Annotated in this window: 45 protein-coding genes (2 of these 45 only partly in view); 24 read left to right on the top strand and 21 right to left on the bottom strand. The window is 61.4% G+C overall.

Features of this window, described 5'->3' with window-relative positions; genetic code table 11:
• Positions 1 to 6,087 carry the 5' portion of an excinuclease ABC subunit UvrA gene (uvrA, locus tag VGN12_26600; protein ID HEY4313051.1) on the bottom strand. It extends 1,065 nt beyond the left edge of the window, so only the first 6,087 of its 7,152 coding nucleotides appear in the window; its start codon is at positions 6,085 to 6,087; its stop codon lies off the left edge, out of view.
• A gap of 577 nt (positions 6,088 to 6,664) precedes the next feature.
• Between uvrA and VGN12_26595 the strand changes: the two genes are divergently transcribed.
• A complete protein-coding gene (locus VGN12_26595; GenBank protein HEY4313050.1) occupies positions 6,665 to 7,471 on the top strand; it encodes a polysaccharide biosynthesis/export family protein in 807 nt (268 codons plus the stop codon).
• Here the strand turns inward: VGN12_26595 and VGN12_26590 are convergent.
• From VGN12_26590 to VGN12_26580, 3 genes are all read right to left on the bottom strand, one after another.
• Positions 7,455 to 8,522 carry a hypothetical protein gene (locus tag VGN12_26590; GenBank protein HEY4313049.1) on the bottom strand — a complete coding sequence of 356 codons (1,068 nt, stop codon included), beginning with the start codon at positions 8,520 to 8,522 and terminating at the stop codon, positions 7,455 to 7,457. The two genes, VGN12_26595 and VGN12_26590, sit on opposite strands and share 17 nt — an antisense overlap.
• Positions 8,523 to 8,630: 108 nt before the next feature.
• Positions 8,631 to 9,686, bottom strand: coding sequence for a PEP-CTERM sorting domain-containing protein (locus tag VGN12_26585; GenBank protein ID HEY4313048.1), 1,056 nt, complete (start codon positions 9,684 to 9,686; stop codon positions 8,631 to 8,633).
• Positions 9,687 to 10,159: 473 nt separating this feature from the next.
• Positions 10,160 to 11,212 carry a leucine-rich repeat domain-containing protein gene (locus VGN12_26580; protein HEY4313047.1) on the bottom strand — a complete coding sequence of 351 codons (1,053 nt, stop codon included), beginning with the start codon at positions 11,210 to 11,212 and terminating at the stop codon, positions 10,160 to 10,162.
• Between the two features lie 290 nt (positions 11,213 to 11,502).
• Here VGN12_26580 and VGN12_26575 point away from each other — a divergent pair, with 290 nt between their 5' ends.
• Entirely contained in the window at positions 11,503 to 12,606 is a 1,104-nt protein-coding gene (locus VGN12_26575) for a PEP-CTERM sorting domain-containing protein (protein HEY4313046.1), read from the top strand.
• Between the two features lie 348 nt (positions 12,607 to 12,954).
• On the opposite strand, the gene VGN12_26570 is transcribed toward VGN12_26575, so the two are convergent.
• Entirely contained in the window at positions 12,955 to 13,893 is a 939-nt protein-coding gene (locus VGN12_26570; protein ID HEY4313045.1) for a Dam family site-specific DNA-(adenine-N6)-methyltransferase, read from the bottom strand.
• A 94-nt stretch (positions 13,894 to 13,987) separates the two neighbouring features.
• Here VGN12_26570 and VGN12_26565 point away from each other — a divergent pair, with 94 nt between their 5' ends.
• Entirely contained in the window at positions 13,988 to 14,230 is a 243-nt protein-coding gene (locus VGN12_26565) for a helix-turn-helix transcriptional regulator (protein HEY4313044.1), read from the top strand.
• Complete coding sequence (locus tag VGN12_26560; protein ID HEY4313043.1) at positions 14,227 to 15,084, top strand: hypothetical protein; 858 nt, start codon at positions 14,227 to 14,229, stop codon at positions 15,082 to 15,084. The genes VGN12_26565 and VGN12_26560 overlap by 4 nt, the downstream gene beginning before the upstream one ends.
• A 74-nt stretch (positions 15,085 to 15,158) precedes the next feature.
• Here VGN12_26560 and VGN12_26555 read toward each other — a convergent pair whose 3' ends face one another.
• The 4 genes from VGN12_26555 to VGN12_26540 form a co-directional block, all read right to left on the bottom strand.
• Positions 15,159 to 16,319, bottom strand: coding sequence for a sialate O-acetylesterase (locus tag VGN12_26555; GenBank protein ID HEY4313042.1), 1,161 nt, complete (start codon positions 16,317 to 16,319; stop codon positions 15,159 to 15,161).
• A 149-nt stretch (positions 16,320 to 16,468) separates the two neighbouring features.
• Entirely contained in the window at positions 16,469 to 16,804 is a 336-nt protein-coding gene (locus tag VGN12_26550; protein HEY4313041.1) for a hypothetical protein, read from the bottom strand.
• Between the two features lie 636 nt (positions 16,805 to 17,440).
• Complete coding sequence (locus tag VGN12_26545) at positions 17,441 to 18,670, bottom strand: hypothetical protein (protein HEY4313040.1); 1,230 nt, start codon at positions 18,668 to 18,670, stop codon at positions 17,441 to 17,443.
• Between the two features lie 680 nt (positions 18,671 to 19,350).
• Positions 19,351 to 20,538 (bottom strand): M48 family metallopeptidase, encoded by a 1,188-nt coding sequence (locus VGN12_26540; protein HEY4313039.1) that lies wholly within the window; start codon positions 20,536 to 20,538, stop codon positions 19,351 to 19,353.
• Positions 20,539 to 20,947: 409 nt separating this feature from the next.
• Between VGN12_26540 and VGN12_26535 the strand changes: the two genes are divergently transcribed.
• The 10 genes from VGN12_26535 to VGN12_26490 all read left to right on the top strand — a co-directional run bounded on the left by VGN12_26535 (position 20,948) and on the right by VGN12_26490 (position 32,773).
• Positions 20,948 to 22,078, top strand: coding sequence for a hypothetical protein (locus VGN12_26535; GenBank protein HEY4313038.1), 1,131 nt, complete (start codon positions 20,948 to 20,950; stop codon positions 22,076 to 22,078).
• Positions 22,079 to 22,165: 87 nt separating this feature from the next.
• The gene (gene rpmA, locus VGN12_26530; GenBank protein ID HEY4313037.1) at positions 22,166 to 22,417 is read left to right on the top strand and encodes a 50S ribosomal protein L27; all 252 of its coding nucleotides are present in this window, start codon (positions 22,166 to 22,168) and stop codon (positions 22,415 to 22,417) included.
• An 86-nt stretch (positions 22,418 to 22,503) separates the two neighbouring features.
• Positions 22,504 to 23,514 carry a GTPase ObgE gene (gene obgE / locus VGN12_26525; protein ID HEY4313036.1) on the top strand — a complete coding sequence of 337 codons (1,011 nt, stop codon included), beginning with the start codon at positions 22,504 to 22,506 and terminating at the stop codon, positions 23,512 to 23,514.
• Entirely contained in the window at positions 23,511 to 24,296 is a 786-nt protein-coding gene (locus VGN12_26520; protein HEY4313035.1) for a type III pantothenate kinase, read from the top strand. Before obgE ends, VGN12_26520 begins: the two co-directional genes overlap by 4 nt.
• Before the next feature lie 61 nt (positions 24,297 to 24,357).
• Entirely contained in the window at positions 24,358 to 25,524 is a 1,167-nt protein-coding gene (locus tag VGN12_26515; protein HEY4313034.1) for a GTP-binding protein, read from the top strand.
• Between the two features lie 275 nt (positions 25,525 to 25,799).
• Entirely contained in the window at positions 25,800 to 27,938 is a 2,139-nt protein-coding gene (locus VGN12_26510) for a hypothetical protein (GenBank protein ID HEY4313033.1), read from the top strand.
• The gene (locus tag VGN12_26505) at positions 27,938 to 28,435 is read left to right on the top strand and encodes an FxsA family protein (GenBank protein HEY4313032.1); all 498 of its coding nucleotides are present in this window, start codon (positions 27,938 to 27,940) and stop codon (positions 28,433 to 28,435) included. The genes VGN12_26510 and VGN12_26505 overlap by 1 nt, the downstream gene beginning before the upstream one ends.
• A gap of 103 nt (positions 28,436 to 28,538) precedes the next feature.
• Entirely contained in the window at positions 28,539 to 29,555 is a 1,017-nt protein-coding gene (locus VGN12_26500; protein HEY4313031.1) for a CBS domain-containing protein, read from the top strand.
• 125 nt (positions 29,556 to 29,680) lie between these two features.
• Complete coding sequence (locus VGN12_26495) at positions 29,681 to 31,516, top strand: GTPase domain-containing protein (GenBank protein HEY4313030.1); 1,836 nt, start codon at positions 29,681 to 29,683, stop codon at positions 31,514 to 31,516.
• Positions 31,517 to 31,747: 231 nt separating this feature from the next.
• Entirely contained in the window at positions 31,748 to 32,773 is a 1,026-nt protein-coding gene (locus tag VGN12_26490; GenBank protein ID HEY4313029.1) for a metallophosphoesterase, read from the top strand.
• 33 nt (positions 32,774 to 32,806) lie between these two features.
• Here the strand turns inward: VGN12_26490 and VGN12_26485 are convergent, their stop codons facing one another.
• The 3 genes from VGN12_26485 to VGN12_26475 all read right to left on the bottom strand — a co-directional run bounded on the left by VGN12_26485 (position 32,807) and on the right by VGN12_26475 (position 38,285).
• Entirely contained in the window at positions 32,807 to 35,047 is a 2,241-nt protein-coding gene (locus VGN12_26485; protein ID HEY4313028.1) for an HlyD family efflux transporter periplasmic adaptor subunit, read from the bottom strand.
• A gap of 106 nt (positions 35,048 to 35,153) precedes the next feature.
• Positions 35,154 to 36,113 (bottom strand): HlyD family efflux transporter periplasmic adaptor subunit, encoded by a 960-nt coding sequence (locus VGN12_26480; GenBank protein HEY4313027.1) that lies wholly within the window; start codon positions 36,111 to 36,113, stop codon positions 35,154 to 35,156.
• Positions 36,114 to 36,230: 117 nt separating this feature from the next.
• A complete protein-coding gene (locus tag VGN12_26475; protein ID HEY4313026.1) occupies positions 36,231 to 38,285 on the bottom strand; it encodes a biotin/lipoyl-binding protein in 2,055 nt (684 codons plus the stop codon).
• A 965-nt stretch (positions 38,286 to 39,250) separates the two neighbouring features.
• Here VGN12_26475 and VGN12_26470 point away from each other — a divergent pair.
• The 6 genes from VGN12_26470 (at position 39,251) to VGN12_26445 (ending at position 44,920) form a co-directional block, all read left to right on the top strand.
• A complete protein-coding gene (locus VGN12_26470) occupies positions 39,251 to 39,931 on the top strand; it encodes a glycosyltransferase (GenBank protein HEY4313025.1) in 681 nt (226 codons plus the stop codon).
• Positions 39,932 to 40,107: 176 nt separating this feature from the next.
• Positions 40,108 to 41,283, top strand: coding sequence for an aminotransferase class I/II-fold pyridoxal phosphate-dependent enzyme (locus VGN12_26465; protein HEY4313024.1), 1,176 nt, complete (start codon positions 40,108 to 40,110; stop codon positions 41,281 to 41,283).
• 122 nt (positions 41,284 to 41,405) lie between these two features.
• A complete protein-coding gene (infA, locus tag VGN12_26460; GenBank protein HEY4313023.1) occupies positions 41,406 to 41,627 on the top strand; it encodes a translation initiation factor IF-1 in 222 nt (73 codons plus the stop codon).
• 440 nt (positions 41,628 to 42,067) lie between these two features.
• A complete protein-coding gene (locus VGN12_26455; GenBank protein ID HEY4313022.1) occupies positions 42,068 to 43,750 on the top strand; it encodes a hypothetical protein in 1,683 nt (560 codons plus the stop codon).
• Positions 43,751 to 44,081: 331 nt separating this feature from the next.
• The gene (locus VGN12_26450) at positions 44,082 to 44,468 is read left to right on the top strand and encodes a ferredoxin (GenBank protein ID HEY4313021.1); all 387 of its coding nucleotides are present in this window, start codon (positions 44,082 to 44,084) and stop codon (positions 44,466 to 44,468) included.
• A gap of 113 nt (positions 44,469 to 44,581) precedes the next feature.
• On the top strand, positions 44,582 to 44,920 hold the full coding sequence (locus tag VGN12_26445; protein ID HEY4313020.1) for a P-II family nitrogen regulator: 339 nt from the start codon (positions 44,582 to 44,584) through the stop codon (positions 44,918 to 44,920).
• Between the two features lie 87 nt (positions 44,921 to 45,007).
• Here VGN12_26445 and VGN12_26440 read toward each other — a convergent pair whose 3' ends face one another.
• From VGN12_26440 to VGN12_26420, 5 genes are all read right to left on the bottom strand, one after another.
• Positions 45,008 to 45,313, bottom strand: a complete 306-nt coding sequence (locus tag VGN12_26440; protein ID HEY4313019.1) for a type II toxin-antitoxin system RelE/ParE family toxin — start codon at positions 45,311 to 45,313, stop codon at positions 45,008 to 45,010.
• A gap of 8 nt (positions 45,314 to 45,321) precedes the next feature.
• Positions 45,322 to 45,567, bottom strand: a complete 246-nt coding sequence (locus VGN12_26435) for a type II toxin-antitoxin system ParD family antitoxin (protein ID HEY4313018.1) — start codon at positions 45,565 to 45,567, stop codon at positions 45,322 to 45,324.
• A gap of 88 nt (positions 45,568 to 45,655) precedes the next feature.
• Positions 45,656 to 46,813 (bottom strand): DNA topoisomerase IV subunit A, encoded by a 1,158-nt coding sequence (locus VGN12_26430; GenBank protein HEY4313017.1) that lies wholly within the window; start codon positions 46,811 to 46,813, stop codon positions 45,656 to 45,658.
• Positions 46,814 to 46,844: 31 nt separating this feature from the next.
• A complete protein-coding gene (locus tag VGN12_26425) occupies positions 46,845 to 47,198 on the bottom strand; it encodes a phosphopantetheine-binding protein (protein ID HEY4313016.1) in 354 nt (117 codons plus the stop codon).
• Positions 47,199 to 47,236: 38 nt separating this feature from the next.
• A complete protein-coding gene (locus tag VGN12_26420; GenBank protein ID HEY4313015.1) occupies positions 47,237 to 49,420 on the bottom strand; it encodes a DNA topoisomerase VI subunit B in 2,184 nt (727 codons plus the stop codon).
• A 369-nt stretch (positions 49,421 to 49,789) separates the two neighbouring features.
• On the opposite strand from VGN12_26420, the gene VGN12_26415 reads away from it, so the two are divergent.
• Together VGN12_26415 and VGN12_26410 are read left to right on the top strand one after the other, a co-directional pair.
• A complete protein-coding gene (locus VGN12_26415; protein ID HEY4313014.1) occupies positions 49,790 to 50,128 on the top strand; it encodes a hypothetical protein in 339 nt (112 codons plus the stop codon).
• Between the two features lie 76 nt (positions 50,129 to 50,204).
• Positions 50,205 to 50,753: a hypothetical protein gene (locus VGN12_26410; protein ID HEY4313013.1), complete on the top strand. Its 549-nt coding sequence runs from the start codon at positions 50,205 to 50,207 to the stop codon at positions 50,751 to 50,753.
• A gap of 249 nt (positions 50,754 to 51,002) precedes the next feature.
• Here the strand turns inward: VGN12_26410 and VGN12_26405 are convergent, their stop codons facing one another.
• The 4 genes from VGN12_26405 to VGN12_26390 all read right to left on the bottom strand — a co-directional run bounded on the left by VGN12_26405 (position 51,003) and on the right by VGN12_26390 (position 54,940).
• Entirely contained in the window at positions 51,003 to 51,587 is a 585-nt protein-coding gene (locus VGN12_26405; GenBank protein ID HEY4313012.1) for a glutathione peroxidase, read from the bottom strand.
• Between the two features lie 261 nt (positions 51,588 to 51,848).
• Positions 51,849 to 52,211, bottom strand: a complete 363-nt coding sequence (locus VGN12_26400) for a cupin domain-containing protein (GenBank protein ID HEY4313011.1) — start codon at positions 52,209 to 52,211, stop codon at positions 51,849 to 51,851.
• 685 nt (positions 52,212 to 52,896) lie between these two features.
• Positions 52,897 to 53,400 (bottom strand): hypothetical protein, encoded by a 504-nt coding sequence (locus VGN12_26395; GenBank protein ID HEY4313010.1) that lies wholly within the window; start codon positions 53,398 to 53,400, stop codon positions 52,897 to 52,899.
• Positions 53,401 to 53,794: 394 nt separating this feature from the next.
• Positions 53,795 to 54,940, bottom strand: coding sequence for a hypothetical protein (locus VGN12_26390; GenBank protein HEY4313009.1), 1,146 nt, complete (start codon positions 54,938 to 54,940; stop codon positions 53,795 to 53,797).
• Positions 54,941 to 55,123: 183 nt separating this feature from the next.
• Between VGN12_26390 and hemE the strand changes: the two genes are divergently transcribed.
• Positions 55,124 to 57,067, top strand: coding sequence for a uroporphyrinogen decarboxylase (gene hemE, locus VGN12_26385; GenBank protein HEY4313008.1), 1,944 nt, complete (start codon positions 55,124 to 55,126; stop codon positions 57,065 to 57,067).
• Positions 57,064 to 57,671, top strand: the 5' end (the start) of a protein-coding gene (gene hemG / locus VGN12_26380; protein HEY4313007.1) for a protoporphyrinogen oxidase. 838 nt of this gene lie beyond the right edge of the window; 608 of the gene's 1,446 nt are visible here — the first part of the coding sequence; the start codon lies at positions 57,064 to 57,066; its stop codon lies off the right edge, out of view. The genes hemE and hemG overlap by 4 nt, the downstream gene beginning before the upstream one ends.

Raw genomic sequence — 57,671 nt, 5'->3', positions numbered from 1 at the left:
GACCGGCGCCAGTGTTTCGCCCGTGTGCGAGCGCAACAGATCGCCCGCGGCGCGGCCACCGCGTTTGGTTTTCGACGGGGCCGCGGCCAGGGCGTGCGCCACGACCTGCTCGGGCGTGCCGGCCACGACGACGCGTCCGCCCGATTCGCCCGCCTCGGGCCCCATGTCGATGATCCAATCGGCCGTCTTGATCACGTCCAAATTGTGTTCGATCACGACGACGGTGTTGCCCAGATCGACCAGGCGATTCAGCACGTCGAGCAATCGTGCCAGATCGTCGAAGTGCAAACCGGTCGTTGGCTCGTCGAGCAAGTAGAGCGTTTGTCCTGTATCGGGTCGGGCCAGCTCGGCGGCCAATTTCACACGCTGCGCCTCGCCGCCCGAGAGCGTGGGAGCCGATTGTCCCAATCGCAGATAACTGAGCCCGACGTCGCACAAAGTTTCCAGCACGCGACGGATCTTGGGAATGTTCTTGAACAGTTCGAGCGCTCGCCCGCACGGCAAGTCGAGCACATCCGAGATCGAGTGGCCATGAAATTGCACGGCCAGCGTCTCGGGATTGTAGCGCCGACCGCGGCATTCATCGCACTCTACCCACACGTCGGGCAGAAAGTGCATCTCGATGCGCAGTTGGCCGTTCCCTTCGCACTTTTCACAGCGCCCGCCCGGCACATTGAAGCTGAAGCGGCGCGGCGTGTATCCGCGCAGCTTGGCATCGGGAAGTTCGGAATAGAGCGTGCGAATCAGTTCGAAGACGCCGGTGTACGTGGCGGGGTTCGATGTGGGCGTATTGCCCAACGGCTGTTGATCGACGCGAATGACCTTGTTGATCATCTCGACGCCGAGGATGGCGTCATGCGGAGCAGCCAGGCTGGTCGCCCGATGCAGAATGCGGGCCAGCGAGTTGTAGAGCACGTCTTCGACCAGCGAACTTTTGCCACTGCCGCTGACGCCTGTGACGACCGTGAACGCGCCGAGTGGAATTCGCACGTCGACGCTGCGCAGATTGTTGTGGCGGGCGCCAATGACTTCCAGCCAACCGCCGCCGGGAGGAAGCCAGTCTTCGCCCTGCTCGGCTCGTGGAACCGGCGGGGCTGCTGTTTTCTTCGCGACCGCTTTTTGCGTCTTTGCCGTCGTTGTTGTTTTGCTTGCGGCGCGCTTGGCTTTGGTTTTCGCGGCAGCAGACGGCACTTCAGCGCGAATCGTCAATCGCCGATTGGTCGGCACCGGGATGGCCTTTGTGCCCGACAGATAAGGCCCGGTGACCGACGTTTTGATCTGCGAGACTTTTTGCGGCGTGCCACGGGCCACGATCTGGCCGCCGTGCTCGCCGGCTGCGGGACCGAAATCGAGCAGGTAATCGGCCCCGGCAATGACTTCGCGGTCGTGCTCGACCAAGAGCAGCGTGTTCCCGAGATCGCGCAGCCGTAGCAGCGCGCCGAGCAGCCGCAGATTGTCGCGCGGGTGCAGGCCGATCGTCGGTTCGTCCAGCACGTACAGCACGCCAGTCAGGCCGCTGCCGACCTGGCTGGCCAGGCGGATGCGCTGCGCCTCTCCGCCCGAGAGCGTGGGGGCTGCGCGATTCAGCGTGAGGTATTCGAGCCCGACGTCGACCAGGAATTGCAAACGATTGCGCACTTCGCGCACCAGTTCGCCAGCGATCTTTTTCTCAGTAGCGTTCGGTTTCCACTGCGCGAATTGCTGCAGCAGGTCGCCAAGCGGTTTACGGCAAACATCGTCGATCGTTTCGTCGCGCAGTCGTACCGCGCCGGCGTCGTCGCGCAGTCGGCTGCCGCCGCAGGTCGAACATTCGACTTCATCGACCAGATGTTCGAGCCTGGTGCGCATCCCGGAGGACAAACGTGAGGCCTCTTCGAGCGCGGGGTAAAGTCCTTTGTATTGAAAGCGAAACAGCGGCTTATCGGCATTCTTCTTCGCTCCAGGGACCGGGACATTGATCCAACTATCGCCGGACCCGTGCAGGATGGTCCGCCGCTGCCGGGCGGGCAACTGCTCGAATGGCACATCGATCGGCACGCCCGTGTGGTGCGAAAGGGCCGACAGCATAAGCTGAAACAGCTTGTTGTCGACACCTGGCCAGAGCGCGACCGCGCCCTGCTTGAGCGACAGCTTCGGATCGTGCAGCAAGGCCGACGTGTTTGCGCCGGTTTGCGTTCCCAACCCTTCGCAGACCGGGCACCAGCCCAGCGCGCTATTGAACGAGAAACTGTGCGGTGTGAGCTGCTCGAAGCTGCGGCCGCAGCGATCGCACGCAAAATGCTGACTGTAGATCTCGGTGCGCCAACGCGCCTCGGGCACGTCCTCGACCGGGAACGTCACGTGCAGGACGCCGCGTCCCAGCGACAACGCGCTCTCGATGCTGTCGGCGATGCGCGAGCGTGATTCAGTCCGCACCGTAGCGCGATCGATGATCACTTCCACAGTGTGCTTGCGGCGGCGGTCGATCGTCGGCGGCTCGTCAATCGGATAGGTCTGACCGTCAACGCGCATGCGCTGATAGCCGGCGGCGCGAATTTCATCCCACAACGATTCGTATTTGTCGCCGACCTGAATTTCAAGCGGGGCCATCAAGTACAGCCGGGTGCCGGCCGGCTGCGCCATGACCTTGTCGATGATCTCGTCCGAGGTCTGCGTGCCGATCGGAATGTCGCAATCGGGGCAGTGCGGCTGGCCCAGTCGGGCGAACAAGATTCGCATGAAGTCGTAGATCTCGGTCACCGTGCCGACGGTCGAGCGCGGCGTATGGCCGAGATGCTTTTGCTCGATGGCGATCGCTGGCGATAACCCTTCGATATGTTCGAGCTGCGGCTTCTGCATCTGCCCGACAAACTGGCGGGCGTACGAGCTAAGGCTTTCGACGTACCGGCGCTGCCCCTCGGCATAGATCGTATCCATGGCCAGCGAGCTTTTGCCGCTACCGCTTTGCCCGCAGCAGACGGTCATAGCATCGCGCGGGATTTCGACGTCGATGTCTTTCAGGTTGTGCTGCTTCGCGCCACGTACCTTGATTGATGTGGCCGATTCGATGGGCGGGCGTTTTGCGGCCGCCGCGCCAGAGAGATCGAACGGCTGCGCGCCGCGTGCCAGCACCGGTTTCAGTGCTCGCCCGGTGTAAGACTCGTTCACCTTGGCGACGTCTTCGGGCGTGCCGACCGCCACGACCTGGCCGCCGCCGGCGCCCCCTTCGGGCCCGATGTCGATGACCCAATCGGCCGTCTTTACAACGTCCAGATTGTGCTCGACCACCAGCACCGTGTTGCCGGCATCGGCAAAGTCGTGCAGCACCTTCAGCAGCATGTGAATATCGGCGAAGTGCAAGCCGGTCGTGGGCTCGTCGAGGAGATATAGCGTGCGGCCGGTGCTCTTCTTCACCAGCTCGCGGGCCAGCTTGATACGCTGCGCCTCGCCGCCAGACAGCGTGGGCGAGGGCTGCCCCAGCTTCAAATAATCGAGCCCCACGTCGTGCAGCGTCTGCAGCTTGTGCCGCACGGCCGGAATATTCTCGAAGTGGTCGAGCGCCTGCTGAATATCCATTTCCAGGACGTCGGCGATCGACTTGCCCTTGAAGCGGATCTGCAGCGTCTCGCGATTGAAGCGATGCCCTTGGCAGACGGGGCAGGTTACCCACACATCGGCCAGGAAGTCCATTTCGAGCCGGTTCGAGCCGTTGCCCTCGCACGCTTCGCAGCGTCCCCCTTCGACATTGAAGCTGAAGCGGCCTTCCTTGTAGCCGCGCGTCTTGGCGTCGTGCAGTTGCGTGTACAGCTTGCGAATATCGTCGAAGACTTTGATGTAGGTGGCCGGATTCGAACGGGGCGTACGACCGATCGGCGACTGATCGATGGCGATCAGCTTGTCGAGCTTGTCGATCCCTTCGATCTTCTTGTGCTTGCCGGGATCGCCTTCGCCGCCGTTGAGATCGCGGCGCAAAGCCTCGACCAGGATGTCGCTGACGAGCGAGCTTTTTCCCGAACCCGATACGCCGGTGACGCAGACCAATGTGCCGAGCGGAATTTCGACGTCGACGTTTTTGAGATTGTTGTGCTCGGCGCCGAGGATCTTCAGCCAATCCTTGCCCGGTGCGCGGCGCTTCTCGGGAATTTCGATCTTCAGCTTGCCCGAGAGATACTGCCCGGTCAGACTGCGCGGCTCAGCTGCGATCTTTTTCGGCGAGCCAATGGCCACGACCTCGCCGCCGCGCACGCCGGGTCCGGGGCCGAAATCGATGATCGTATCCGCGGCGAGCATCGTCTCTTCGTCGTGCTCGACCACGACCACGGTATTTCCCAGATCGCGCAACTGCGCGAGCGTGGCCAGCAGGCGGTCGTTATCTCGCGGGTGCAGGCCGATTGACGGTTCGTCGAGAATGTACAGCACACCAACCAGGCCGCAGCCGATTTGCCCGGCCAGGCGGATGCGTTGCGATTCGCCGCCCGAGAGGGTCGGCGCGGTGCGAGCCAACGTGAGATAGTCGAGCCCGACGTTGAGCAAGAAGCCGAGCCGGCCGCGAATTTCTTTCAATACCTCGGCCGCGATCAGCGTGCGAGTCTGGTCGAGTTCCAATTCGCTGAAAAAGTCCACCGCCTCGGCAATGCTCAGCGCGCAGACCTCGGTCAGCGAGAGCGCCCGCTGGCTGGCGAAGCGCGGATGCCGCGAGGTCAGCGTGACCGTGCGGGCCTGATCGTTCAGCCGCGCGCCGGCGCAGGCGACGCAGCCAACCACGCGCATGTACTTTTCCAATTGCCGACGCTGCATGCCGCTTTGCGTGCTGCGATATTTCGATAGCATCTCGGGAATGATGCCGCCGAATCGGCCGCCGTATTTATGTCCGCCCGGCCCGTGTCGCCAGGTGAACGTGATGTGCAGATCGCCGGTGCCCCACAGCAACTGCTTGGCAATCGCGGGTTCGAGATCCTGCCAAGGCGTGTCGAGAATCTGTCCCGCTTCCAGACCGAGCTGGTGCTCGATGGTTTCGGTCACGCCGGCATAGATGTGACGACGCCAGCGCCCCAGGTCGCGCCACGGGCCGATCATCTCGATCGCGCCTTGCTTAAACGATTTGGCGCGATCCGGAATCAAACGATCGGGGTCGAACGTGTAGACCTCGCCCAGACCGTCGCACGACAGGCACATTCCCTGCGGGCTGTTGAAGCTGAAAAGCTGTGGGCTTGGCGGCTCGAAGCTCAGCCCGCAATGCGTGCAGGCGTAATGCGCCGAGAGATAAATGTCGTCATTGGCCGGGGCCGGCGCATCGGCGCCTTTCATCTTGCGACGCGCGCCGCGCGACGGCGCTTCTTCGGCTTCCTCGTCATCGAGCTCGGGCGTAGGCGCGGACGCTTTGCCGTCGGCATCGAGCGCGATAACCAGGTTTCCCTGGCCGAGCTTGAGCGCCAGTTCAACGGCTTCGGCCAGTCGCGCGCGACCTTCGGTGGAAGCCGTGAGTCGATCGATCACGACCTCGATATTGTGCCGCATCTGCCGGTCGAGGCGCAAATCGTCCGACAGGGGGACGATCCGACCATCGACGCGCGCGCGGACGAAGCCCTGCTTGATCAGGTCGACGAACAGGTCGCGGTATTCTCCCTTTTGCCCGCGAATCAGCGGGGCCAGGACCGAGAACTTCGTCCCCTGCGGCAAGGTGCCAATGCGGGCCAGGATCTGCTCGCGCGTCTGGGCCGTGATCGGCCGCGAGCATTTAGGGCAGTGCCCCAGCCCGGTCCGCGCGTAGAGGACACGCAGGTAATCGTAAATTTCGGTGATCGTGCCGACAGTCGAGCGCGGATTCTGGCCCGAGGATTTCTGCGAGATGGAAATCGATGGGCTGAGGCCCGAGATCGATTCGACGTCCGGCTTCGGCATCTGGCCGAGGAACTGCCGGGCGAAGCTGGACAGGCTTTCGATGTAACGGCGCTGCCCTTCGGCGTACAGGGTGTCGAACGCCAGCGAGCTCTTGCCCGACCCGCTGACGCCGGTCAAACAAACGAGTCGATTACGGGGAATAGTAAGGTCGACGGAGCGGAGATTATGCTCGCGCGCGCCTCGAATGACGATGTCGGCAGCGGCCATGCAACACTTCGGCGAGAGGAGGGGTCAATCCGTTGGCGCGTGCGGCAGGGGACGGCGGCGGACACCACAGCGCAGGACCCTGGATTGTAGGAGACGGGCGTACAGGTGGGCAAGGTGCGGGGGTTTACAAATTCTGCATCAACTGTGCTTCGGGAAAAACTCGCTCGATTTCGTCGATGCTGAGTCCCTGGGACTCGTTGCTTGGCGTCCAGCAATCGGAGGGGAGTGTGATCATAGGGGCCAGCTCATCCCCCAGAAGGCGTCTCACGAAACTGGGTGCTGGCACGACGCTAGATTCCCAACGTGGGCCAAACTCGGCGCCACGTTGCTCTAAAACCGCGCGTAGCGCTTGACGTTGGCGAACCGTGTGCAATTCGACGGCAAAAAAGATACTGAGGAGCGCTAGCACAATGCATATCATCCCGAGCCCGAACTGAAACCATCGGCGGCGGGTGAGCCGAGCGGCGTGGTCAACGGTCATGGTCGTTCTCGATGACGAAAACCAAGCGATTTGTTGTAATAGGTGTGACCTGGTTCATGGAACATAATTTTTGCCCGACATGCAATGACTCGCTCCATGCGCAATGCACCGCAGCATGTCGTGATTCTGACAATGGCCCTCGTTGCCTCAAAAGGGGCCGTGTCCGGCGAGTGGATGTTTCGCAATATATCCGACGCTGTCTTTGCGGGCCCCGGTTATACGCCGGCGGTGCTGGACGTCGACACGCTACTCAGCGCGCCGCGATTGTCGCTGCTGAGAAGAGCGCGGCCGCCGTATTTGATCGAGCCTCCTGACGTTCTGTCGATCGAAGTTCATCGTTTTTCGAGAGATGACGTTGTCGTCGATCAGGCGGGGCAATCGGCTAACGAGTTACTTCGCGGCGAGTTTCGGGTCGGGCCTGACGGGACGATCGACCTCGCGCATTATGGCAAGGTGAGAGTTACCGGGCTGACCGTCCGTAGGGCGCAGGAAGTGGTTTGCGAGCATATTCGCGATTTTGAGAGACTCCCGGAAAGCTCGGCACCAGAAGTCTCGCTCGATGTATTCGCCTACAACAGCAAAGTCTACTACGTGGTCATCGAAGGAGCCGACCTGGGGGACCAGATCCAACGGATCCCGATCGCCGGCAACGAGACGGTGCTGGATGCGCTTGCGCAGGTCCGCGGATTAAAGCATCGCGCCAAAGTTGTCTGGGTGGCTCGTCCTGCCTCGGTTCATGGGGCTCGAAAGGCGGAGGTTCTTCACGTCGACGTGAACGCTATTGTTCATCGCGGCGACCAGTCGACCAACTGGCCGATTTTTCCGGGCGACCGGGTGTTTGTCACGCCTGCGAACGTGTCGCTGCTGCGCGATTCCCCGACAAGATTTACTCGCGAGAATTGACGGCACGCCCACGGCGCGGCACCCTGAGATGTTTGCTGCGCAGCATCACGCCGACCGCGGCAATTCCTGCCAAGACGAACGTGCCGGGCTCGGGAAAGTTGAACTGTTGTGCGCCAAAGTTGTAAACACATATAGGATCGATGTTGGGGTTGCCGCCAAAGACGTTGTAGGTGCCGTTTCCGGTCGGGCCGTTCGAGACGCCCGTGCCGATGAGGTCGATGAAGGTGCCCGTGCCTGGGCGTCCTGCGCCTGCTCCGGCGGCGTTCGAATAGTCCCCTGGAATGCTAATGTCACCGGTCGTCGCGATCTGGGCGATAGGCACGGTGAGTATGCCATTGACGAACTGGCTGGCAAGCGTGCTGCCCGTCAACGTATTGCTGCCGTTGGGTCCGTAGATTCCGTTGAAGATCATGTACTGCCCGGTGGTGGCGTTCGTGCCACTCGGCGAAGCCAAAGCTGACAGCGCCGTATCCCCGGCCTGCACGCCCGGTGTGCCGTCGGCGTTCCAGGTGAAGCCCGTAGGACCAACGTTTTTGATGGGCCCGAGTTGCCAGGCTGGATTGGTCAGGGGGCCGACAAGTCCCGAGTCGTCGTTGACGCCCTGCAAGACGCCTGAACCGCTGTTGTACCACCAGCTATCCGCGTACAGCGATTGCTGGTCGCTCGTGGACAGATTGCTTTGCTGAGCAGGCGCGGAATTAGCTGCAGCATAAGGATCGACCACACTCGACTGCACGTCTTGCACGTCAACTTTATTGGCCGTGCCTGTTGCGTTACTCGGCACGATACCATTGCCCACGAACGCCAGGTTTTGCACCAACAACACGGGATTTGTACCTGCGCCAATGAGATCAGATTCAGAAAGCTGTATGCCGAAGGTGACTACCTCTTCTCCTGCGGGTATGACGCTATTCGTGGCGTGCGTCGCGACGTTCATGATGGCCAATTGCACGGCCTGAGCCGCACGAACGGGCAGCAGCAGGATCGCCATTGCGATGACAAGACATTGCCAAAAGCCGGGAAGACGGAGAACGGTAAACGAGAGAACCATGAATTGTTGCTCTAGGGTGGGCGGAGATTCTTTGATGCACCGTGAATGGGAAATGCGTTGGCCCAAACATCTGGACGGTCGCCGTGACGCATTGAGCGTCTAGGACCGCTAACTCGAACGCGGTGCTCGTCGTTTGCGCCGCAAACAGAATCCGACCGCGGCAATTCCCGCTAAGACGATCGTGCCGGGCTCGGGAATGGGAACTTGTCCCGAGCCGGTGAAGCTATAAAAGAAGCCCGTATTGATGTTGGGATCGCCCCCATACATGTTGTACGTGCCGTTTCCTATCGGACCGTTCGAGCCTCCCACGCCGATGATGCCGATGAAGGTTCCGGATCCAGGAGCACCCGCGAGCGCTCCGGCGGCATTGGAATACGTTCCCGGAATAAAAATATCTCCCGTCGTTGCGATTTGGGCGATCGGCACGGTGAGGAGGCCGTTCACGAATTGACTAGCCAGTGTGGAGTGTGTCAGTGAATTGCTGCCGTTGGGCCCGTAGATACCGGAATAGATCATGTACTGCCCCGTGGTGGCGTTCGAACCGCCGGGCGAGTTGAGGGCCGCGAGCGCCGTGGCGCCGGCTTGCACGCCGGGCGTGCCGTCGGGGGACCACGTGAACCCGCTGCTACCGACGTAAGAAATGGGGCCAAGCTGCCAGGCTGGATTGGTCAGTGGGCCGACATCTCCCCCAGCGTCGTTCACACCTTGCAAGAGACCGCCGCCGCTGTTGTACCACCAGCTATCCGCGTAAAGGGATTGTTGTTGGCGAACGGACAGATCGCTTTGCACGGCCGGAACGACATCCGGGCCCGATTGATTTCCGATCGATGCGTCGACGATGCTTGTTTGCACATCTTGCACGTCAACCTTATTCGGAGTTGCGGGAACGACATTGATCGGCACGATGCCATTCCCCGCGAACGTCAGGTTCTGCACCGCGAGAACGGGATTCGTACCTGCGCCGTACAGGTCAGAGGCTCGCACTTGAATGCCGAATGTGACCACCTGCTCACCAGCAGGAATGGCGCTATTGTAGGCGTGATTTGTAACACCCATGACTACCAACTTGACTGCCAGCACCGAGCGGGCTGGCAGTAGCACGATCGTCGCTGCAATCACCAGGCGACTTCCAACACGAATGCTCGCGGATAACGAAGGAAACATAACGTGTTGCTCCAGAACTGCCCTTGTTTTTCGTGACGCCCGTTATGTGCTCTCCCGCGTCTTGCCTGCGCGAAATGAAACAACACCGCGAGGCAAGGAAAACCGCACGCAAACGCGCAACGCGTCCGCGCGGGGAAGGCACAAGAGAGTTGATGCCGAAAAGAAACCACCGGACGATTGATCAACTGACCAATCGACGTGGAACTGGCATCATCAGGCGTGCAGTAGCTCGCTCCGAGAAAAAGCTGCCCGGCGGTCCGTACGAATCGACCGCCACGGAACAGCAGTCCGGAAGATAAGGGTTGAAAAGGGGCAATTCAAGAGAAAACTTACACAAATATATAACTAACAGTACACAAGTGGAAATTCCCGCTGGAAGCTGCCTGCTTTCCGCATTCCTGGCGCGATTCTGGGGCCAGTGGCTCAAGAAAAGAAGGGACGCGCGTCCGGCCAGGGAAGTGCTTCTCAGGCAGCTACGGCGTAGGGCCGTAGCTGGTCGCCGTGGTGAACGTGCTCGCGTCGACTTTGCATTGCGGCAACGCTTGTCGCAGCTTGGCAACCTGCCGACTGCTGAGTCTGGTTCGCGCGACGCTCAGCTCTTTCAGAGCAGGCAGCGAGAATAGCGGCGATGGATCGTCGATCAACGTGCCGTCGAGCAGAACGTTTTGTAATTGGCCAAGCCTTGTCAGGGAAGAAATGTCAACAACCGCATTATTCTCGAGCGATAACTGCGCGAGGTTCGTGAGTGTGCCGAGCGCTGCAATGTCGCGTACCTGCGTCTCTTCGAGCCCCAGTTGGGAAAGCTGAACCAAGCCCGACAGGGGAGTGATGTCGCTGACCTGCGTTCGGCCGAGCGACAAGGATTTCAACTTACCGAGACCGGCAAGGGGTGACAGGTCGTCGACCGACGTTTTGAAGAGCATCAGCTCTTCGAGGTTCCCAAGCTTCGCGAGCGGCCGTAAGTCGCGCACGTTCGTGTACGACAACGTGAGAACCTTCAAGTTCTTTAACGCGGCTAATGGTGCGAGGTCCGCGACCGGCGAATGATTCAATGCCAAAAGCTCGATCGCCGGCAGACCGGCGAGCGGTCGCAGGTCCGTGACTTGCGTCCTGAACATCAGCACGAACTTCAGTTGCGTCAGGTTCGCTAGCGGCGACAGGTCCGCCACGTTCGGGGCGTGCAACTCAAGTCCCATAATATCGGGAAGCTGTGCCAGCGGCCGAAGGTCGACCGGCGCCGGCTGGCCTTTGGTCGTAATCAGCCGCACGCGCTGCCCGCACAGTTGGGACAACGCCCGGCGCCACAGCGGCGCAGCCTGAGGATTCGATGTCGGGTCGATAAACCGCCCGAAGGAACCGACGCCCAACCCGTCGGCTTCCAGTTGCCGGGCAATTTTCATCTGGCGTGCGGATTCAGCGCGCTCGTAAGCGAGCCAAGCCAGGACGATCGCCGCGAGCGTGACGACCAGTAACATCGCCCGCAGGCTGAACGAGCGCACTCGGCGAACGAATTCAAGAATCTTCATGTGGGCACCTTACTGAACACCACTGGCTCTCCCTGCGATGATCGCGATGGTCTTTGAACGCAATGATTTAATGCCACGACATGACGATCGGCGCGCGAGGTGCGTGCTAATGGCCTGATAAGTTGATAGTCCCGGCGGAATCTGGGATTTTTTTTCTGGCATTCGCACCGCGGATTCTGAATAATCACCGCGTTGGGGGGCTGGGGCACCGCGGTCTAGCGGCAATGTAGGGCCGTCACTTCTCAAGCTCCCTCTTTGTCCTTTCTTGGGCTTTTTTCGGGAGAACGCTCATGGTCCGGACTCTATGCACGCTTGCGCTTGTGGTGATCCTTTCCAGCACGTTGTCGATCGCACTGCCGCGGGCCAAAGCCGTTCAATATCCCTATCTCGATCCCACCTACACGCAGCAGATTTACACCGGACCGCTGGTAGGCGGACCTGGTATGGCCTGGACGAGTAGCGGCGACCTGTTGACGCGTAACGGTTCGGACATTCTCGAATACAGCCCCACGCAAAACGCCGTCCATCAAGGCACCGCCATTCATGGTTCGACCGCAACGCATACCATCAGCGGTTTGGCCAACACCGGGTACGGCATGACGAATGGTTTGGACGGCTACATCTATACGGTCACGGGGTCTGGCCTCGAGCGTTTCAATCCGTCGAACTGGTCGGCCCCTGCGCAACTGATGCCAGGATCCGTGGGTGGCGCCGGCTATGGCGTTACGACAATGCCCGACGGACGCATCGCTTATTCCGACGGCAGTGTCGCAAGTAGCGTCTATATCTACGATCCCGTCGCCCAGACGAATACGCTGATTTACTCCGGCAACTCTTTGATCGATGGCATGGTCGCTGGACCGCTTGGCAATATCGCGGTCACGGGTCAGAACAACAGCACCATGACGATTCTCACCAGCACTGGCGCGGTGGTAAACAGCTTCGGCACGCCCCACTTTCCTGATGGCTTGGCCTTTGCGGACAGCCCGTCGGTGAGCATCCTCTACAGCAACAATAACGATGGCACGATCACGCAGTACGTGCTGGGTCCTAACTTCTCGGGTTCGCCTACGATTACCGACATTGCAGGGGTCAGCGGCGCCTATGGTGACCTGGCATCGGTGGGACCGGATTGCGCGTTCTATGTCAGCCAGTTCGACAACGGCGGCTATCACGGCTCGGTGGCGGGTATCGGCACCCACTGGGACAACGGGGTAACGAACAACGAGCCGTCGATCATTCGCATCGGCGGGGGTGTGATGCCGGATGGCACGACCATGTGTCAGTTCTATTCACCTCTTGCCCATGTTCCCGAGCCGGGCACCTTCGGCCTGCTGGCGATGGGTATGATTGCGGTGGGGATTGCCGGTTACAGGCGCCGACGAAGCCGCTGAGCACTGGCGACCAACGGCATACGGATAGGCTATTGGACCGAGGCGTTCGGGGCGCGCAATCCGCGCGCGGTTGGCGAACGGGCGGGGGCAGTTGCCCTGATAGCCGTTGCCATGACAATGGGCCACGCCCCCGGTGCGCACGCTGATCGCTAGTCGACTTGTACGTTGATCGAATCGAACGACCATACCGCATCGTCACGGCGTGCGATTCAGCTCTTGCCAGACGGTGGCGAACCACATCAGGCCGGCATTGCGCTGGCCGATGCCGGAGAAGTGTCGGCGTGGTCCCAAGCCGCCAATAGGAACGATTGCTTGGCACGGCGTCCAACGCTCAAGATGGCAACCATTTCAATAGGTGAGTAGCAGCCGATCCTCGACAACTTCGCTTTCCAGCGTCTTTCCACCCATCTGAAACCGCCGCAACATCGAGCGGCCGCAACTAACGAAAACCTCTCGTTCGAATAGTCCCTTAGGAACCGGCAGATCGCAAATAAAATCACCGGATCGCTTCGTACCATCAATGCTCAAGGCCACGAATACTCCACGATGCTTGCAATCGGCGATCACTTCGAAAAGCTGCTTGAGATCGAACGCCTGCGCCCCGTAAAGAATCTTTTGGGCATCCTTGTATGGTGGATCGCAATAGACGAGGTCACCCTTGTTGGCAGCCTGCATCGCTTCCACGTAATTTTGTGCGCGAAAAATGGCGCCTGCCGTGCGTTTCCGCCATTCATCGACTCGCGCCGCAAACGTATCGGCCTCGATGGGTGTATGGACACCACAGGGGGTCGACATGAAGCCGTCGGCTTTGCGGAATCGAACGACCCCGCCGTAACATGACCTGCACAAGAAAAGCAGATCGGCCCCGTTGGGTCGCTTGTTGTACGACGCCTTGATCCTTTCGTACTCCGTGACCTTGTCACCGGACATCAACCGACTGCGGCGCTTGGCATACCAACGTTTGAGCTTTTCCGGGTCATCGCGCAGCGTTTGCCAGATCTCGATGAGCGGTTCAAAAATATCCGAACCGACGGCATGTTGGGGAGCCAGCGTGGCGAGTACGCCGGCGCTTCCGAGAAAGGGTTCGACGTATGTGCCGAACTCGGACGGAAAGTAGGAAATGATTTCATCCGCCAGCCGCTGCTTGCTGCCGATCCACTTGAGCAGTTGCCTTTTGAACGGCGCCACCCGCTGCGTTCGAGCTTCGCCCCCTTCAAACAGACGGAGTTGCATCGTCCGGACCTTCTTCGACGTCAGATCGGGCAGAGTCGCCGAAATTCTATTCATTTGTACAGTACCCGTCAATTCATTAGGGGACCGCTGCACAGAAGCACTTTATCCTTTTTTGGGATTTACTGTCAAGTGATCCTAAATAGTTCCCATGGATAAGAGCATCTTCACGCCCGAACAGCAAAAGCTCCAAGAGCTTCTCCGTCAGGTTCGATTGGGCGCGGGACTGCGTCAGCAGGACCTGGCCGAAAAACTCGCCCAACCCCAATCGTTCGTCAGCAAGTACGAGGCGGGCGAGAGACGTCTCGATTTGCTCGAGGTCCGTGCCATTTGCGCGGCGGTGGGTATCTCGTTGCGCGAGTTCGTTGATCGGTTGGAGGCCGCGATTCCATGATCCCGAACCCTCGCTTCGTCCGACTCCGCAAGCATTTTTGGGCAAACATACGCACGATTAGTCAGCACTTCGGTTACACCGTTCGGGGCACCGGCCAGATCGCTGTGCCGACGCCCGTCGATCTCCGGAACTGCATGCAACAGCTTGGCTTGTCAGCCGCGCATCTTTTCGACGGCGATGGCCGCGCCACCGAGCTCTGCGCCACGGTGAACTCTTACTTTCGACATCGGGCGCGCGTGCTCAATACCTTTGTCGAGCCGAGCCTGATGGATGTGGACGAAGCCAGAGCAATGTTCGAGCGGTTGCAGATGCAGCTTCCGACCAAGCGCATTCCGCCGATGAACAAGCAAAAGGGCATTAAAAAAGCTCCGGCATATTTTACAAGCAGCATCAATATGCTGATCGAGGCGAACGCCCAAGGGTTGCCATGCGACTACGACCCACGCGAGCTGACGACCGTGACGGTGAACAACGCACCGCTGCGCACGCTGGCCAGGCGAGTGGATGGCGCCTTTCCTGGCCCGGTCAATCCGATCGCCGTGTGGGAAATCAAGGAGTATTACTATACGACGACATTTGGGAGTCGCGTCGCCGACGGTGTCTATGAATCGCTCTTGGACGGGATGGAACTCGAAGAGCTTCGGAAGGAAGAAGGCATCGACGTAAAGCACTACTTGATGATCGATTCGCATTACACGTGGTGGGAATGCGGTCGGTCATACCTCTGCCGGATCATCGACATGCTTCACATGGGATATGTCGACGAAGTCCTGTTTGGGCGCGAGATCGAGAGTCGACTGCCGAAGATCGTACGGCAATGGGTACAAATCGCGAAACAACGCAATCTTCGATAAGTTCGCGTGAAAGATGGGCCAATTCTAATCTCGCAATGCTCGCTGGAAACCTTCTTTCTAGTACCGGCGAATGTTCACGGCGTGCGATTCAGCTCTTGCCAGACGGTGGCGAACCACATCAGGCCGGCGTTGCGCTGGCCGATGCCGGAGAAGTGTCGTCGCGTTCCCAGTCCGCCACGGTTTTCGCCCGCCAGGATGTCGGTATCAGGTCCCGGGCGAAAGCCGGGCATCGTGCCGAGTTGGTCGATGGCCAAGCGGATGCGTTCTTCGCCGACCGGATCGTCGTAGACTGTTGGGTGCAGCGTCGATTTGGCCAGGAGCCACGGCGGCTCGAAGCCCCATGCTTTCGCGAGCGCCGTGCGGATCTTCACCAGGTTGTCGACGTAGTACTCGGTCGAGCGATGCTCGATTACGTCCGATTCGCCTTGCTGCCACAAGACAGCGCGGAAGCGACCGATCGTTTTGCCGGCCGCGTTCAGCCGCTGGTACAACTCTTCGCCGGGCAGCCACTGCCGCGTCGAGGTGCCCCCAACGGCCACGTTAACGAACCCGATCGGTACGCGCGCGAGTGGCAATAAGAAGTTTCCGCAACTGGGCCAGATCGTGCCGCCGTCGCCGGCGTTTGGTTGCGGGTCGTTGGCGACTTGCCATTTCTTGTTGATCGCGTCGTAGGCCACGACGCGTCGTTGCGGATCGTCGACCTTGGTCAGCTCATCGTTCGCACCAACGGCATACGATTGCCCGGCGATGATAAACACCTCGCCGACGCCGACCGGCTCAACCGCGGCCACGGCCACGACCTGCTCGCCGTGCCGCGCGCGAACCTCGATGCGATACCATCCGCCGGCGGCGACACGCACCACCGCGGTCCAAAGTTTGCCCTGCCGCTGCCCGGCGACGACGCTCCATGATGTCGCCTCGCCTTTTTCATCCGGCAGCGTGACGACTCGATAGTCGATTGTTGCATTATCAGGCAGGTCAGCGGCCGCCGCGGCCAGATCGATTTCTACCGGCACGAGCGCAAATCCCAGTGCCGGTCCGCCCGGTTGATGATCGTGCGCGCGGTGCGGATCGAACCCTTCGCGTTGCACAACCTGGTGCGGCAACGGATGGCGCACTTCGAGACGCACAGGATCAGCAGCTGACGTCGTGTCCCCGGCCATCCGGACACTGACAATGACGAGCGCTGCGATAGACAGGCGACGGGCGAAAGCATGGTTCACAAAAATAGGCACGGCCTAGGCTCCCTGGTGCTCGTTCGTTTTCGCGCGACCGTCACCGGCGCGCGGTGACAGAACGTGCTGCGATTGTAAGACGAACAAGCAAGCAACGCAGCAAAGAACGAGCCGTTCTTGCAGAGCCAAGCAGGGAGGGCGAGCGACGCCTAGGTCAGCTCATTGAGCATGAACAAAATCTCGAACGGCTGGTTGCCCGTGGCACCGGTGATGACCTTGTACGGCAGCGGCGTTTGCTGGCCATAGATTTTGCGGTCTTCGACCTTGGGATGCGCTTTTTTGCCAAGTTCTCGGGCGACGGCCGCGAAATCGAACGACGCCTCGACCGGCGTGCCATCGGCGGTCACGACATGGACCGTGGTAAAAGAGCCGCCGTCCGGCCGATCGCTGACGATCGGGTGATACGTGAGTTCGGCGCCGACCGGCTTGGCACGCTCGACCGCGCTTTGAAGAGCCGCGACAACGTCGCTGTGAATGTCAGTCATCGGATGAGTGCTCGTGGGGTGTGAGGATCAAAGGATCGCTCGCGGTCCGTACACAAATATAGGTCACTTCGGACCGTGTTCGCGGATCTGGAACCCCGCGAGAAAATCCTGCTTTTTGAACGGAATTGGCAGGATTCCGAGACGGCGGTGTTCGCACGTGCAACGCTTGGGTGATCGATCGTCGTTAAAATGGTCTAGGCTGCATCGTGCCGACAGATGCCTCAGGAAATATCGCTGTGGCGCGTGCGCATTCCGATCGTTCAGAGCCGGCCGGCATTGCGACGATTTGGATCGCTTCGTCCCCTAGCCAACGCCGCCATATGGGGATTTCCCGACGTGGGAGTCGTTGCAACGCGGGGTTGCGACACGGCTTCTCCCACGTATAGACGATTCCCCCGTCGAGGACGATTTCCTGCCTGGCCGCATTGCGCCGCTGAACGTACCCGTACTGCGCCGCAACGATCGCGCATAGAGTCATGCCGCAGAGCATCGCTGAGAATCCGAATTGATACCGGCGGCGGCGGATAAGTTCGCGCGTCATGACGGACTATTCTAGCCGTCGTCGCATTTCTGCGCAACCTGCGCGAGGTGGCGCACTCAAGATACTGGCTGCCAGATACCAACTACTGGCTACCGTTAGTAAATAATGCCAGCGCCGATGTTGAATCCGACCAGGTTAAACATGACTTGCTCGGCGTACGAGCAGGCCGTGCTAACGACGGGGGAGATGTGCGAGGTGGATTCGGCCGATGCGCACAGCCCGCCGCCGGCGCCCCAGTATTGATATTCGAAGGCGGTGCGCAGAAAGGCGCGGCCGGGGAACCAGACTAGTTGGCGTTCCCATTGCGTGCCGGCCTGGAACTCGGCGATGAACAGGTCGCCCGTGCGGCTGGCCGACATGCCGTTGGCATCCCAGGCGGACGGCATCGTGGTGCAGACCAGCGAGGTTGCCACTTGGGCGTCGGCGTGGCTGGTGCCCCACAGGATCGAGTAACGATTCGAGAAGAACAGCTTGAACGGCGAGTTGCCGAGCGCCCGGGTACTGTAGCCGCCGAACGTGATGCCGGTTCCTTGAAAGCTTTGCGCGGAATAGGCCGTGGAGGAAATGGCGTAACCGTCAGCGAACTGATTCGCCGTTTCGCGATGCCCGATCGCGACCGAACCGTAGCGAATGCCGCCGAAGCCCCAGAAATTCCACAGCCCTCGCGACCAGCGGCGCTGCATCTCGAGGTCGGCGGTGTAAGCCTGGAATGCGTTATAGGCCGAGAAGCCGCCCGTCTCGGATCCGGCATCGGTCGGGCCGAATCCGCTGCCCCAATTCGAGGCGTACCAGAAGCGCCCCAGCACGCCCCACGTCTGTCCCTGGCGTCCGAACATGATGCGCGGCCCGGCCAGGAACAGGTTATTCGACTGCGCGAGTGTTTGATCGAGCGGTCCGTTCAAGCCCGACGAGCCGGTTCCGACGAATGAATTTCCGTGCGCGAGTGTCGGCCAGAAGAACGTCGACTCGGCCAGCGCGATCGGCGACCAGGCCGGTGCGCAGCTACCGGGCACCGCGCAAGGCAAGCTATTGCACGACGGACAGGTCGGCGCCGAGACCGGCGGATTGAAAACTTCCGAGGCGGGGCGCGGCGCGAACGGATTTGCGGCAGGTTGCGAGGAATTCGGTGGGACGGCGGGGATGGTGCTATCCGGGTCCGCGGGATCCGAGGCTTGGCCCGTCATGCTGTACGTGCCGATGCGCGAGGCGTCGAAAGTCGACAAGCTGTCCCACTGTGGCATTGCCGCGGTTTGGGCAAACGCCTGGCAAGACAAGCCGGTGACCACGGCCATCGCAGCCACGACGAACAATCGCTTTCGAATCATTTGAGTCAGCTCCGACTTTCGACTACTTTCCCGGCGCGCACTTCGCCAATGACACAGCGCGGCTTGCGCAGTTTCGAGCAGGTGCTCGCATAAGTCAGCGAAAGGTGTTTTGTGGCGCGCGGGCGCCACAAACGCGCGGGATCGAGCGTGGATAAAATTCAGGGAGGGGACTTGCGGGCTTCGCAGGTGCAAATCTGACGTCACGGTGCCGGACGATGCACGCACGAAGATCTTGTGGTTCGTGTCGCGCGTGTCGAAGGGACGCGACAGAAATCTAGGACAGAGATGCGGTCACGCCGTGAGGCGCGCAGCACTGCCTGGGCTGGTCGTCGTAATCGAGGAATACTGGCGGTTCGTTCTTGCCCCGCTCGTGCGGACGTACGCAGATACCGGGTAAGGCCGCCACGGCAAAATCCCGATGTGCGTTGCGGCCTTTATAATCTTTGATCGTCATGCCGGTATTTAGGATTCAGCCTGACCCTCAACATTGCGAAAAAGAAACGACCCCTGCTGGCATCGCCTAATAGGTGTTTCACTGCCGAAAACCACGGCGCATCCCGAGTCAGACGCGCGCTGTCGCGGCGGATGCATGCTGGCAACGCAATCGCATTCTCGACGGTAGCAAACGCGCGCTGTAAATGTTTTTCAGCTACCGAGCGCAAGCGTCCGGCACGCGAGGTTCACTCCGTGGCGATCGCGATTCGTTCGGCGATCGGCGGATGACTGTGGAAGAGAGTCACCGCCAGGCGGGGCGGATCGGGGTCGTCCTTGTTCAATTTCGCCAGCTTGCGAAACGCCGAGATGTACGCGTCACGCAGGCCAGTGCGCCGTAAAGCGAAACGATCGCACTGCCGCTCGAAGCGCCGGCTGGTCACGTTTTGCAGCGGTCCCAGTACCAACGAGAAAATGCTCAACGCGAACATCAGCATCGGCAGGGCATAAACGGGCAGTTGCCGCGGATCGTAGACGCTCGTGCCGATCCACAGTGCGAGCATCCGATCGCAAAACCAAAAGCCGAGCGAGCCGTAGACAAAACCGAGCGCCATGAGTTTCGGAATGTGGCGATAAACATGATGGCCAATCTCATGGGCGAAGACGACTTGGATCTCGTCGAGCGAGAAACCGTCCAGCAGCGTGTCCCCCAACAGCACGCGCCGCGTGCGACCGAGGCCGGCCAGCATGGCGTTGGCCTTGGCGGTTTCATCGCTGAGGATCATGCGGTAGACCCCTTCGATCGCCAGCCCCGATTCCTCAGCCAGCGGAGCAAAGCGTCCGGCCAGCTCGGAATTGTCGAGCTTCTCGATCTTGTAAAACAGCGGCAAGATCAGGACCGGCGCTAACTGACCGAGCACCACGCTCACCAGGAAGAAGCCAATCGCCGCGGCCGCCCACCACCACGTGCCCACGAACCAGAACAGCGAATAGAGCGCAATCACCATCACGGCGCCGAAGCCAACGGCCAGCGAGAAACGCTTGGCATGCCGCGCCAGCCATTGGCCGAATGATTGCCGGCTGAGGCCGAAGCGGTGCTCGATCGAGTAGCCTGAGAAGCAGGCCAGCGGAAACGACACGCACTCATGCAATCCGATCATGATGCCGTACAGGGCCATGAGTCGTAGCGGTGCCGAACCGATGCGTTCGGCCAGCCAGGCGTCGATCGGCACGGCGGCGAAGAAAGCGAATAAGCCCAGGTACAGGACGTCGAGCCCGGAATCCGCCAGGTCGAGCGCCAGTTGCCAGCGGCCGTATTGCCGGGCCTCGGCCAGTTGGTCGGGGGACATTTCGTCACGCTCCACCTCGTCGGGTGTCACGGCGTCAACGGCTTGATCTGTGGGGGGCGTATTCGTCGGAATTGTTTCGTGCGACATGGCGATCGTTTCCCGGCTTCCACTGTTCCGTTCATCATTACTGTACGTAGGACAACAAAGCGCGTGCCACGCGGTCGATATTCCGCCGCCGGCTCGCCGGGGTGAATCGTCAGCGTGCAAAACCTAATCCTGAAAAGAGTTAAGTCGAGCAGGCAGGACTCTCCCGCGAATTGGCCTGCGGCGGTGCGTCCCGTGACAACTTTATCCCGCTGGACGGCTAACGACTATGACGGCCGTATACCGGCAAATCGACGGGCGCGGGACCGCCTTGGCGCTTGACCCTGCTACGGAACGCCAATTAAGCTAAAAACTTACCTCTTCTTCGACCGCCGAGAGCCTTCGCTTCGTCGAGGGCGGCCCGCTGCGGACCCCTTCACGGATCGAGTTGTCGCGCCGAGATTAATCCGCAATGTCTGTTGTTCGAAGTTTCGCGATTTTTGCGTTCCTGCTGGGGGTCCTCGGTCTCGGGGCTGCGACGTCGTACGCCCAACCGGCGCCCGCGGCGCGCCCGCCAGCGAAAGCGCCGACGGCCGTGGCCCGCACCGCGACTCCGGCACGTCCCAAGTTCCGTAAGCTGGCACCGAACGCTATGCGAACGGTCGATCCCCAGCGGCAATTGGACGAAGCGTACGATCGACATGACCTTGTCGAAGTACTCACTTCGGATCCCAAATACGCCGAACGAGAATGGGCGAAAGGGAGCTCGCACGGCAAATCGCCGGCACGTGATACGGTTTTTCGCCGTGATATCTGGTCGCTGGAGTTCGCATTCAAGCCCGTTCGCTTTGTCCGCATCGACGAGCCGATGCCGGACGGTCGCATGCAGAACAAGCTAGTTTGGTACCTGCTCTACAACATCAAGAATACCAGCGATGAGCCGGTCACGTTTGTCCCGTATTTCGCGCTGGTCAGCAACGACCGCGGCAAGGTCTATCCCAGCCGCGTCATTCCGCTGGCCACACCGTTGATTCGCAAGCGCGAGGACCAGAGCCGACCGCTGTTGAACACCAGCGAAATGATCGGCCGCATCGCGCCGACGCCCAAGGGGCAGGAAGCCACGATTTGGGGCGTGGCCACCTGGGAGGACATCGACCCCGCGACAGACCATTTCTCGATTTACGTCCAGGGGCTGACCAACGCCTATCGCTGGGAAAACGAGGCCGGAGCCTTCAAAAAAGGGAATCCGCCGGGCACCGGCCGGCACTTCTACCCAAAAACCCTGATCCTGAATTTCTGGCGTCCCGGCGATAAGGAGTTCGAGCACGAAGGGGAAATCCGCTTCGAGAACTACTCCTGGGGCTATGGGGAATTGACGGAGAAGGGATTTATCGCTAAAAAGCGCGATCCGGTTCCCGCCGGCGCGGTCCGCGAGGGACCAGCCGCTGCGGAACCTGCAGCCGACGAGGGCCTGCCCGCCGACGGTGACGCTCAGCCCGCGGATGGCGAGATGGCCCCCGACGGTGCTGAGGCCCCGGAAGGCGAGATGGCTCCGGAGGACGAGGGCGCCGCGGTCGAGGAAGCCGCACCGGATGAGAACTGACCAAGAAACACTCGCGGACGTTTGCCGGAACTGAACCCGGGACGCGTACCGCCGATTCCCAAATTAGCGATCGAGGAGATCTCAGTCATGGCACATAAAAAGGGACAAGGTTCGAGCAGCAACGGTCGCGATTCGAAAGGTCAGCGGCGCGGCATCAAGCGCTACGGTGGCGAGCAAGTCACGGCTGGCAACATCCTGGTCCGCCAGGTCGGCAGCCGGTATATGGCGGGCAAGGGTGTCGGTCAGGGCAGAGACTTCACGCTGTTCGCCCTGGTGAATGGTGTCGTCACGTTCGATCGCAGTGGCCGCCGGGTCAATGTGTTCGCCGCCGCCAGCTAACGCGGCGTGATTCCATAGCTCATGCGGGGACGGTCCACGGCGGGTCGTTCCCGTTTTTTTTTGTAACCTCTGCACGTCAGGGCACCATGTTCGTCGATCGCGTGAAAATTCAGGTCGACGCCGGCAAAGGGGGAGACGGCTGCCTGAGCTTCCGCCGCGAGAAGTTCGTGCCGCACGGCGGACCCGACGGCGGTGACGGCGGCGACGGCGCGAGCATCATCATCGTCGCGCGCGAAGGCGTGAACAATCTCGCCGCGCTGACACATCGATATCATTGGCGCGCCGAAAGCGGTCAGGCCGGCAGCGGCTCGAATCGCTACGGCCGCGGCGCCGAGGACATGATCCTGTACGTCCCGCCGGGCACGGTCATAATCGACGCCGTGAACGCCTTCGTCATCAAGGATCTGGCGCACCCCGGCGATCAAATCATCGCCGCCCAGGGAGGGCGCGGCGGTAAGGGAAACCTGCATTTCAAAAGCTCGGTCAATCGTGCGCCACGGCAATGGACCAAAGGGCAAGAAGGGGAATCGCGGGCCCTGATCCTGGAGTTGAAAGTCATTGCCGACGTGGGGCTGATCGGTAAACCCAACGCCGGAAAGAGCACGCTGCTGAGCCGGCTGTCGCACGCCCGCCCCCAGATCGCGGCTTATCCGTTTACGACCAAGTATCCGAATCTCGGTCAGGTGCGGCTCGACGCCGAGCGCTCCTTCGTGCTGGCCGATCTGCCCGGCTTGATCGAAGGAGCCCACGAAGGGGCCGGGCTGGGACATGAATTCTTGCGGCACATCGAGCGGGCCGGCATCCTGGTCCATCTGGTCGAACCAATGCCCGCTGATGGCACCGATCCGCTGGCCAACTACCTGACGATTCGCAACGAGCTATCGCTGCACGACGCCAAGCTGGGGAATCGCCCCGAGATCGTGATCGTCTCGAAAGCCGAGCTGCCCGGCGCCGACGAAGTGCAGCAAAAACTGAGCGAGCATCTCGGACGCAATGTGCTCAGCATGTCGGCCGTGACGGGCCAGGGATTAGACAAGCTGTTGAATGCCATCACTCATGCGTTGGATGTGCAGCGGTCCCCGGAAGCGATGCAATGAACGCGCCTGGCATCTTGCCTCTTGTGGCGGTCGACGTCGGCAACAGCCGCGTCAAGCTCGGTCTGTTCGACAGTGTGGATCGTAATCCGCTGCCCGAGCCGGTTAGTACGCTCGATATCGGTCCGAGCCTGGATGAGTTGGAAAAGATTCGCCAGTGGCTGCCTGACCACGACCTGACGCGCCCTGCCTGGTGGATCGGCAGCGTGCAGCGCGACGTGGCCGGCCGGCTGGTGGCCTGGTTAAAGAACCAGGACGTCCCGCGGATCACGATGATCGCTTCGTCGGATTTACCGCTCGTGGTTTCACTGCCGCAGCCCGACCGCGTGGGGATCGATCGACTGCTCGATGCCGTGGCGGCAAATCGCTTACGCCGTCCGGGCGAAGCGGCCGTCGTCGTCGACCTGGGCACCGCGATCACAGTCGACCTGATCGACGGCACTGGCGCATTTCTCGGCGGAGCCATCATGCCGGGGATCGCGACCAGTGCCCGTGCCATGCACGAGTTCACCGATTTACTGCCGCTGGTGGAAATGTGGAAACTGGGCGAAGCGCCGGCGCCGCTGGGTACCGCGACGATAGCTGCGATGCAAGCCGGATTGTTTTGGGGCGCCGTCGGAGGCGTTCGTGAGCTCGTCGAGCAACTCGGTGCGCAGCTCAAGGTGCGTCCTCGGTTGTTTCTTAGCGGCGGCGCGGCCCCCTCGGTGGCCAAGCTCTTGGCCCACGACGCCGAATACGTGTCTCATCTGACATTAGCCGGTATCGCCATCACCGCCGCGCAGTAAGGTGTTGCGTCGTTGCTCGCGACGCGCGCGGTACCGATCAGATCCTATGCGCAGATAAACGATGTCCACCCTCGGCGATTTTGACGTCTGCGTTCTCACTCCTGCCGGGCGCGGCGCCGTGGCCGTCGTGGCTGTCTCGGGACTGAACGCCGGCAGTGGCGTGGGGCAATACTTTCGTTCGTCGTCGCGAATTCCGACTGAGCAATTCGCGATGCAGCGAATCTATTTCGGGCGTTGGGGCGCGGACGACGGAGAAGAAGTGGTCGCTTGCCGCACGGCGTCCGCCGAATTCGAGATCCATTGCCACGGCGGCGTCGCGGCCGTCAGTCGCATCGTCGAGGATCTGCGGCGAGCCGGGGCGCGGCAGATCGATGACGCCCAGTGGCTGTCGTCGCAGAGCATCGACGAGATTCAACGTGAGGCCGCGCTGGCGCTGACCTGCGCGCGGACCGAACGCTGTGCCGGCATACTGCTCGATCAATGGCAGGGCGCGATGTCGCATGCTATCGGCGAAGTGATTTCGCTTTGTAAGCAAGCTCACGCAAGCGCGGCCCTGGGACGCTTGCAGGCCCTTACGGCGTACCGTGCGCTCGGCCGGCATCTGGTCGAGCCTTTCACGGTAGCCCTGGCAGGTCCTCCGAATGTCGGTAAAAGCAGCCTGATTAACGCCCTGGTCGGCTACGAGCGCGCGATCGTTTACGACGCCCCCGGTACGACACGGGACGTCGTAACCGCGCAAACGGCCATCGACGGCTGGCCTGTCACGCTCTCGGATACCGCGGGATTGCGCGAAGGAGCCGATCCGCTCGAGGCGGCAGGCGTCCAAAGCGCCCGGGCGCAACTTTCGGCCGTCGAACTGGTGGTGTTGGTGTTCGATGCCCGCCTAGCATTGAACGCGGACGAACAACGTCTACGCGCCGCTTTTCCCGGCGCGATCGTTGTTGCCAATAAGTGCGACCTGGTTTCTGAACCGAAGTTGCGCCGGCAAGAACCGCTCATTCGGACGAGTGCTATCACTGGCGAGGGCGTTTCTGAGCTGCTAGGCGCGATCAGCCACCGTTTGGTGCCAGAGTCGCCGCCGGCCTGTGCGGCGGTCCCTTTCACCGAGGATCAAACAACCGTGCTCACGGATGCGATCCGAGTTTTGACAGGCGGCGATTGCGCGAGTGCGGCCCGCTTGCTCGAAGCGCTGCTGCGGGGTGCAAGTGTTTCGCCGCGTAACGGATGAAGCGTTCGCACGACCGCTAGCACCAGGGGTGATAACGGCCCACCATCGCTAGCACGCGCAGGATCTCTCTAGGCGCGCCGGGCCGCAACGCTATACTCACGCGGCTTTTCGAGGCTTTGAGACCTTTAGTTGCGAGAGTTCTTCGCACGGATCAGACGGGCAATCGGCCGAGCGCTTTTTTGCGAACCGTCGATCGGCATGGCGTCACCGCACTGGGACGTGCAATGTTCTCGCTCGTTTGGCGTGCGCGCCATCGACAGAAGGAGATGCCTGGCATGTGCTGGAAGTTTATTCGCTCGCTGCTGATCGCGGCCGCTTGCTCGATTGCCGCGCCGCTGGGCGCGAGCGACACCGCTTCACGGGACTCGAAAGCCTCGTCGACGATCGCTGCCGTAGCGGCCTTCGAAGAAGATGCGGCGAGCGGCGAACCTCCGGCCCCTCTTCCCGAAGAAGCCAGCGACGACGCAGCGAGCGCCGAACCCGCGCCCGCTGAACCAGCAAGCGATGAATCCACGGCCGACGCCGCCCCCGGCGATACCTCGGCGGAAGCCATGCCCGAGGATTCCGAGCCGGTGATCGACACGTCCGTTGTGTCGGGCGGTGCGAAAGCGGCTGAGGAAATTGACGAGGACGCAAAGCTTCCCCCGGCACCCGAGGTCGAAGACGAGACGATAGCGCCGCCGCCGCCGGGCGGAACGCTGTTGGACAAAATCAAAAAAGCGTCCACACCCGTCGCGCGCCCGCAACCGGCTGATTTCCACGGCCTGCGCGTCGGCGAGTCGACGTCGAAAGAGATCGATCAGGCCCTCGGTAAGCCGCTTTCGGTCGTGCAGCAGAAGGACGTCGAGCGGCGCACCTATCGCGTTGACGGCTCGGCGCGGGTCGAAGTGCGCTGTCTGCAAGACACCGTGCAAGCGATCGTCGTTTCCTACGATCCGCATCCGCGCTGGAGTGAGCTAGCCACGGAACTCGGCATGGCCACCGTCGCGCCGGCCGACGTCGTCGACGAAATCGGTGAGATGGTGGGCATCGCGCTGCCGGAAAAGGGTGTGCTCGTCGTGTATGCGCCGGGAGCCAAGGACCGTGTTGCGGAGTTGGTCTATGAGCGCGTCGATGCGCAGGCCTTCACCTTGCGTGCCGAGCAGAATATGGAAAAGGACGATACCACCTGCCAGCAAGATCTGGACATGGCGCTCGTGATCGATCCGCAATGCTCGCGGGCGCATTGGTTACGAGCCCGACTGTTGCGCGACATTGGGCAAAGCGATGCCGCCACCAAAGCGTGCGATATGGCCGTTAAGCTCGACCCTCGCAATCCGCGCTACCGCCTGACGTCGGGCGCTCTGCTGGCTGACGTGGGCCAACACACCAAGGCGATCGATCAAACCAAGCAAGCGCTCGCCTTGTCGGCGGCCCGACCCGAGTTGAAGGCCTGCTGCCTGAACCAAATGGGTGAGGAGTTGTCTACGGGACCATCGCGAGATTACAAGGCGGCGCTGCCGATGCACATGCAGGCGATTAAATTCGCTGAACCCTTGGTGAATGATCGGCATCCAACCGTAAGGCGATTGGCGCAAGAGTCGTTGATCGTGGCGCACCTGTCTGCCGCGCGCAACATCGCCTGGGGCAATTGGAAGATGAAGAAAACGATGGTTCCCAACTGGCTCAATCGGGCCGACGAACTGGCCAACGAATTCGCCGCGAACAAGGACGCCAACGTCGACATGCGATTGCCCGTCTGTCGCGAGGCGCTGACTGCCTGCGTCGGCATGGAAGGGGACCTCGATCCCACGCCGTGGGTCGAAAAGACGATCGCCATTTCGGCACCTGCGCTGTCCGAGGCCAAGGATCCACTGCGACACCGCCAATTGGAATGGGACATCGGGACCGCCCTGTACGATGCGCTGCAAGTCTTTCACACGGCCGGTGACGCCGAGCAGGCGATGAAATACGGCATGCTGGCCGTCGAGCATCTCGAGGCCGGCTCCGAGGGTCGCCAGCTTGAACCCGTCGAGGCATACTTATTGGGTCGGCTATACTTCCGCATGGGCTCGGTCTGTGCGTTGTACATGAAAGACCCGCAAGAGGCGGTCGCCTGGTTCGAACGGGCCATTCCGCAGTTGGAACGGCCGGTGCCCACGGCGGCGCTGACCGACACGGGCCGTCACGGAGAAGGTTTCGTGAGCATGGCCGTTTCGTACTGGGCGGTGGGAAGTCACGAAGAAGCAGTCCGGCTGACGCGCAACGGACTGAAGCTGATGGAGCGAGCGGTCAAGGACGGTACGTTGGATCAAGCGGCGCTGCGTGTGCCGTACACGAACCTGGCCACGATGCATCGCTTCCTGGGCGACGACGAACAGGCCGATGCCTTCACCGAGATGGCCGCGAAGCCATCTGACACACAGCGGAAGTAATGAATCCTTTGCTCTGGATCGTCGTTCTACCGGTTGTCGATCTGGCGCTTCTGATTTGGATCGGGCGGCACACCTCGCTGGGCTTCGCGTTGATTTTGGTCGCCGGCGGCGCGGTGACCGGTATGGCGCTGCTGCGGCGCGTATCACGCGTTTCGCTACGCACGATGCAAACCGATCTGGGTAGCGGACAGGTTCCTCTCGCCGCGGCCGGCAAAACGCTCTCGCTGTTGGTCGCCGGCATCCTCTTGATCGTTCCTGGCGTGCTGACCGACTTGCTGGCCCTGGTTCTGTTGGTTCCGCTCGGACGCCGGCTGCTAGGGCTGTGGTTGGTTACCCGGCTGCGCGGTCATGTCGAAGTGCGCGGATTTTCGGCCTTTAACGACAATTCGAGCGAGCCTGCTGCGCACGATCGCATCATCGATGTGCGCGTCGTCGACAGATCGACCGAAGCACTCGACAAGCCGGACACGACGAATCGCGGTTCCGGCGCGCCGTAACAACCCACCTGGTCAAAGAACGCGCAAAGCTCCGGCGCGGGATTGTTCGCAAGCTAAAGTTGCGTGGAATCGGCAGTTCTCACGCAATCGTCCAGGTCCCGTCATGCAGGGCAGTCGCCGTCGCTCAACGTCCGCGGAGTTCGGTGGCGCTGCGCCCGAAACGCGCGCCGGCGGAACGAGCATTCGGGCGCGTTACGCGCTTGCGCTGGGAATCCTTGGTGCGGCCTTGCTGCTGGTCAGCGACGCAATCGCAGCCGAGCGACAGCGATCGGCCGAATCGGTCGCCGCCTGCATCGTCTCGTTCGAAGACCTCATGCCGGGCTGTTACTACTTTGATCTTTCGCACGCGCCGCTGGCGGCCGGGGCGCTCACCCAAGGCTTGAGGATTCCGTGGTGGCTGGTCGTCTCTCTGTCGGTCGCGATTTTCGCGTACGGTGCGTGGTACGTGATTGCACGGTGGCGCATGCAGAAGGAAGATTCGTCGCAGCGCTATCGTCGGCCCCGCGCGGCGCGTGTCCCGGCGCGGATCGTGGCCAAGCGACAAGCGATTGCCGCCGCGCTGAAGGTCGCGCCGGCGTCCGCGCGCAATACGGCGCTCACGGTGCGTCAAGTGATGACCGAGGCGATCGTGATCGCGCCGCCGTCGACCTCACGGCAAACACTCGTCAATCTGCTCGCCTCGGCACCGTTGCGTCACTTGTTGATCTGCGAACATGGCGGCCGGTTGTTAGGAATCGTCACGGATCGCGACCTGCGGCACCGCATCGGCAAGCGGGCCGTGGATTTGATGACGCGCGGCCCCATCTGCGTGCCATCGGGCGCCTTGTTGGGGCCGGCCACGGCGCTGATGGTCGATCACCAAATCTCCTGCCTGCCGGTGATTGACGAAGGGCGCGTGCGCGGTGTTTTGACTGCTGATGATATCGCCCTGGCACTGGAATGCGTGTTGCAGGCCCATGAAGCGCCTGCGCGGCAACCGGCTGCCGCGGATGAGACCGTGGTGCTGGCCGCCGTGCAAAATCTTTGCGATACGGTGCGGGTATCGGAATCGCCTGTTCGACCGGCGCCGATCGTCACGTCCGACTTGCCCCCGCAAGAACTCACCACGACATCGTCGTGAGCGACGCGGTAGGCCGGGGCCAAGCCAGACGCGCAATGCACGCGAAAGCCATTCGGGCGAGGTTCTCGGATATAATCGGGGTGCGTGAAGGTTAAAACCGTGCCGCCTCTGCTACGTGCAAATCTATGTCCCACGAAATGCTGACACACCTGGGTCTGCTGGCCGAGGTCGACTCGCTGGCGGCCGAGCTTTCGGCGTGGGCCGAGCATTCTCCGGCCTGGCCTCCGGCGCGGCATTGTCAGGCGCTCGTGCGCCGGCTGCTGGCCCGCGTCGACACGCTGCGCGTGCGGCTCGACGCTCCTTTGATTGTCGCGACGCTAGGGGGAACGGGCACGGGCAAGAGCACATTGGTCAACGCCCTGGTTGGCGCGGAAGTCAGCTCTGCGGGGCGCGAGCGCCCCACGACGCGGCAGCCGACCTTGATCTGCCGGCCTGGCCTGCGATTGGCGATGCTGGGGATCGATCCCGAATCGGTGAACGTGATCGAGCGCGACGCACCCGTACTGCGCGACGTGGTGCTGCTGGATTGCCCCGACCCGGACACGACCGAAGACGAGGCGCTGCGCGGCACGAACCTGGCCAAGCTGCGCGAGCTATTGCCTCATTGCGACGTGCTGCTGGTGGCGACGACGCAGCAAAAATATCGCAGCGCCCGGGTGGCCGAAGAACTGGCGGGCGCCGCAGCAGGCGCACGACTGGTCTTCGTGCAAACTCATGCCGACATCGACGCGGATGTGCGCGATGATTGGCAGCGATCGTTGACGGGGGAATACACGACGGGCGAAATGTTCTTCGTGGATTCCTTGTCGGCCATCGCCGAGGCACGGCAAGGGATCAAGCCGCGCGGGGAGTTCGGACGGCTGGTCGATCTGCTGACGCGCGAGCTGACCGTGGCCGCGACGCACCGCATTCGCCGGGCGAACTTCTTGGACCTGGTCGGCGAATCGCTTACGACCTCCCGGCAACGTGTCGACGGAAATATCACGCAAGTTGAACAGCTCGAAGCTGCGATTCAGGAACAGCGCGCCAGGCTCGCCGCCCGCCTAACCGAAAGACTGCGCGACGAATTGCTCTCAAGCCGGCGCAGTTGGGAAGGCAGGCTTGTTAGCGAGGTGACGTCGCGGTGGGGATTCAGTCCCTTCTCTTGCGTGCTGCGCCTGTACCAAGGCTTGGGAGGACTGGTCGCCGGAGCGGCCCTGGTCCGCGTGCGCAGTGCGGCGCAACTGGCGCTGTGGGGAGCTTTCGAAGGGGGGCGGCGATGGCGCGCCCGCCGAAACGCTCGCCGGGGACAATCGGCCACGGTCCGCGCGGCTGCGCTCGGCTGGGAAGAATCGGATCTGCGCACTGGCGCGATCATCATCGACGGCTACGCGGCCGAAGCCGGGCTCGATCGCCGCCGGCTGGAACCGGCGCCGCTGGCGCGCGAGGCGGCAAGCGTCGCCGCCAGCTTTATCGGCGATGCCTCGGCCCAATTGCAATCGGTCATTCATCGACAGGCCGAACGTCATTCGGGGCTGGTGACGCGCACCGTGTATGAAATTCTGTTCTCGATCATGTTCTTTGGCCTGCTATACCGCTTCGCCAAGAACTTCTTTTATGATTCGTGGCTCGCGCCTGAATTCGGATTCAGCGCTACCGCGCAGCCGGTGCTGGGTACCGATTTCTTTCTCGGCGCGGCGCTCGTTCTCACGGCTTGGAGCGGGCTGTTGATATGGTCGTTCACGTCGCGATTGCGGCGCGGGCTGACGGCCGAAATCAACGACGTTGCCCTGGCCTGGAGCAGTCCGAAGCTGGCGGCCGGATTCTTTGCCGATGTCGCAAGTCAGTGCCGCGAAATCCACACCTGGCACGACGAGCTATCGCGGCTGAACGCGCGGGTTACGGACCTGCAAGCACGCCTGGCAGGGCCCGAGCTATTGGGGCACCGGGTCGTGAGCCGCGGTGAAGCGCGCCCGGAATAGTACTGTGCTGCCGGAATCAGCGGGCCCAGTTCCTAGAAGGGCCGGCCCGCCGGCTGCGGTGAATCCTGTCTTGAGCTAGTTTCGCAAAGCTGGTAAAAGCCGGGCCTTTGCGGTGATTGGCCAAAGCCGATCTCCCCTTCGCCATCGCGGTACTTACAAGCGCGCGACGAGCGGCTGTTGTCTCTCTTTTTTTTTGCGGCGGCCAAGCCGCGCGGACGTCGATGGTGCGACATGAGAATCACGCGACGACGTAGCATGGTCCTGCTGTGCGGCGCCATGTTGTGCGGCATCATCGCCTGGGGTGTAGCTAGAATCTCGCCCACGATCAGCGAGCCTGCTAGCTTTTCGTCCCCTGCCGACGCGAAGCTGTGGAGCTTTGCCTTCGTCGGCGATACGCACGAAGGGCGCGGCATCACGGATCGCATCTTTGCGAAATTGCGCGACGCGAACCTGGAGTTCGTCGTGCATCTGGGAGATATCGTCGACCGAGGGGATAGCGACGAGCAGTGGGAATACGTCCTGAACGAAGCAGCCAAGAACCGGCTGCGATTGATGCCCGTTGTGGGAAATCACGACAAGGAAAAGTGCTACGACGATCGGGGAGAAATTCGCTTTCGGCAATATTTCGCCCACTTGCCGCGCACCTTCTATCACTTCCGCCACCGTGGCCTGAACTTCGTGATGCTGAACTCCGAGCGGTTCCCGCTGCCGGGTACCGAGCAAGCGAACTTTCTCAGTTGGGAGTTATCGCGGCATCCGGGGCCCACGGTCGTCTGTCAGCATCGCCCGATTTTTACCGGCAGCAAACGCGATTGGGCGAACATGTATTGGTTCCGCTTGTGGACCCACGGCGCGCTGAAGAATTCCGACGCGACGCTCGTCCTGACCGGGCACAACCATTACTACGAACGATCGAAACCGCTCGACGGCATCACCTACGTCGTTAGCGGTGGCGGCGCGCCGAACTTATACGCCGCCGAAAAGCCCGCTGCATACACAGGCGCACTGACCGCGGGGCGGAATCATTACGGGCTGGTCGATGTTTATGACGACCACTTGGCGGTGCGCGTGCTGGACCTGGACGATCAGGTCATCGACACGTTCGACGTAGCGCTGAATAGCACGGAGCACGCGCCCGGCACGGCGAAGAACCTGTCGGCCACTGAACTACCGCCGATCGATACGCTGCCGGCCTATCGAGAAGAGCGGCTAGGATTGCGCCCCGGAGCGCCGGCGATCTTGCCACGCCCGTGGTGAACCGCAGCGTACCTGCAACGTGCGTGACGGCACTTATAGCCGGACGTTGAAGGTATCGCTGAGCAGGCGCCACGCGCGCTGGGCGGCCGTTTGCCAGCGGGCGTGAATCTTTGCGCGGCCGCGTAACCCGCTCCGCAGCAGATCGTCAGGCCCCGTCAAGGGAAAGACGAGCGCCTGGTACGAAGGGCTCCAGGGGCGCTCGACGCCGGACTCGTCGGTCTTTGACGCAACTTCGCCGCCGGACTTGTTGGACATGTTCTTGGGCGTGGCCTTCATATCCTCCAGGGCGATCTTGGCAATCTTTCCCTGGAACTCGTCCAGCGGCAAATGGTCGAGCTTGATGTCGACGCTCTGCCCGGTCGCGACGAAGTCGATCTGCGATTGATCCAGCACCAGGTCGGCGTGCATCTGGTTGGGATCGCCGACCATGCAGATCAGAGTACTCACGCTTAGGTAAGATCCTAGGTTGCGCGATTCGAGCGGCGTGCCATACCAACTGGGAAGTTGTCCGTCGGGGTTGACCGTTTTGTGCGGCAACTCAGGAGGGGGCAATACGGTTCCGGCCATCGGCGCCAAAATGTCGAGCTTCGCCAGGTCGGCTTTCTTTTGACGCAGGGCATCCTCGGTCGCGAGGATATTTTCGTGAACGCTGGCCATCTGAAGGGCCGCCGTGTCGTCGCGGAACTGTTGCAGTTGCAGCCCTGCGTATTTCGCCCGATCGACGGTCAGTTTGCCTTCGAGGTCCGTGATCAATAGCTCCAGGTCAGGGTTGCTCAAACGCAGCAGAGGCTGACCGGCATCGACGCGCTGGCCTGGCTCGACCAGGATTTCCTCGATGCGCCCCGGGATGATCACGCGCACGCTGGCGGCCTCGTGCGGCTGAATCTGCAGCATGCAATACTCGCGATGCGGTAGCGGCACGGTAAAGATTGCAGCGATCACCGCCCCCACCACGGCGACCGTGGCCAGCAAGCGTAGCTTCTTCACTTGATCGGTCCTCCCTGGCACGCGGAAGTAGGTCCACAGCTTCCACAAGGGCTGCACGAACAAACCGTACATTGCCGCCATGGCGATGACGCGGCCGATACTCTTCAAATGATACGGCTCCAGCATCCGCTGCAAGAACCACAGAATCGAGAACACCACGACCCAACTGTACGTCACCGCCGCCAGGCTATAGATGGCGAACAGCGTCTGGTTGCGGTCGGGCAGAAACGGGTTATCGGGCTGCTCGATGCCCAAGCACCAGTAGCTCAGCTTGCGATTGAGAATCTCGCTGGCCTTCTGCCGCAGGTTTGGAATCTCGAGCAAGTCCGACAGGATGTAATATCCGTCGTAGCGCAGCAGCGGGTTGCCATTGAACATGATCGTGCTGACCGAGCAGACGAACATCGTGCTCAGGCACAATTGATTCAACAAGCCTGGCTTGCTGTACCACCATAAAAAAGTGCAGATCGAGGCGATGATCACCTCGACGTACATGCCGGCGGCGCCGATCATGGCGCGCTGCCATTTGCTGGGCAGCATCCACGAGTCCGACACGTTGCAATACAAGCAGGGCGTCATCACCAGCAACATGACGCCCATCTCGTGGCACTCGCCGCCGAAATGCTTGCACGTCAGGCCGTGGCCGAACTCGTGAATCACTTTCGTCACGGCCAGCGTAATGCCGATCCAGACCGCGTTGTGCAAATTGAAGAAATCGTGGAAGCCGGGCAGCTTCGCGCGAAACTCGTCCAACTGCACCATGACAAGCAAGAGCGCCGACACGGCCAGCAGCATGCAGCACACCACGGTGGGCGTGCGAAACATAAATGCCAGGCGACGGTCCAGCCAGGTGAGCAAACGGTCCGGATCGATGCCGCGAAAGCGAATCGAAAGTACGTTCGACAGCTTGCCCCAGAACTCCTGCCACCAGCGCTCGTCGCGGCGCTTCTTGAGCTGTCCTCCCTGGCCCGGCGTGTCGGCGATGACCAGCCCACGACGGTGCAAGGTGACGATGAACTGCTGCAGTTCTTCGACCGTGATCTTTTGCGGCGGAAACTCGGCTTCGAACCGATCCTTGATTTCATCCAGGCTGGTGTGGCCGTCCAGCATCTGCAGGATGGCGAATTCCTCTTCCTGAAAGCGGAAGTAGGACAGGCTGACGGGCTCTTTGACGACCCAGTAGGACCGGCCGTGGTAGCGGTGCCGTTTGACGGACAAGTCCGGCCGAGCGCGGACCCCCAGCCGCCGTGCGGAACTGGAGACCAGACTGTCAGCCAACGTTGCCATATTTCAAGAAGCTCTGACGAAAAGATGCGGCGCTCTGGCGATCGAATCGGCCGCGAACCAGGCTGAACACCGTTCGAAGCGACTTTATCGGGCACTTCGCGGGGCGTTACCTCGATTGCGCCGCGGTGCCGGACGGTTTGCCGGGCAATGCGTCGATCACCATTTCCTCGGGCTGCATACCGGGACGCAGCAGCCAGGGGCCATCCCCTTCGGCGCGACGATTCACGACCTCGGCCAGCACGCGATATTTGCCGTTGGGGAGCAACTCGGGGTCGATAAACACGACCTTGCCCTGAAATTCCTCGACGCGGCTCGGGCCGACCTGAGTCATGACCTTCACCGGGCGATTGGAAATTTGATCGGGGCCGAAGTCCTTGATGTTCAACATCCCCTCGACGCGCAGCTTGTCCATTTGCACGATCCGTACGATGGGGGAACCAGGATTCAGCCATTCGCCGACGCCCGGCGTGATTTCGATGACGTCACCGGCCAGGGGCGCGGTAATCTTGCGGCGTTGGATATCGTTGTCCGCGGCGTCGACCTCGGCCTCTTTGGCCCCGGCCGTGAGGCGATTGGTCTTTTGCTTCAGCTCGGCCTGCTCGATGGCCAGGTAAGCCTTCTTCCATTGCAGGCGGAGCTTTTCCATTTCGACCCGAGGGCGCGCCTTGGTCGCGATCCGATTGGCTTCCTCACTGAGCTTGTATTCCATTTCGGCCACGCCCGATTGCGCCTGATTGAAACGAATGTCGACGTCGTTCTCGGCCTCGGTTTGCGCGACCTTGTGTTCGGCAACGGCGACCTTCTTCTTGCTCTGCGCCTGGCTGTCATCGATCTGGCCTAGCACGTCACCCGCCTGCACTTCCATCCCTTCGTGAGCTTCGAGGCTCTGCAGAACGCCGGCCTCTTGGGCCGAGACCTGCACGTCGAAGCGATCATTCAGCTTGACCAGGCACTCGGGATAGCGGATGTGCGCCTCGGAGGGCGAGCCCCCGGTCGACTGCTGCGCAACGCCGATCAGCGTAACGGCCAGCACGATTCCACAGGCGACAAAACTAAGACGCAGCATAGACGAACTCCTTCGCTGTCGGGTCGACACGCGATTTGCCCGGTGGCTTTCGATGATTTACGAGTGAGGTCGCTGGCCTGGGCCCGAGTGGACCACGGGTACACCTGGATTCGGAAATTAGATTCGGAACAGTACGCGTGAATGGAGGAACTCGATCAAGTCGTGGAACCAAACGAAGCCCACGGCACGCTTGCCGCAGAATACGTTGGACCTGACGCCGGCACCCTGGCTTAGCTCTTGCAAGTCGTGCTTGTCGATCGCGACATGGACAAGCACGGTGTTGCCGTCCTCGCCGCGCACCTCGGCCGCCAAGTGGACGTCGCCGACTTTGCCTTCGTGCCAATGCGACGGATCGTTTTCCAGAATGTACGTCACCTTCAAATCGTGTTGATTCGCTTCTTTTTGGGCACGGGCGATATAGCCCATGTGCTCTTCGGGTATGAGCACTTCCAGCTCCCAATCGCCGTTGGGATCCGAAATGCTCATCAGCACCTGCCCCGGCTGCACGGTACGCCCCTCGAGCAGGTTATCCACGTCCCAGGTCGTTACCTGACCGTCGATCGGGCTGGTGATCTTCAATCGCTCGCGCTTGCTGAGCAAGATCTTCAACTGCGCCCGCAGGCTGAGGAGCTTTTCCTTGGCCTGGCTTTCTTCGGACGCGAGCTTTGCTTCCTCCGAGGCGGTCGATTGCCGAGGGTCGGACTTGCTCGATTTCTTGATTTCGATCAAATGTCGCGAGATCGACGACAGGTTTTCGTTAACCTCGCTCAACGTTCCTTCGACTTCCGTGATCTTTACGTCCAGGTCGGTGTTTTGCAGGTCGGCCAGCAATTGCCCTTTGCGGACCGTGGCGCCGTGCTCGACGTAGACCTTGGTCACGGTCCCCTCGACACTGGCGGAAACGTCGCGGCGAATGACCGGCTGCAGCTTGCCCTTACCTTGAATCTTGAAATTCGCCGGCACCACACACAGGGCGATGACCGCGCCGATGACGGCCAGCGAAATCAAAATCGTCTTCGGCAACGTGCGGGCGGCCAGCACCCAGCGGGCTTTGCCCAGCGACCGCCACACGGGCAGCAAAAACAGGCTGTTGTGCTCCAGCGCGTTGCCCAAGGCCGTGGCACTGTGCTCGCAGACGACGTTGACGCGCTGCACCATGCCGTCGCGCGGACGGCTGTCCTCAATTTGTTCGACGATCAGGGCGCCGATCGCTGTCGGCGGCGGCGCGTCCTCGTCGGTCGCGCCGGCCTCGGGCCTGATCAGCGGCAACACCGCCACGTTCTTGGCGTGCGACTCGTCGACGTACGCCTGCAGCGCATTTTCGACTTGCGGCGCCATGTCCGACGTATCGCCCGAGTACCAGACCGGCTCGCCGGCGGCGACCACGGCCGTGGCCAGTTCGCTGAGCAGCACGACGGTATTCGAGCGGCGGTCCATGACGTCCTGGCCGCTGACGGCCTCGACGCGGCACTTGCGACCTTTACGCAAGGCCACGCTCACGCGATCGCAGCCGATCAAGCGGCGTGCTTCGTTCACGATCGTAAAGGCGGCCACCGACGGATCAAGGCTGGTATGCGCGGCGCGCGTGAAGTTTTCCAACTGATTCCACAGCGTCTGCCGATCGCTGTATTGACGCAACTGGCGCGAGCGGAGGAAATCCCCCATCAGCTCGCACATCTGCATCAAGAATTTCAGATAGCCGCGCTGCGTGCGAATGTCGGCACTGGGGCGCTGAAAGATCTCGACCAGCCCCTTCGGCTCCCCCTCGATTTGCACCGGGCCGAGCACGAGCAACATCGGCGTCGGATTGCCGGTCTTGTCGTCGGACTCATCGCCGGCGCCGGAGAAGGGGGCCGCTAGTGCGCCTTCGCCGCTGCGCAAGACTTTGTGCAGCAATCGGCCGTGGCGAGCCGTATCCTCTTCGTTCTCGCCGAGCCGCGTTTCGCGCAGGTTGACTTGATATTCGAGTTGTAGCCCGCCCCCTTCCGCGACCGTCCAGACAGCACCGCCAACGGCGGCCAGTGCCGTGACGACGCGATTCAGAAACTCGCTGTAGAACTCGGCGGCGCCGATGTCCTGACGAGCAAGTTGCGCGATCTCCCCGACCAGACTGCGAATCTGTTGTTTCGTCTGCTCGATCAGTTCCGGGTTGATTACCTGATCGGTACTCATAGGCGCGCTGAAGGCTTGCTGAGGGGCTTTTTCGTGTTACTTGCGTGCTATCGGCTTTCGCCCCCCAATACGGCGGGGAAGCGAAGAGGGTTCATGAATGCCGTCAACGCGAGCGGTCGCCGGAGGACGGCCGAATCGCACGCAACTGCCACGGTATCCATTATTTCAAGTTCTACGCCGAAAGCTCGCTCCTCGCTGACTTTTCCGTGATGGCCGACGGAATGGCCGGGACGTTCGCGGCAATCGTTACCGCAGGAACAATCCTCTAGATCAAGTATTCGGCCGGCGAGTGGGCCGATGGTCTGCGAAAAATTATCTGATCGCGAAAGTTTTACCGCGGGTGCTGGCAACCCCCGCCTCGGCTCGCCTCGTGCGGCGAGCGGAAGCCGATTCCGCCCCATGTTGCCGCCGCACCCCGCAGGGCCAGGCGACCCGGTATTTTCGTATATGGTCGGCCCGAATCCGACGCGATCGTTGCTCCGTGATCGGTGCGTTCAATATAGGGGTGGGCCGGGGTCTAGCACAACGAAAATGCCTGCGCCCGGGGGGTGACCGATGGCTATCTCGCCCCGGGGTTCCAGATCTTTCACAATGCTATATCCGGCGCTGCACCTTCGGTACGGCTCGGAGGGGCGCTGGGAAGCCGAGACTGTGTCTCGGTTGTCATCGCATCGAAATCGATTGATGCGATGTTGCGACGCAGTCGCCCCGGCCGGTTCGTGGCGGGTCCCCGTGCCGTCGGGACGACCGAGGTAAGGCATTTCGATCCCCGCTGCGGCTCATACACCGCTCATAAGCAAGCCGCGGGTTCTGGTGCGACGCAACGATCCCGCTTCTTTCCAAAGGGCGACGCTCGTTACACTGAAGTTCTACGCACGGCGCGGTCATTGAACTCGTTTCCTGGCCCGCTCGCGAGCGGAATCCTGGCCGCACGGCGCGGCTCTCCTCATTCGGCGAACTGTTTGATGCGCGTCTTGATTGCGAGTGACATACCGATCGAGGAGCAGGGACCGGGCGCGCGGTCCTTGAGCCTGGCCGTGGGATTGGACGGCGCAGGGCATGCCGTGCGCATGATCGACGTGGGGCCCGCCGGAGTTGTCTCGCGACGTATCGGTATGCGCCGCGTGATCGCCGCGCCCGACAACCCGCGCGCCGAGTTAACGTTCGACGCGCCGCATTTTGGCGTGCGACCGACCCTTGGCCGTCGATTTACCGAACTCTCGGATGATGAGTTGTCAACTTTTCGCTCTACGCTGCGGCGAGCGCTCGATGCCGAGATCGACGATTTCGATCCACAAATCGTTCATTGTCAGCAGGTGTGGATCATGGCACATCTGGCGCTCGAGTCGGGAGCGCCCTATGTTGTGACCGCTTTGCGCGAGGAGCTGGCAGAATTCGAATTCGATTCGCGCTATCAACGGCTGGCTGCCGAGGCCGCCGAGAATGCCAGCCGGGTGATCGTCGCTGACGCAGCGCTGGCGGCGGAAGTGCAATCACGCTTCGGCGACTTGGAAGGGCGTGTCGCGATCGTGCCGGGCTTGCCCGAAGATCCTGCTCAAAGCCTCGACGAGGCGTGCGTCGCGGAGTTGACCGGTCTATACGCGACCGTGCTCGACGAGCGATTGGGGCGGCGCTGGCGCGCTTGAGTGGCCGGCGCACGCCGATCCGCGGCATGGCGCCACTCAGTTCGATGCGCCGCCCGGTTGCGGGTGTGGCGACGTGTCATGCACCTGGCCTGACTATACTATCGCGGTAATGACGATCGTGATTGCGCGGTGATCGCGTACGTTTGTATATCTCACGCACCTCAAGGCTCACTCCTATGGCTGAAAAGCCGGATGACATCTGCCCGCGCCCCGACGTGCTGCCGCCACAACCGACGCAGCCGCTGGTTGCACCGCTGTATACGGCGGCCGTTTATCGCTGCGAGAGCATTGATCAGGCCGATGCGCTCTTGGGGGGCGAGCTGGCCGGTTACGCCTATCGACGCGACGGGCATCCCAATGCCGATCTGCTGGCCGAGAAGTGCCGTGTGCTGCACGGTGCCGAACGGGCCGCAGTTTGCTGCACGGGCATGGGAGCGCTGGCGGCAATTGTCCTATCACAACTCGCGCCCGGCGATCACGTGCTCGTGAGTAATCAACTATACGGCCGCACGTCGTTACTGTTGACCGCAGAATGCTCGCGATTGGGCATCCGCAGCACGGTGGTTGACGTTTGTAACCTAAGCGCGGTGCAGGCTGCCCTGTCGCCGGAAACGAAGCTCGTCGTCGCCGAAACGATTGCGAATCCACTGCTGCGCGTGCCCGACATCGCGGCGCTATCGACGTTGGCCCGTTCGTCAGGCGCGCGACTGCTGGTCGACAATACGTTCGCCAGCCCGGCTATTTGCCGACCGCTGGCGCTCGGCGCCGAACTGGTGATGGAAAGCTTGACGAAGATCATGAGCGGACACAGTGATGTCTGCCTGGGCGTGATCTGCGGATCCGAGAAATCCTGGCAACGCGTCCCCAACGTGCTTTCGACGTGGGGACTGGCGTCGAGTCCCTTCGATTGCTGGGTGGCCGCGCGCGGGCTGGGGACGATGGCTTTGCGTGTCGAGCGCGCCGCGAGCAATGCGCTGGCCGCCGCGCATTACCTGGCTGATCAACCACAGGTCGCCGCGACTTATTATCCGGGGCTCGAGTCACATCCCGACCACGCGATTGCGGCGCGCCAATTCGCAGGCGCGTTCGGCTCGATCGTTACGTTTACGTTGTCCGGCGGCCGCGCCGCGGCGGACCGGTTCATTCGCGCGGCGCAGGCCATTCCGTTCGCTCCGTCGCTAGGCGACCTGAGCAGTACGCTATCTCACCCCGAAAGCACGAGCCATCGGGGACTGACCGCCGCGGCACGCGCGGCACTCGGTATCACCGGCGGCACGATTCGTCTGTCGCTGGGAATCGAGTCGAACGAAGGGGTGTTGGCGGCGCTGGCCGAGGGATTAGCCGCGGTTTAATGAAGCTTCAGGCCCAATTGCCGGCCTATTCATGCTAGACGCCCCTTCCGGCTGGGGTATGATATTGCATCTCTCGCGGCGGGCGGGCCGGTCGTTTTCCAGGTCGTTTTTCGGAGTGGTGTATGGCGGAAAAAGAAGAAGCTTTAGAGGTCGAAGGGGTCGTCACCCAGGCGTTGGCCAATACGCGATTTCGCGTGACGCTAGATGGCGGCCACACCGTGATTGCCCACGTCGCAGGGCGGATGCGCAAAAACTTCATTCGTATCGTGCCTGGAGATAAGGTGCGGGTCGAGCTCTCGCCGTACGACCTGACTAAGGGACGCATCACGTTTCGCGAGCGCTAAAGTGCGTCATGGCCCGGCTCTGCGACGCTTGAACCTTTGCGACGCTTGAAGTTGCCGGGCCGGCGGGCCGGATACTCAACCCGAGCGATTTCCTCTCGGGGCAGTAATTCTTCCGTGCTGCCCCTGCACGCCTGCGGTTTCCTGTCCTGATCTCCAATCAGGGGGCCTAGGCGCCAGCAATCGACCGCGGGTGCCACACGTCGCCGAAGTGCCTTGCGAGGAACCGGTCTGCGCTGTTGTCCCGGCCCCCGAAACACGACCTAAGTTTGTGGGCCGGATGGCCCCTTTTTTCGCTTGCGCCGGTAGCATGGGCCGGAATATTCGCTAAAACCAATGCTCCTTTCGCCGGGTATATAGGCCGGGCTTTCGGAATCGGCGCGCGGTCGCGAATCATTCGCCCGCTCACAATATTCGCTCGTAAACCATTGGAGACTATTGCCGTGAAGAAGACGTTACTTTCGACGATTGCCGTCGCGCTGCTGCTGGCCGGCTCGGCCAGCCGTGCCGCTGCCCAGGGAGACATGAAGCCGATCCTGGTTGTCTCGATCGCTGGTTACCAGCGCGTGTTGGACGACCTGGCCTTTGTCGGAAAGCTGTCCGACAGCCCGGACCTGGCCAAGAACCTGGAAGGAATGATCACCTTCTTCACGCAAGGGCAGGGTCTGGCGGGTCTCGACAAGACCAAGCCGTGGGGTCTGGCCGCCAGCACCGATGGTCTGAGCTTTCAATTGCTCGGCTTCATCCCGGTCACGGACCTGAAGAAGCTGCTCGACGCGCTATCCGGCTTCTTGGGTGATCCGGATCAGGAAGACGGCGTCTACAAGATTCAAGCCGGGCTGCCGATTCCGCTCTACATGAAGGAGCACAACGGCTTCGCGTACATCAGCCAGGACGCGGCCAGCTTCTCGAGCCTGCCGAAGGATCCGGTCGCGCTGTTGGGCGGGCTGGACAAGCAGTACGACGTCGCCGTGCGCCTGAACGTGCAGAACATTCCTGAGGTCTTCCGCCAATTGGCGATCGACCAGATCAAGATGGGTGTCGAGGGGAGCCTGGAGCAGGGTCCGGATGAAACCGACGCGCAGTACGAAGAGCGCTCGAAGATGACCCAGCAACAGATGGACACGCTAGTCACGACGCTGAACGAACTGGACGAAGTCACGCTAGGCCTGCAGATCGACGAGGGCGCACGCCGCACTTACCTCGACCTTTCGCTGACCGCCGCCGAGGGAACGCCCACGGCCAAGCAGATGGTTTCGCTGCCGGCTCCTCCGTCGAAGTTTGCCGGCTTCTTGTTGCCGGACGCCGTCGCGACCATGCACGTCAACAGCAAGTCCGCACCTGAGAACACCGATCAGGCGTTGATGATGGTGAGCTCGCTGCGTTCGCAGGTCATGTCGTCGCTGGACGATCAGGATTTCGGCAGCGACAAGATCAAGGGGACGGTCAAGGACGTCGTCGGACAGGTGATCGACGTGCTGCAAGACACGGTCAAGCAAGGCCTGTTCAACGGCGGTGCGGTTGTTGTCGGCGACGGCCCCTTTACCGTGGCCGTCGGTGGCCTGGTGACGGACGCCAGCCGTTTGGACGGCGTCGTCAAAAAGCTGGCTGACCTGGCTAAGCAGGATGCGGGCATCCCGGCCGACGCGATCAAGCTGAACGCCGACAAGCACAAGGCCATCACGTTCCACACGGTCACGTTTGACGTGCCGGAAGACGACGATAACGCCGACGCGTTGGAAGAATTGTTCGGCGACAAGATTACGGTGACCGTTGGTGTCGGCAAGGAAAGCGCTTTCCTGGCGATCGGCGACAAGGGCATCGAGACGATCAAGAAAGTCGTCGACAAGTCGGAGGGCGTGAAGGAAACGACCGACAAGCCGTTCGAATTGACCGTTTCGCTGGCTCCGATCCTGAAGTTGATGTCGAAGACCGAGGACGCCAACCCGATCCTGGGTGCCATGGCGGCCACGCTGAAGGAGAGCGGCAAGGACAAGATCCAGTTGACCGCTCAGCCGATCAAGAACGGTTCGCTCTATCGCCTCGAGGCGGAAGAGGGGATCCTCAAGATCATCGGCTCGGCCGTGAAGCTGGCCGCGGCCCAAAGCGGTCTGGGCGCGTTTTAACGTTCCCCCGGCGCAAAGGCGGGGAGATCTGCCCCTGCCGCATGCTTTCGATTGAGTTAACCACGAACGGCATCGGTCGCCACGAGCGGCCGGTGCCGTTTTTTATTTTTCTCGCTGCGGGCGGGGCGCCGAAACGGGGCTGCAGAGCGGAATCCTGCGGCCCCTGTGGTTCCCCCGCAGGGCGCGTTACGCTAGAGTAGCGGGATAATCCGGGTCAACCTGGTACCTCTGCCGTCGGTGGGGAAGCCGGGCACTGGATTGTCGCCCGAACAAATCGCCCGCGCCACAAAGAAGGCCTGTCCGTTTCCATTTTCTCGACCAGGGTTTTGGGATGCCAATCGTCAATTTCGTCAACGAGAAGAAGCAGGTACAAGTCCCCGCAGGGGCCAATCTTCGCGCGGAAGCGATGAAAGCCGGAATCAAGCTCTACAACGGGCTGAATGGTTACGGCGCGAAACTGAACGAGATCGTCAACTGTCACGGCTTCGGCCATTGCGGCACCTGCCGGGTGTTGATCACCAAAGGGACGGAAAACGCCAGCCCGATGGGCATGGTCGAAACGTTCACGTGCAAATACAACCCGCTGACGCCGGCCTTGTTCGCGTTCATTGGCAACGAAGACAAGATGCGGCTGGCCTGCCGCACGCAGGTCAACGGCGATATGGACGTGGTGACACGGCCCGATTTGAATATGACGGGCGATAACTTTTTCAGCTAGGCAATTCCGCTCAGGCGTTGAAGTGTTGGTGCTGGCCAATCCAGCCGTGACATTTGCATCGCGTTAAGTCTTGGCACGTACATGCGCTAAGCGATTCTTCGGAGTGAGGCGCCGTGAAGCAGGTTGTCGCGATCGTCAAACCGTACCTGGTTGAGAAAGTCCTCGAAGGACTGAAGCGGGCCCCGCTCGAGGCGGTCAGCGTCCGCGAGGTCAAAGGATACGGCCGGCAGAAGAACTATCTCGATCAATACGCCGGCAGCGAATACTCGCTGGCTTTCCTCCCCAAGGTCGAGATTAATCTGTGGGTTGAGGATGCGCGCGTTGAAGAGATCACGCGCCGTATCGTGGAGGTCGCCCGCACGGGCCGCATGGGAGACGGCAAGATTTTCGTAATGCCGGCCGTGGCGTGCGAACGGGTGATCGACATCGGCAAGCCGGTGAAGGGGAAGTGATGCGGGAGTTCTGTGGTTACTGACAGACTCTCCCGACAATGTTCTCTTTTCGTGTTTGCCTGTTTCGGACTGCTCTCTGGGTTCACTCTAAGGCGCCCCGCGGAATCTTTGTGACACATCGCGGGCTCCGTGAATCACTTGAAGGACTTCGATTCCTTCGTTCACGGGCACGTAAAAAACGACAATCGATTTCACGACGAAGCAACGAACGTTGGGCGCTAGATCCGAGCGTAATTGTCCGAGCTCGGGATGAATTGCGTAGCGATCAGCAGCCGTACGAATGCCGAGCAAAATATTGTCCGCGGCCGTGAGATCGTTGTGCTGGCTGGCGACGTGATGCCAGATATCCAGCACATCTTGACTCGCGTCAGGAAGAAATATCGCGCGAGCCATACTTCGAGCTATTCTGCACTCAGCATGCGACGGCCGGCGGCCATTATTCCTTCGACATCAAGGGGTGCCGATAGCCCCTTTCCGGATTTGGCAACTCGACGCTGAACTTCGTCACGCAGTTCGCGATGGCGAGAATCCAGTTCCTCTAAAGCACGCAACGCATCGACGAGCAATTCCTCCTGCGAGGTGTACAAGCCGGTAGCCATCCGTTCATTGACGAGACGATCGAGTTCCGGCGGGAATGCGTACGACATGGCGAGTTCCTCCAGGTATTCATCGTACGCTACGGCTCGGTATTGTTGCAATCGATCACCGGTCATCGCTCCCACGGCAGAGCCAGCATTAATCCAGCCAATCCTGCTCTGCCAGGCGTTGCGGGACGTATTCCTCAGTGACGTAGCTGATGCCTTTCGAGATCAATGACTCGACTTCCAGCTTGAAGCCGTTGTCGAGCATCTTGCTGATCTCTTTTTGCCACGCCTTCTTGCCGGCGAACCACGGATAATCCGCGATCTGCTTGGCGCGCTTGCGGTCATTGTCGTTGAGGTTGATCCGCACGCTGTTCGAAAGCTGGCAGCGTTCCAGGTCGATCGAGCGCAATCCTAAATAGCGCGCGTCGGGGATGGCCATTCGCTTCGATTCAAAGGCCAGATTGATCGATCCCTGCTTCAGAACGCTATAGATGTAATAACCCCAAGGGTCGTTATCCAGCAGGCAGTAGATCGGCAGCTTAAGCTCGTTGTGCAGGCGATAGAGCATGCGCCGCACGCCACGCGTCGGCTGGCCGGCGCCGTGAGTCAGCAGGCAATTATGCTTCTTCCAGAATCTGTCTTCGTTGAAACGCTGCCAGACCGTTCCTTTTTCGACATGCAGGATGAACTTGGCGTCGCATTTCTTGAACTTGATGACGTCCGGCTCGACGATCGACGGCACGCCGTAACCGCCTGAGCCCATTCGGGCACAATCGATCTCGTCCCCTTTATCTTCGATGACCAGGGGGCCAACCATGTCGCCGCGCTTTTCGGCGTACAGATGCAGCTCTTCGCGCAGGGCGTTGACCGTTACTTCCACGTCCTCGATGATCGTGTCGGATTCGCCCTGCTCGTCGAAAGTCTCTTCTTTGACGCCTTCGATCGAGTGCTTGTTCTTGTAGAACAATCCACGCAGGCTGAGTGTCTTGCCTTGCTCGATCAACTCCTTGCAGCCGCTGGCCACGAGCATGGTCTGCATGTAGGCCTTGGCCTGCGACAGGTTGAACAACTGCCGGCGGTTCGTGTTCGAACCCATCTCGACAAACCGTTTCGTCTTGTTGTACTTGACGTTCGACAGCGCGCGGGCCGGAATATCGAGGTGCGGTTCTCGCTTCTTGGCGGCCGTGGCGGTGACCACGTCGGCCATGCCGACCAACTGGCCCATCGTCTTCTTGTCGCGCTCGTTCAGAGCGACCGGTTTGGCAGGGGTCGTGGCGCCGGCGGTGCGGCGAGGGGGGCGTTTAGCCATGATCGAATTCTCGGGTTCAGTCCGTTAGTGCTTAGCTGTCTTTGTTTCTGCGCGATTCGATATAACGAATGGCGTCGCCAATTGTTTGAATGTTTTGCGCGTCTTCTTCCGCAATGTTAATGTCGAACTCCTCTTCCAGCTCCATCACAAGTTCGACCATTTCGAGTGAGTCGCGCCCCCCATCATCGATTCGGAAATCTGCGGTGACTGCTTCCCGCTCGGTCGCCAGTGGACCGGACAAATGCTCCTGAAACCACCACAGCAAATGACCACACCTCGGACAGGGGGCGTCGCCCGAAGGCCACGAGGGCTCGATGGTGCAATCCTTGCCGCAGATCGGACAACGGTTGGGCTCTCCTTCCGGTGTACGGCTCGATATCGTCATCGTTCCGCCCCGTGGTTTATGGCGCCGGCGAGAGTATCTCAACCACCCTTGCGCTTTTTCGTCGCCTTCGGGGCTGTCTTCTCCGTCGCCGCCGCATCTTGCTCTGCTGCCTCGGGCTTCGCCGCTTTGGCTGCTCCGGGTACGGTCCCGGGTTCGATGATCAGCACGTTGTCGCCGAAATCTTCTTCCTCCTCGACAACCGGCTTGCCGCTTTCATCGAGCGTGACGTCGGCCTCGGCCGTCTTGCGCTTCGCCACGGCGACTAGCTGGTTGTAGAGCTCTTCGCGGTCGGTGCCGTTAATCACTTGAACCGCGCCAGCGACCTCGCCCAGGTAGCGCAGGAAAATGTTGCGTCGTTCTCCTTCCTGCTTAACCCGCATGCGACGGCGCATATACATACCCAGCTTGCGCCCCACGGCCTGCAGTCCCAGGCGCAATTCTTTTTGAATTTCCGGGTAACTGGCCACAGCCTCTTTCGATTCACTGGTAAACGGTACCCACACGCTGGCGATGTGAGCGAGAATCGTGATTGGGCCGGACGGCAGCGAGCCGCGCGACTGGCTCAGCCCGTAGCTGCGCCAGTTCATTCCCAAAATGGATTGCGTGATCGCGCAGGCGGCAGGCTGAAATTGCAACGGCACGCGGTTGGCGTATCGCAACACATTCATTGTCTGGCCATCTTCGACGTTCACGCTGCGCAGCGTTTCATGCAGCTTGGCGATGTCCTTGGCCTTTAGCTTGCCGGGCGTGGTGCGCGTGCCCAGTTCGGCCTCGGTCAACGTGCGATCAGCCGCGTCGGCGCCAAAACCGGAAAACGTGCTAATCAAAAACTGCCGCAGAGTGCGGGCATCGCTCTCGGCCAACAGCTCGGTCAGCGCTTCGAGCGAAATCTTCTGCGCGATCGAACTACCGCCGTAGGCCAGGCCAATTTCGATCTGGAACGGATTGCCGCGGTAGACCGACGGCGGCCGCGTCGCGGCAACGTAGAACTCGGCGGGCACGACGTGGTGCAGCCCTTGGAGTAATCGCTCCTCGCCGATCGGCGAGAGGCAATCCGTGGCCGGCGCGCTGATCTTGGTCTGCTGGATCGCTTGAAACAGCGAGTCAGCCTCGTGCCGGCCAATGCGATGCGGATGGGCACGAACGGAAAGCTTGGCCGTCTCGCAAATCTTCCGCGCCACTAGCGAGCTGACGCGAGAAAAACTGCCGGTCAAGAATTGCGACAGCGTCGGCGCTTTGCCGTCCTTGAGCATCGTCAGCAGCATGCCTAGCTCGATGCCGTACGGATGAGGCTTGATCTCCTTCGGCTCGATCGGCAGCGTGTCGGCCGAGCGTGGGTAATCGTGCGGCTGATCTTCGGGATCGATGTAGTGGAACGTGGCGTGCGGGTTCGCGATTGCGGTCTGTTCCAGATAGTCATCAACGCTGCCGCGGCCGCGCGTGTAACGGGCTTCAAGTTCGATCGTGACGCGCGTGCCGCTATCTTGCGGAACCCATTCGATGCCGTGCTTCTCGATCGCTGCGGCACCGGCCTCGCCCGGCGGGATGTCTACGCCTTCCCCTTTGCCGTTGAGGATCTCGGGCTTGTTTTTCTTGGTATCGATCTGGATTTCGAAGTAGTGGGCCGGCTTCTTGGCCGAGACCTTGGAGATGATCTTTACCGGCTTGCCGGTGGTCAGCACGCCGTACATGCCGGCGGCGCTGATGCCGATGCCTTGCTGGCCGCGGCTCATCCGCAGGCGGTGAAATTTCGAACCGTACAGCAGCTTGCCGAAAATGTTCGCGATTTGCGCCTTGAGAATTCCCGGCCCGTTGTCCTGCACACCGACCTTGAAGCGCGACGGCCCGGTCTGCTGGATATGGACCCAGATCTCGGGCAGGATGCCTGCCTCTTCACAGGCGTCCAGCGAGTTGTCGACAGCCTCTTTGACGGTCGTCAGCAGAGCCTTGCGCGGGTTGTCGAACCCCAGCAGGTGCCGGTTCTTGGCGAAGAATTCGCTGACCGAGATGTCACGCTGGCTGGCGGCCATTGTCTCGGCCGTGGCCCGACGACGGCCGGAAGGCCGGGAAGGCTTCTCAGCTTCCTCCGCTACTTCGGCGTGACCATTGGTTTCTTCGATTTCCGCTACGTCCGTGTCGTCCGTCGACTCGGCGGGGACGTCTTCCGACGCCCCATTGCGGGAGGGATGTGTAGAGGCCTTCCTGGGCTTTACGCGTGACAACGCTAACCTCCGCCTTTGCGCGGGAAACCGAATGAGAAGATGGGCCAACTAACGGCGACCGTGCGGCCTGGAGTGTCCTTGCCGAAAACCGAGCCTGACGGTGCGCGTGACCGTAGCGATTATACCGGTTGTCCGGAAGGCTTCACAGGCGGCTTTCTCCTTACCAGCCGCAGACTTCCGTCGATTGAGAAATCCGGCATACAAAGTCTAACCCAGAAATGCGCGCGTGGCCGAGATTGTTGTTGGGCCGTAATCGTCGCTGCCGCTCCCGCCGGCTTCGACTCGCCCGTGGCCGGAGGTCAATTACGCGACCTCTTGTCACCTGCCCGAGATGCCGACCTGTGACCCCCAGGAAGGAGCCTGCCTGCCATGCGAGTTCCCACCTCGCGCATTGCTTCGATTATTGCCACCGCCCTGGTGTCGATAGCCGCGTTTGGCAATGCGCCCGCTCGCGCGTCCGACGGATTGCTTGCTCCGCGGCCGCGCTACGACCTGTTCTACAACTATTACAGTGGGCCGAGCGTCTATGGCGGTCAGCCTGCGCAGTTGTACGTATCCCCGCGCCCCACGCCCGAATTCGTGGGCCACACCTACATCACCTACCAGCCGCTCATGCCGCATGAGTTTCTCTACAAGCACTGCCGCTGTTACTGCCGCTACAACGTAACCGACTGTGGCGCGACCAAGACAAAGGTCTGTTGGTGGTAACGGTCGCGTGTTTCGCGGCGACGTCTTCGTGTTCCCCCGCTCGGCAGGAAGACGTGGAAAGGATTCCCCTCGACCCATGACCCAAAATCACACCTTGATCGCGCTTGTGCTCGCCGTTGGCACATGCGTGCCCGCATCGATCGCCAACGGCGGACCACCCTGCAGTAATTGCCAGAACGGACAGTGCAGCGTGGCCGGTGGCTGTGCGACATCCTACAACGGCTGCTGTCCGCAAGGTGTTCCCCGCGCCTGCGGACCTAGTGGTTGTACGACCGGCAATTACGGTTGCGGCGCCTATGGCTGCTGCCCGCCGGCGCGCCACCCTTGTTATCCGTGCTGTGCCGCGAACGATGCCTATCGGCAATCGCTCAGCAATTGGCACGGCAACTATTACGACGTTGCGTGGGGTACGCCAGTGGCGCTAGTTTGCCCGCCGAACGCCGGCCGGCAAACGAAGTGGGCCTGGGGCGTGACCAACACGCAAGTCGTACCGATCAGCCATCAGTTCGGACGCAACTATCCCGGCGCTGGTGCCGCGGGTGGTGGCGCTGCTTTCCTGCCGACACCAATTTGGCCCAACTCCACGGACCAGTTCGGCGTCTACTACGTTCGCGGCCCCTGGTAGCCATTACCCCTCACCACCAGCGCGAACGCCTGCCCGCAGATCCCACCGAGAAAAACAGGGCGACTCGACCAAACACCCACGGTCGAGCCGCCCTGTACGTTTTTACTTCTGAATATCAAGGCAGCAGGCACGCTGCCCCCTCACCCTTCCCTCCTCCCCGCAGGGGAGAGGGGTTCAATGCGAACGCTCGGCCCTCGCTCGGCGGCCGAGGCTTTCCCTCGCGGCCGGCAAATACCTAGCAGCCGGCCCTTACTTCGCGGCCAGCGCGGCTTCGATCGCTTGTACGACGTCCGAGGATTCGGGCGTCACCTTCGGCTCGAAGCGATTGACGATGTTGCCGTTGCGATCGATCAGGAACTTTTCGAAGTTCCATTTGATATCGCCGGGGAACTTCGGATCGGTTTCGGACGAGGTGAGGAACTTGTAGAGCGGGCATTGGCCTTCGCCCTTCACCTTCACCTTCGAGAACATGTCGAACTTCACGCCGTACTTGGTCGTGCAGAACTCCGAGATCTCGGTGTCGGTGCCAGGTTCCTGAGCGCCGAACTCATTGGCCGGGAATGCCAGGATGGCCAGGCCCTGATCGGCGTACTTCTCGTGCAAGGCTTCGAGCCCCTTGTACTGGGGCGTCAATCCGCAGCGGCTGGCGACATTAACGATTAGCACGACTTTGCCTTGATACTTCGATAGCTCGACCGGCTTGCCGTCGAGCGATTTCATCTGAAAGTTCAATGCGGGAGCCACGGCTTCTGCTCCTTGGGCCTGACCGGCCAGTGAAACGACGAACGAGCCAACGACCAACGCACCACCGAGTAAAGCGACTGTCTGACGCATGGCGGGTCTTCTCCAGGGGGAATTGGGGCGGGATTCAAGCGCGAGACTGGATCTTCGCCAGGAGCTCGCGCCGCGTGCCAGAAATTTATACGCGAATCTGGGATCGTGGGATTCGTCGGCATTCGTTGCGGCACGGCAGGTACCCTACGAATGTAACCCTCGCCACGGCGCGACGCCAGCAACGGCCATCCCCCGCTAAAACCAGCCTTTTCGCCGCGTCTGGCCGGACGGATCGCCAACGGGCGGCCACAGACCAGGCCCTCAATCGAACCACTCGTCCGCTGGATCGAACTTGGGCATGCAGATGACCAGAACCGTCATGCGACCTACGGCCCTATGGCGGCAGCCTGGCCGGATCACGATGCTCATGCCCGGGTGAACGGGAATCAACTCTCCGTCGAGCTCGATCTGGGCGTCGGCCTCGCAACTGAGAAAGTAGTAGGTCTCGGTATGCTGCTTGTGATAGTGCCGGCGAGCGTCGAGCGAGATTTCTGTGCGATGAATGGTCGCCGGGTAGTCATCGAGGTCCCCGAACGCGCGACGAGCCTGTCCGCAGGGACAATCCACGGGGGCAATCTGCGTCAAATCTGCCAGCGCGTACCGTTGCGACGTGGTTTGTGACATTTTCGCGCCTCGCGATCTTATTCAGCACTCGGCCAGCCACGTGACGGCCAGCGTCATCCTCTTCAAGCGTAGCAGCTTCGGACGCGCTCGACCAATCGATGCGGTGACGACATGGCGATGCGGGCGCTATCGTGACGTCACATTATGACGGCACTATGACCGTCAAGGTCTGGCTACCTTGCCGGTGAGGAAATGTTTGCGCATTGAGAGCGTTAAGCCATTTGCTGAAAATTACTTCCGCTCGCTCAAGGCTTCTTCCAGGGAAGGCCGATACCGCTTGTGTCCCTCACCGAGGAACACCTGCCACCAAAGGCAAGTCAGGGAGGCATTGAGCAGCCGCCAGTTATTAATCGAGCCAAGGAATGGTTCGACGGCCTCGATGCATGAATGGTTTGAACTGCGGGTTCCGACCCCAGCTGCCCGACTCGCGACCGCCGGAAGTACCCACCGCGAAATACTGGTTCTCCCCCGACGGAAGAGCCAACCCACGCAAACGAGCGACAACCGCTCAACCAAGCACGGTACGGCCCGTGGCGTTCGTCAGTTTGGCATGCGATGCCGCCCTCAGTTCGTTGCAAAGGAGACGTTGGTCGATGAAATGGAACATGATTTTCGGAGCGCTCGTCGTTAGCGTAGGCTTGTGTAGCCAGAGCTTTGGCTTCGAGCTTCTGGATCGCATGCTCGGCTACCGCTCGGGTGGCTGCGGCGGATGCAACACGTGCTGCAGCAGCTGCAGCGAACCGACTTGCTGTGCCGCTGAGCCGACTTGCTGTGCGGCTGATCCTGGTTGCTGTGCAGCTGAGCCGACTTGCTGCGAAGCTGCCCCGTCGTGCTGTGCTGCTGAGCCGACCTGCTGCGAAGCGCCGGCTTGCGGAAGCTGCAACAGCGGCTGCGGCCACAAGCACTGCGGTCTGTTCGGTGGTTTCAAGGGCCTGTTCGCTTGCCATAGCTGCAAATCGAGCTGCTCCAGCTGCTCGAGCTGCTCGAGCTGCGAGCCGACTTGCTGCGAAGCTGCCCCCACGTGCTGTGCTGCTGAGCCGACCTGCTGCGAAGCTCCGGCTTGCAACAGCTGCAACAGCTGCAACACGGGCTGCTGCAAGAAGAAGTGCGGCGGCTTGCTAAGTGGCCTGTTCCACTGCAAGAAGTCGTGCGGTAGCTGCTCGAGCTGCAACAGCTGCTGCGAGAGCAACAGCTGCTGCGGTAACGGCTGTGCCGGTAGCGGCTGCAGCAGCTGCGGTGCCCCCGCTGCTGCCGAGTCGAACAGCGACGTCCCCCCCGCTCCGCCGGTTGCCGATCAGTCGGCTTCGGTACACGGCAAGCGTCGCTATGTGCAGACCAGCACCGTCGCCCGTCGCAACTAACTCGCGACTAACTGGCGGTAACGTGTAAACCCTGAAGCCTGCCCGGGAGCAATCCCGGGCAGGCTTTTTTCGTTTTCATTCGTCGCCTAGAAGGACTCGCCACGGAGAAGACTACGCGAATGATTGAAATGGCAGATGAGTGACTTGCGAACGACGTACGGTCGTCAACGTGTTTCTTCACTGCCGACTGCCCGCTGCCGACTGAGTACGACGTTCGACTGCCTACTTCTTCCGGGCGACCAGGCCGGCGGCGAAGCCGAGCGCGTCATCCCGATCGCGGCTGGCCGTCATTAGACGGTCGTAGCAGCCGGCTTGCGCGGCAAGCTCGACCAGTCCAGGGGCGAAGCCCGACGTGCGCATGTCGGGGCGCAGCAGGTCGGCCGCGGCCTGAAACGCCTCTTCCGCGCGGCCGGCTCGCGCAAGCAGCGCGACGAAGACTTCCACCGGACCACCTTCCTCGGCCTGACGAGCTCGCTGACCGAAATACTCAATTGCCGCGTCGGTGTTTTCGCCGAGCACGCCCTGAAAGAACAACGCGTGCGCTGGGTAGGTCTCGGCAAACGGCTCTTGTCCGGCGAATTGGTACTGCGGACTCAGATGTCGACCGTAGGCCGTTAAATCGAGCGCGGTTCGCAGTGCCTGCGGATCATCGCACGCCAGTGCAAAGCGTACGACCGCGGCCAGGTGCGTGGTGTCGACGTGATAGTTGTCATTCTCGAACAGCCACGGCCGTCGGGCGACGAGCGCCGCGAGCGACGTTTCGGCAGGCTCCTTCCCTTCGCGCCGCGCGATGTCTGCCTGGACGTTTCGCAACAGCTCGCCATGTAGATGTTCAATCAGCAGCCCCGCGACCTGCTGCCGATCGACTTTCGGGCGGCCGTGCATCTGGCCGTCGTACAAGGTAATCGCGTTGCAGGTGCCGTAGTGCTCCAGCACGTATTGAAATCCGAGCCGCGGGCAGACTCCTTCGTACAGCGCGACTTCGATGATTTCTTCGTAGTTTTCCGTGTCACGGGGTATCGCGGCGAGCGAATCGGCCATCGCCTGCCGCTCGCCGGTGGGGCGCAGATACATCCACGCCTCGCGTACGCGGCCAGCCTTGAGAAATAGGTCGCCCACTTCACGGCAAGCCGCCAGGTAGGAATCCTCCATGCGCGTCCGTGCCGGTTCGGGTAGATCGTCTAAGTTGCCGGCACGTGCGACAGGCAAGCCCAGCGCGTGGCGCGATTCCATCAACCGGGCGTCGAACAGTTCGTGATACTTTTCTTCTTCGCGTAGTCGCGTCGCCAGCTTTTGGAAGACGGCGTCGGCGCCGCCACTCTCGGCGGCAGCCTGCAATTCGTCGAAAAACGTTTCGGTTTGCGCCATACCGGGATGACCCCGCGGGATTTTTTCGCAAAAAACGACTGATCTTCAATCGTAACAGAGCTAACCCGCGCGTTCTATGACGCCGAGGTTTCGCACCGAGCCGGGCGGGCTCTTTTGCCCCTGGGATGCCTCGGTTAGCATGGGTTCTGCGTCGATTTTTCTCGATGACCTCGATTTTCAGATATGGCGAACGACAATCCCAACTTCGGCGGTCTGCGTGTGGCGGCATTCGAAAGCCGGCGCGCCGAAGAGATGTCGCGCCTGATCGAACGCATGGGGGGCGTCCCGTCGGTCAGCCCATCGCTGCGCGAGGTCCCTTTGGCCGACAATCCCGAGGCCGTGGACTTTGCCTATCATCTGATCAGCGGTCAGATCGACATCGTGATCCTGATGACCGGCGTCGGTCTGCGACACCTGGTCGCGCAAATCGAGCGCCGCGTGCCGCGCGATCGATTTCTGGCCGCGCTCTCCGACATCACGACGGTCGCCCGCGGGCCGAAGCCTGTGACCGTACTGAAGGAGTTGGGCATTACGCCCACGTGGCGCGTGCCTGAACCGAACACCTGGCGCGAGATCCTGTCGACGATCGACCAGCATGTACCGGTCGCGAATCAAACCGTGGGCGTGCAGGAATACGGCCTGCCGAATGCCAGCCTGGTGGCAGGCCTGGAGGCGCGCGGCGCCCAGGTGCGTTCGCTCAAAGTTTACGAGTGGGATTTTCCCGTCGATACGGCCCCGCTGGCCGCGAATGTTCGCGCGATCGCAGCCGGCGAACGGGATGTCGCGATGTTCACCTCGGCGCATCAGGTCGTGAACGTACTGCGCATGGCCGAGCAACTCGACGTGACGCACCAGTTGCGGCAGCAGATGGCGCGCATGGTCGTGGCTTCGATCGGCCCGACCACGAGTGAGATGTTGCGCGACAACGAGTTGTTCGTCGACATCGAGCCCGAGCATTCGAAAATGGGGCAACTCGTGGTCGCCGCGGCCGAGCGAGGGCCGGGGCTTTGCCACCGCAAGCAACATATCGCCTCGTTAGGCAATGGCGCCGCAAAGCGCGACGAAGCCACGAAGCCTGTGCGCGGACCGTGGGACGACTCGCTGTTTATGAAAGCTTGCCGGCGCGAGCCAGTCGAGCGCACGCCCATCTGGCTGATGCGCCAGGCCGGGCGTTACATGGCTGAATATCGCGAGGTACGCGCGAAGACGACGTTTCTCGAACTGTGCCGCAATCCGCAGCTTTGCGCCGAGGTGATGCTCACGGCCGTCGAACGACTGAACGTCGACGCCGCGATTATTTTCGCCGACCTGCTGCCGATGCTCGAGCCGATGGGCCTTGACCTCGAGTTTGCGCAGGGCGAAGGGCCGATCATTCACAATCCTGTGCGCGACATGGCGGACGTGGATCGAGTCGTCGAGCTGGAGAACGTCGACGCCCTCCACTTCGTCATGGACACCGTGCGGCTGACGCGCGCAGGCTTGCCGGACAACATTCCCGTGCTCGGTTTCGCCGGCGCGCCGTTCACTTTGGCAAGCTACGCCATTGAAGGGGGAGCGAGCCGGAGCTATCTGCACACCAAGACTTTGATGTATCGCGACAGCGGCGCCTGGGATGCGCTGATGGCGCGGTTGGCACGTTCGGTGACGCGATATTTGAACGCGCAAATCGCCGCGGGCGCGCAGGCCGTGCAACTGTTCGATAGTTGGGTCGGCTGCCTCGGCCCCGACGATTATCGCCATTACGTTTTGCCGTATACGAAGTCGATCATCGACGGCATTTCGCCCGAGGTACCGGTCATTAATTTTGCGACGGGCAACCCGGCGCTGTTGCCCCTATTGTCCGAGGCCGGCGGGGCCGTGATTGGTGTCGATTGGCGCGTACGACTGGACGATGCCTGGCGAACGATCGGCGAAGACAAAGGCATTCAAGGCAATCTCGACCCACTCGTGCTCTTGTCGGATCACGGGCAAATTCGTCGCCGTGCGCAAGAGATACTCGATCAAGCCGGCGGGCGGCCGGGACATATTTTCAACCTGGGGCATGGCGTGCTACAGCAGACGCCCGTCGAGAACGTGATTTATCTGATCGAGGCGGTGAAAGAGCTGGGGGCCCGGCAGCGCGCATGAACGGCCACGACCAAACCTCCGGCCCGCGGCGCATTGCCGTTGTCGGCGGCGGTATCACCGGTCTGGCCGCGGCACATCGCGTGACCGAACTCGATCCGTCGTGCGAAATCCGGCTGTACGAGGCCGGCGATCGGTTGGGGGGCGTACTGTATACCGAACGACAGGACGATTTCCTGCTCGAATTCGGAGCCGACAATTTCATCACCAACGTCCCTTGGGGCCTGGACCTTTGTCAGCGCGTCGGCATCGCAGATCAATTGTTGCAAACCAACGCGTCGCGCCGCCGAGCGCTCGTCGTGCGCAACGGGCGGCTGCACCCCGTGCCCGAAGGTTTCATGCTGATGGAACCGCGAGCGCTATGGCCTTTGGTCGCGTCACCACTATTAAGTTGGCGTGGCAAGGCGCGCGTGCTGGGAGAGTATTTCGTCGCGGCGCGACGCGACGTGCAGGACGAAAGCCTGGCTTCGTTCGCGCGGCGCCGGCTGGGACGTGAGGCCTTCGAGCGGCTGGTGCAACCTTTGGCCGCTGGCATCTACACGGCCGATCCTGAAAAGCTGAGCCTCGCGGCCACGATGCCTCGTTTCCTGGAAATGGAGCGGCAGCA

This window comes from Pirellulales bacterium (assembly GCA_036499395.1).
Lineage (GTDB): Bacteria > Planctomycetota > Planctomycetia > Pirellulales > JACPPG01 > JACPPG01.
This window is presented reverse-complemented; position numbering and strand designations above follow the sequence as displayed.

Bases quoted from the DNA above. Each gene is read 5' to 3' on its own strand.
- VGN12_26430 (HEY4313017.1), bottom strand. From the start codon at position 46,813: ATGGCTAAACGCCCCCCTCGCCGCACCGCCGGCGCCACGACCCCTGCC.
- VGN12_26400 (HEY4313011.1), bottom strand. From the start codon at position 52,211: ATGTCACAAACCACGTCGCAACGGTACGCGCTGGCAGATTTGACGCAG.
- VGN12_26470 (HEY4313025.1), top strand. From the start codon at position 39,251: ATGCGCGTCTTGATTGCGAGTGACATACCGATCGAGGAGCAGGGACCG.
- VGN12_26510 (HEY4313033.1), top strand. From the start codon at position 25,800: ATGTGCTGGAAGTTTATTCGCTCGCTGCTGATCGCGGCCGCTTGCTCG.
- VGN12_26505 (HEY4313032.1), top strand. From the start codon at position 27,938: ATGAATCCTTTGCTCTGGATCGTCGTTCTACCGGTTGTCGATCTGGCG.
- VGN12_26390 (HEY4313009.1), bottom strand. From the start codon at position 54,940: ATGGCGCAAACCGAAACGTTTTTCGACGAATTGCAGGCTGCCGCCGAG.
- VGN12_26495 (HEY4313030.1), top strand. From the start codon at position 29,681: ATGTCCCACGAAATGCTGACACACCTGGGTCTGCTGGCCGAGGTCGAC.
- VGN12_26560 (HEY4313043.1), top strand. From the start codon at position 14,227: ATGATCCCGAACCCTCGCTTCGTCCGACTCCGCAAGCATTTTTGGGCA.
- VGN12_26465 (HEY4313024.1), top strand. From the start codon at position 40,108: ATGGCTGAAAAGCCGGATGACATCTGCCCGCGCCCCGACGTGCTGCCG.
- VGN12_26570 (HEY4313045.1), bottom strand. From the start codon at position 13,893: ATGAATAGAATTTCGGCGACTCTGCCCGATCTGACGTCGAAGAAGGTC.
- VGN12_26415 (HEY4313014.1), top strand. From the start codon at position 49,790: ATGCGAGTTCCCACCTCGCGCATTGCTTCGATTATTGCCACCGCCCTG.
- VGN12_26500 (HEY4313031.1), top strand. From the start codon at position 28,539: ATGCAGGGCAGTCGCCGTCGCTCAACGTCCGCGGAGTTCGGTGGCGCT.
- VGN12_26485 (HEY4313028.1), bottom strand. From the start codon at position 35,047: ATGGCAACGTTGGCTGACAGTCTGGTCTCCAGTTCCGCACGGCGGCTG.
- VGN12_26440 (HEY4313019.1), bottom strand. From the start codon at position 45,313: ATGGCTCGCGCGATATTTCTTCCTGACGCGAGTCAAGATGTGCTGGAT.
- rpmA (HEY4313037.1), top strand. From the start codon at position 22,166: ATGGCACATAAAAAGGGACAAGGTTCGAGCAGCAACGGTCGCGATTCG.
- VGN12_26405 (HEY4313012.1), bottom strand. From the start codon at position 51,587: ATGCGTCAGACAGTCGCTTTACTCGGTGGTGCGTTGGTCGTTGGCTCG.
- VGN12_26580 (HEY4313047.1), bottom strand. From the start codon at position 11,212: ATGAAGATTCTTGAATTCGTTCGCCGAGTGCGCTCGTTCAGCCTGCGG.
- infA (HEY4313023.1), top strand. From the start codon at position 41,406: ATGGCGGAAAAAGAAGAAGCTTTAGAGGTCGAAGGGGTCGTCACCCAG.
- VGN12_26595 (HEY4313050.1), top strand. From the start codon at position 6,665: ATGCGCAATGCACCGCAGCATGTCGTGATTCTGACAATGGCCCTCGTT.
- VGN12_26540 (HEY4313039.1), bottom strand. From the start codon at position 20,538: ATGTCGCACGAAACAATTCCGACGAATACGCCCCCCACAGATCAAGCC.
- hemE (HEY4313008.1), top strand. From the start codon at position 55,124: ATGGCGAACGACAATCCCAACTTCGGCGGTCTGCGTGTGGCGGCATTC.
- VGN12_26450 (HEY4313021.1), top strand. From the start codon at position 44,082: ATGCCAATCGTCAATTTCGTCAACGAGAAGAAGCAGGTACAAGTCCCC.
- VGN12_26535 (HEY4313038.1), top strand. From the start codon at position 20,948: ATGTCTGTTGTTCGAAGTTTCGCGATTTTTGCGTTCCTGCTGGGGGTC.
- VGN12_26490 (HEY4313029.1), top strand. From the start codon at position 31,748: ATGAGAATCACGCGACGACGTAGCATGGTCCTGCTGTGCGGCGCCATG.
- VGN12_26515 (HEY4313034.1), top strand. From the start codon at position 24,358: ATGTCCACCCTCGGCGATTTTGACGTCTGCGTTCTCACTCCTGCCGGG.
- VGN12_26590 (HEY4313049.1), bottom strand. From the start codon at position 8,522: ATGGTTCTCTCGTTTACCGTTCTCCGTCTTCCCGGCTTTTGGCAATGT.
- VGN12_26545 (HEY4313040.1), bottom strand. From the start codon at position 18,670: ATGATTCGAAAGCGATTGTTCGTCGTGGCTGCGATGGCCGTGGTCACC.
- VGN12_26480 (HEY4313027.1), bottom strand. From the start codon at position 36,113: ATGCTGCGTCTTAGTTTTGTCGCCTGTGGAATCGTGCTGGCCGTTACG.
- VGN12_26520 (HEY4313035.1), top strand. From the start codon at position 23,511: ATGAACGCGCCTGGCATCTTGCCTCTTGTGGCGGTCGACGTCGGCAAC.
- VGN12_26550 (HEY4313041.1), bottom strand. From the start codon at position 16,804: ATGACTGACATTCACAGCGACGTTGTCGCGGCTCTTCAAAGCGCGGTC.
- VGN12_26410 (HEY4313013.1), top strand. From the start codon at position 50,205: ATGACCCAAAATCACACCTTGATCGCGCTTGTGCTCGCCGTTGGCACA.
- VGN12_26585 (HEY4313048.1), bottom strand. From the start codon at position 9,686: ATGTTTCCTTCGTTATCCGCGAGCATTCGTGTTGGAAGTCGCCTGGTG.
- VGN12_26575 (HEY4313046.1), top strand. From the start codon at position 11,503: ATGGTCCGGACTCTATGCACGCTTGCGCTTGTGGTGATCCTTTCCAGC.
- VGN12_26475 (HEY4313026.1), bottom strand. From the start codon at position 38,285: ATGAGTACCGATCAGGTAATCAACCCGGAACTGATCGAGCAGACGAAA.
- VGN12_26425 (HEY4313016.1), bottom strand. From the start codon at position 47,198: ATGACGATATCGAGCCGTACACCGGAAGGAGAGCCCAACCGTTGTCCG.
- VGN12_26435 (HEY4313018.1), bottom strand. From the start codon at position 45,567: ATGTCGTACGCATTCCCGCCGGAACTCGATCGTCTCGTCAATGAACGG.
- VGN12_26565 (HEY4313044.1), top strand. From the start codon at position 13,988: ATGGATAAGAGCATCTTCACGCCCGAACAGCAAAAGCTCCAAGAGCTT.
- obgE (HEY4313036.1), top strand. From the start codon at position 22,504: ATGTTCGTCGATCGCGTGAAAATTCAGGTCGACGCCGGCAAAGGGGGA.